The 57,671-nt window shown below is 60.1% G+C and carries 46 protein-coding genes, 1 tRNA gene and 2 pseudogenes (2 of these 49 only partly in view); 16 read left to right on the forward strand and 33 right to left on the reverse strand.

Going from position 1 to position 57,671, the window contains the following annotated elements; translation table 11 throughout:
* Both BT204_RS07625 and BT204_RS07630 read right to left on the reverse strand, forming a co-directional pair.
* Window positions 1–661: the 5' portion of a LysR family transcriptional regulator gene (locus BT204_RS07625; protein WP_072446215.1), read on the reverse strand. The gene continues 260 nt to the left of window position 1, outside the view; 661 of the gene's 921 nt are visible here — the first part of the coding sequence; it begins with the start codon at window positions 659–661; its stop codon lies beyond the left edge, outside the window.
* 171 nt (window positions 662–832) lie between these two features.
* Entirely contained in the window at window positions 833–1,465 is a 633-nt protein-coding gene (locus tag BT204_RS07630) for a glutathione S-transferase family protein (RefSeq protein ID WP_034128205.1), read from the reverse strand.
* Window positions 1,466–1,680: 215 nt separating this feature from the next.
* Between BT204_RS07630 and BT204_RS07635 the strand changes: the two genes are divergently transcribed.
* Window positions 1,681–2,757, forward strand: coding sequence for an aldo/keto reductase (locus BT204_RS07635; protein ID WP_072446218.1), 1,077 nt, complete (start codon window positions 1,681–1,683; stop codon window positions 2,755–2,757).
* A 355-nt stretch (window positions 2,758–3,112) separates the two neighbouring features.
* On the forward strand, window positions 3,113–4,318 hold the full coding sequence (locus BT204_RS07640) for a DUF1835 domain-containing protein (RefSeq protein WP_072446220.1): 1,206 nt from the start codon (window positions 3,113–3,115) through the stop codon (window positions 4,316–4,318).
* A gap of 15 nt (window positions 4,319–4,333) precedes the next feature.
* Here the strand turns inward: BT204_RS07640 and BT204_RS07645 are convergent, their stop codons facing one another.
* Window positions 4,334–4,855: an ANTAR domain-containing protein gene (locus BT204_RS07645; RefSeq protein ID WP_014719098.1), complete on the reverse strand. Its 522-nt coding sequence runs from the start codon at window positions 4,853–4,855 to the stop codon at window positions 4,334–4,336.
* A 204-nt stretch (window positions 4,856–5,059) separates the two neighbouring features.
* Between BT204_RS07645 and BT204_RS07650 the strand changes: the two genes are divergently transcribed.
* From BT204_RS07650 to BT204_RS07695, 10 genes are all read left to right on the forward strand, one after another.
* Window positions 5,060–5,743, forward strand: a complete 684-nt coding sequence (locus BT204_RS07650) for a fimbrial biogenesis chaperone (RefSeq protein WP_229999901.1) — start codon at window positions 5,060–5,062, stop codon at window positions 5,741–5,743.
* Between the two features lie 23 nt (window positions 5,744–5,766).
* On the forward strand, window positions 5,767–6,750 hold the full coding sequence (locus BT204_RS07655) for a fimbrial protein (RefSeq protein WP_054898363.1): 984 nt from the start codon (window positions 5,767–5,769) through the stop codon (window positions 6,748–6,750).
* Between the two features lie 57 nt (window positions 6,751–6,807).
* The gene (locus BT204_RS07660) at window positions 6,808–9,606 is read left to right on the forward strand and encodes an ATP-binding protein (RefSeq protein ID WP_054898362.1); all 2,799 of its coding nucleotides are present in this window, start codon (window positions 6,808–6,810) and stop codon (window positions 9,604–9,606) included.
* Window positions 9,593–10,786, forward strand: coding sequence for a response regulator cyclic di-GMP phosphodiesterase PvrR (locus BT204_RS07665; protein ID WP_003192443.1), 1,194 nt, complete (start codon window positions 9,593–9,595; stop codon window positions 10,784–10,786). Before BT204_RS07660 ends, BT204_RS07665 begins: the two co-directional genes overlap by 14 nt.
* A 70-nt stretch (window positions 10,787–10,856) precedes the next feature.
* Window positions 10,857–14,030, forward strand: a complete 3,174-nt coding sequence (locus BT204_RS07670; protein ID WP_072446223.1) for a hybrid sensor histidine kinase/response regulator — start codon at window positions 10,857–10,859, stop codon at window positions 14,028–14,030.
* 23 nt (window positions 14,031–14,053) lie between these two features.
* Window positions 14,054–14,701: a response regulator gene (locus BT204_RS07675; RefSeq protein WP_054898360.1), complete on the forward strand. Its 648-nt coding sequence runs from the start codon at window positions 14,054–14,056 to the stop codon at window positions 14,699–14,701.
* A 198-nt stretch (window positions 14,702–14,899) separates the two neighbouring features.
* The gene (locus BT204_RS07680; protein WP_014719104.1) at window positions 14,900–15,502 is read left to right on the forward strand and encodes a fimbrial protein; all 603 of its coding nucleotides are present in this window, start codon (window positions 14,900–14,902) and stop codon (window positions 15,500–15,502) included.
* A 75-nt stretch (window positions 15,503–15,577) separates the two neighbouring features.
* A complete protein-coding gene (locus BT204_RS07685) occupies window positions 15,578–16,318 on the forward strand; it encodes a fimbrial biogenesis chaperone (RefSeq protein ID WP_014719105.1) in 741 nt (246 codons plus the stop codon).
* A gap of 85 nt (window positions 16,319–16,403) precedes the next feature.
* Window positions 16,404–18,914: a fimbria/pilus outer membrane usher protein gene (locus BT204_RS07690; protein WP_054898359.1), complete on the forward strand. Its 2,511-nt coding sequence runs from the start codon at window positions 16,404–16,406 to the stop codon at window positions 18,912–18,914.
* Between the two features lie 59 nt (window positions 18,915–18,973).
* Window positions 18,974–19,810, forward strand: coding sequence for a 5'-nucleotidase, lipoprotein e(P4) family (locus BT204_RS07695; RefSeq protein ID WP_072446226.1), 837 nt, complete (start codon window positions 18,974–18,976; stop codon window positions 19,808–19,810).
* Between the two features lie 171 nt (window positions 19,811–19,981).
* On the opposite strand, the gene BT204_RS07700 is transcribed toward BT204_RS07695, so the two are convergent.
* The 18 genes from BT204_RS07700 to BT204_RS07795 form a co-directional block, all read right to left on the reverse strand.
* A complete protein-coding gene (locus BT204_RS07700; protein ID WP_072446228.1) occupies window positions 19,982–20,404 on the reverse strand; it encodes a RidA family protein in 423 nt (140 codons plus the stop codon).
* Between the two features lie 11 nt (window positions 20,405–20,415).
* The gene (locus BT204_RS07705) at window positions 20,416–21,999 is read right to left on the reverse strand and encodes a flavin monoamine oxidase family protein (protein ID WP_072446230.1); all 1,584 of its coding nucleotides are present in this window, start codon (window positions 21,997–21,999) and stop codon (window positions 20,416–20,418) included.
* Window positions 22,000–22,009: 10 nt separating this feature from the next.
* A complete protein-coding gene (locus BT204_RS07710; protein ID WP_054917520.1) occupies window positions 22,010–22,933 on the reverse strand; it encodes an ABC transporter substrate-binding protein in 924 nt (307 codons plus the stop codon).
* Between the two features lie 18 nt (window positions 22,934–22,951).
* Complete coding sequence (locus BT204_RS07715; protein WP_057975008.1) at window positions 22,952–23,725, reverse strand: amino acid ABC transporter ATP-binding protein; 774 nt, start codon at window positions 23,723–23,725, stop codon at window positions 22,952–22,954.
* Window positions 23,718–24,689: an amino acid ABC transporter permease gene (locus BT204_RS07720; RefSeq protein ID WP_072446232.1), complete on the reverse strand. Its 972-nt coding sequence runs from the start codon at window positions 24,687–24,689 to the stop codon at window positions 23,718–23,720. The genes BT204_RS07715 and BT204_RS07720 overlap by 8 nt, the downstream gene beginning before the upstream one ends.
* 19 nt (window positions 24,690–24,708) lie before the next feature.
* Window positions 24,709–27,102, reverse strand: coding sequence for a TonB-dependent receptor plug domain-containing protein (locus BT204_RS07725; protein WP_072446294.1), 2,394 nt, complete (start codon window positions 27,100–27,102; stop codon window positions 24,709–24,711).
* A gap of 1,050 nt (window positions 27,103–28,152) precedes the next feature.
* Window positions 28,153–30,279, reverse strand: a complete 2,127-nt coding sequence (gene gspD / locus BT204_RS07740; RefSeq protein WP_072446237.1) for a type II secretion system secretin GspD — start codon at window positions 30,277–30,279, stop codon at window positions 28,153–28,155.
* Between the two features lie 5 nt (window positions 30,280–30,284).
* Entirely contained in the window at window positions 30,285–30,785 is a 501-nt protein-coding gene (locus BT204_RS07745) for a general secretion pathway protein GspN (RefSeq protein WP_072446239.1), read from the reverse strand.
* Window positions 30,782–31,384 carry a type II secretion system protein GspM gene (gspM, locus tag BT204_RS07750; RefSeq protein WP_032902001.1) on the reverse strand — a complete coding sequence of 201 codons (603 nt, stop codon included), beginning with the start codon at window positions 31,382–31,384 and terminating at the stop codon, window positions 30,782–30,784. Before gspM ends, BT204_RS07745 begins: the two co-directional genes overlap by 4 nt.
* A complete protein-coding gene (locus BT204_RS07755) occupies window positions 31,359–32,351 on the reverse strand; it encodes a PilN domain-containing protein (RefSeq protein WP_072446241.1) in 993 nt (330 codons plus the stop codon). The genes gspM and BT204_RS07755 overlap by 26 nt, the downstream gene beginning before the upstream one ends.
* Window positions 32,348–33,049, reverse strand: a complete 702-nt coding sequence (locus tag BT204_RS07760) for a general secretion pathway protein GspK (RefSeq protein ID WP_072446243.1) — start codon at window positions 33,047–33,049, stop codon at window positions 32,348–32,350. The genes BT204_RS07755 and BT204_RS07760 overlap by 4 nt, the downstream gene beginning before the upstream one ends.
* Window positions 33,046–33,654, reverse strand: a complete 609-nt coding sequence (locus BT204_RS07765) for a prepilin-type N-terminal cleavage/methylation domain-containing protein (protein WP_054898350.1) — start codon at window positions 33,652–33,654, stop codon at window positions 33,046–33,048. The genes BT204_RS07760 and BT204_RS07765 overlap by 4 nt, the downstream gene beginning before the upstream one ends.
* Entirely contained in the window at window positions 33,651–33,983 is a 333-nt protein-coding gene (locus BT204_RS07770; protein ID WP_054898349.1) for a type II secretion system protein, read from the reverse strand. The genes BT204_RS07765 and BT204_RS07770 overlap by 4 nt, the downstream gene beginning before the upstream one ends.
* Window positions 33,980–34,405 carry a GspH/FimT family pseudopilin gene (locus BT204_RS07775; protein WP_072446245.1) on the reverse strand — a complete coding sequence of 142 codons (426 nt, stop codon included), beginning with the start codon at window positions 34,403–34,405 and terminating at the stop codon, window positions 33,980–33,982. The genes BT204_RS07770 and BT204_RS07775 overlap by 4 nt, the downstream gene beginning before the upstream one ends.
* Window positions 34,406–34,412: 7 nt before the next feature.
* The gene (gene gspG / locus BT204_RS07780; RefSeq protein WP_019821138.1) at window positions 34,413–34,823 is read right to left on the reverse strand and encodes a type II secretion system major pseudopilin GspG; all 411 of its coding nucleotides are present in this window, start codon (window positions 34,821–34,823) and stop codon (window positions 34,413–34,415) included.
* A 20-nt stretch (window positions 34,824–34,843) separates the two neighbouring features.
* Window positions 34,844–36,040: a type II secretion system inner membrane protein GspF gene (gene gspF / locus BT204_RS07785; protein WP_072446247.1), complete on the reverse strand. Its 1,197-nt coding sequence runs from the start codon at window positions 36,038–36,040 to the stop codon at window positions 34,844–34,846.
* Window positions 36,037–37,704, reverse strand: coding sequence for a GspE/PulE family protein (locus BT204_RS07790; protein WP_239695909.1), 1,668 nt, complete (start codon window positions 37,702–37,704; stop codon window positions 36,037–36,039). Before BT204_RS07790 ends, gspF begins: the two co-directional genes overlap by 4 nt.
* A 257-nt stretch (window positions 37,705–37,961) precedes the next feature.
* The gene (locus BT204_RS07795) at window positions 37,962–39,002 is read right to left on the reverse strand and encodes a LacI family DNA-binding transcriptional regulator (RefSeq protein WP_072446249.1); all 1,041 of its coding nucleotides are present in this window, start codon (window positions 39,000–39,002) and stop codon (window positions 37,962–37,964) included.
* A gap of 198 nt (window positions 39,003–39,200) precedes the next feature.
* On the opposite strand from BT204_RS07795, the gene BT204_RS07800 reads away from it, so the two are divergent.
* On the forward strand, window positions 39,201–41,393 hold the full coding sequence (locus tag BT204_RS07800) for a TonB-dependent receptor (protein ID WP_072446251.1): 2,193 nt from the start codon (window positions 39,201–39,203) through the stop codon (window positions 41,391–41,393).
* A gap of 1 nt (window position 41,394) precedes the next feature.
* Entirely contained in the window at window positions 41,395–42,726 is a 1,332-nt protein-coding gene (locus BT204_RS07805; protein WP_072446253.1) for an LLM class flavin-dependent oxidoreductase, read from the forward strand.
* 70 nt (window positions 42,727–42,796) lie between these two features.
* Here the strand turns inward: BT204_RS07805 and BT204_RS07810 are convergent, their stop codons facing one another.
* Together BT204_RS07810 and BT204_RS07815 are read right to left on the reverse strand one after the other, a co-directional pair.
* Window positions 42,797–43,195 (reverse strand): VOC family protein, encoded by a 399-nt coding sequence (locus BT204_RS07810; protein ID WP_072446255.1) that lies wholly within the window; start codon window positions 43,193–43,195, stop codon window positions 42,797–42,799.
* A gap of 747 nt (window positions 43,196–43,942) precedes the next feature.
* On the reverse strand, window positions 43,943–46,087 hold the full coding sequence (locus tag BT204_RS07815) for an acyltransferase family protein (protein WP_172415495.1): 2,145 nt from the start codon (window positions 46,085–46,087) through the stop codon (window positions 43,943–43,945).
* 293 nt (window positions 46,088–46,380) lie between these two features.
* Here BT204_RS07815 and BT204_RS07820 point away from each other — a divergent pair.
* Window positions 46,381–47,277 (forward strand): annotated as a pseudogene (locus BT204_RS07820) (site-specific integrase); the annotation flags it as partial.
* A gap of 333 nt (window positions 47,278–47,610) precedes the next feature.
* Here BT204_RS07820 and BT204_RS07825 read toward each other — a convergent pair.
* Window positions 47,611–49,713 carry an acyltransferase family protein gene (locus BT204_RS07825; RefSeq protein ID WP_072446259.1) on the reverse strand — a complete coding sequence of 701 codons (2,103 nt, stop codon included), beginning with the start codon at window positions 49,711–49,713 and terminating at the stop codon, window positions 47,611–47,613.
* A gap of 811 nt (window positions 49,714–50,524) precedes the next feature.
* Between BT204_RS07825 and BT204_RS07830 the strand changes: the two are divergent.
* Window positions 50,525–51,306: pseudogene (locus BT204_RS07830) on the forward strand (tyrosine-type recombinase/integrase); the annotation flags it as partial.
* Window positions 51,307–51,386: 80 nt separating this feature from the next.
* Here BT204_RS07830 and BT204_RS07835 read toward each other — a convergent pair.
* The 9 genes from BT204_RS07835 to thrS all read right to left on the reverse strand — a co-directional run.
* A tRNA-Pro gene (locus BT204_RS07835) sits at window positions 51,387–51,463 on the reverse strand.
* Between the two features lie 90 nt (window positions 51,464–51,553).
* Window positions 51,554–51,910 (reverse strand): MerR family transcriptional regulator, encoded by a 357-nt coding sequence (locus tag BT204_RS07840; RefSeq protein ID WP_003174972.1) that lies wholly within the window; start codon window positions 51,908–51,910, stop codon window positions 51,554–51,556.
* Window positions 51,891–52,193, reverse strand: a complete 303-nt coding sequence (gene ihfA / locus BT204_RS07845; RefSeq protein WP_002553164.1) for an integration host factor subunit alpha — start codon at window positions 52,191–52,193, stop codon at window positions 51,891–51,893. Before ihfA ends, BT204_RS07840 begins: the two co-directional genes overlap by 20 nt.
* A gap of 3 nt (window positions 52,194–52,196) precedes the next feature.
* Window positions 52,197–54,575 (reverse strand): phenylalanine--tRNA ligase subunit beta, encoded by a 2,379-nt coding sequence (pheT, locus tag BT204_RS07850; protein WP_072446261.1) that lies wholly within the window; start codon window positions 54,573–54,575, stop codon window positions 52,197–52,199.
* Between the two features lie 26 nt (window positions 54,576–54,601).
* Window positions 54,602–55,618: a phenylalanine--tRNA ligase subunit alpha gene (pheS, locus tag BT204_RS07855; RefSeq protein ID WP_003192486.1), complete on the reverse strand. Its 1,017-nt coding sequence runs from the start codon at window positions 55,616–55,618 to the stop codon at window positions 54,602–54,604.
* Window positions 55,619–55,727: 109 nt separating this feature from the next.
* Entirely contained in the window at window positions 55,728–56,084 is a 357-nt protein-coding gene (gene rplT / locus BT204_RS07860; protein WP_003192488.1) for a 50S ribosomal protein L20, read from the reverse strand.
* Between the two features lie 29 nt (window positions 56,085–56,113).
* Window positions 56,114–56,308 (reverse strand): 50S ribosomal protein L35, encoded by a 195-nt coding sequence (gene rpmI / locus BT204_RS07865; protein WP_002553160.1) that lies wholly within the window; start codon window positions 56,306–56,308, stop codon window positions 56,114–56,116.
* A 59-nt stretch (window positions 56,309–56,367) separates the two neighbouring features.
* On the reverse strand, window positions 56,368–56,919 hold the full coding sequence (infC, locus tag BT204_RS07870) for a translation initiation factor IF-3 (RefSeq protein WP_015884933.1): 552 nt from the start codon (window positions 56,917–56,919) through the stop codon (window positions 56,368–56,370).
* Window positions 56,919–57,671: the end of a threonine--tRNA ligase gene (gene thrS, locus BT204_RS07875; RefSeq protein WP_003192490.1), read on the reverse strand. It continues 1,170 nt past the right edge of the window; 753 of the gene's 1,923 nt are visible here — the last part of the coding sequence; its start codon lies off the right edge, out of view — the gene reads right to left on this strand; the stop codon is at window positions 56,919–56,921. The genes infC and thrS overlap by 1 nt, the downstream gene beginning before the upstream one ends.

A 57,671-nucleotide genomic window follows, 5' to 3' on the forward strand; every position in this document is an offset into this window, starting at 1 on the left:
TGACAACCAGGCGTGGCGCGATCGGTACCTTCAGCGGCTGGCCAGCGTCAACGAATGTCCACTCACTGACCAGTTGGCTGGACGATGAGGTGACGAGCTTGGCCTCACGCAACTGCTCGGGCCGCTGGGGGCGCCCGTGTTGGTCAAGATAAGCCGGCGATGCGCACACCACCCGGCGTACTTCGCCGACCTTGATCGCTTGCTGCCCGGATTGCTGCAGGTGGCCGATACGCACCGCCACGTCCACACCTTCGTCGGTCATATTGACCACCCTATCGACCAGCAAGGCGTTGATACTCACCAACGGAAAACGGTCCAGATAATCCCCCAGTACCGGCGCCACATACAGCTCGCCAAACAGTACCGGTGCGGTCACCGTCAACTGGCCGCCCGGGATGGAGTAGCTGCCCGCCGCCGCTTCCTCGGCTTCGTCCAGCTCGGCAAGGATGCGTCGGCAATCGTCCAGGTAACGCTGGCCGGCTTCGGTCAAGTGCAGGCTGCGGGTGGTGCGCGCCAGCAACTGCGTGCCGATGCGTTGTTCCATGGCGGCAATGGCGCGGGTCACGCTGGGCGGCGACGTGTTCAGGCGCCGGGCGGCAGCAGCGAAGCCCTCCTCCTCGGCCACGGCCAGGAACACCTGCATTTCATGAAATCGATCCATCTCTACGCCTTCTGATTATGTGTCCCCCTGTGGCGAGGGAGCTTGCTCCCGCTGGGGCGCGCAGCGGCCCTGAAAGCTGCCAGCGCGGTTTGGCTGAATAAATACGGCAGCCTTGTTGGGGCTGCTGCGCAGCCCAGCGGGAGCAAGCTCCCTCGCCACAGGTGTTGGGCTTCAACTCGATTGCAAACCGACAGCCGTGCGCGGCATGCCGACAAAACCCGGCAGTGCTTCGATGCTGGCGAGCCAGGCGCGTACCTCAGGGTAGTCGGCCAGGGACACATTGCCTTCCGGCGCATGGGCCACGTAGGTGTAGAAAGCGATATCGGCAATGCTGGGCTGCTCACTGGCGAGGAAACGGCTCTGGTTCAGTTGCTGTTCCATCACGCTCAGCAAGGCATGGGCACGGTTGATTGCACTGACAGTGTCCACCTCGGCGCCAAACACCGTGGCCAAGCGCGCCGTGGCAGGCCCGGCATGGAGTGGGCCGGCGGCGGCCGAGAGCCAACGCTGCACCCGGGCTTGCCCGACAGGGTCGCTCGGCAGCCATTCGCCGCGGCCATAGGTGCTGGCCAGATAAATCAGGATCGCATTGGAGTCGGCCAGTACCGTGCCGCCGTCATCAATCACCGGCACCTGGCCAAAGCTGTTCAGGGTGGTGAGGAACTCAGGCGTTTTATGCGCACCTTGCTTGAGGTCCACCAGGATAAATTCACTCGCCAGCCCCAGCAGGGACAACATCAGTTCGACCCGGTGGGAATGGCCGGACAGGGGGAAACCATAGAGTTTGATCGCAGGCTGGGTCATGACAGGCTCCAAATGAGTGGGTATCGACGCCAGGGATGTTCTACCACTGCCATGTCTGGCGGAATGACCAGGATTCACAATCCAGCATTTCATCCAGCGAAACAATCTTCATTGACGTCATAGCCAAGCTTGGCGCGAGGTTTTCATGAAAAAATTCAAACTATCGCCGCCCCCGTCGTTCACACCTTCACGTGCAACGTTAAGTAGGAGGCAACATGCAGTACCGACAACTGGGTCATTCCGGCCTGCTGGTATCGGAAATCATCCTGGGCACCGTGCCCTTTGGCGGTCGCGCAGAGTTTGAAAAATGCGGTGCGGTGGACGTGCCCCTGGCCAAGCGCATGTTCGATATGGCGTTCGACGCCGGGGTGAACATGGTCGACACCGCCGACCTCTATTCCCACGGCCTGGCCGAAGAAGTGGTGGGCAAGGCGCTGGGCGACAAGCGCAACGACATTCTGCTGGCCACCAAGGGCCGCAGCCCGGTAGACGACAACCCCAACAACTCCGGCTCGTCGCGCTACCACTTGATCCGCGCCTGCGAAGCCAGCCTCAAGCGCTTGGGCACCGACCACATCGACTTGTACCAACTGCACAACTGGGACGGCATGACGCCAATCGAAGAGACCCTGGAAGCCCTGCGCCTGTTGGTCGGCTCGGGCAAAATCCGCTACTTCGGCACCAGCAACTTCACCGCCTGGCAGATGATGAAAACCCTGGGCAAGGCTGAACTGCACGGCATGCTCAAGCCGATTACCCAGCAGATCTACTACACCCCGGAATCCCGCGAGGCCGAGTACGAGTTGCTGCCGTTGGCCCTGGACCAGAAGGTCGGCACTTTGGTATGGGGCCCGATGGGCGAAGGCTTGCTGACCGGCACGACCCGACGCGGGCACAAGCCGCCCGCCAATACCCGCCAGGGCAGCGGTTGGCCGGAACCCTACGTCCACGACCAGGAGCGTGCGCTGGACATTATCGAGACCCTCGCCGCCGTCGGTGATGAACACGGCGTCTCGGTCGCCCGCACCTGCCTGGCCTGGCTCAAGGATCGCCCGGGGATCACCTCGCTGATTATCGGCGCCCGTACGGAAGCACACCTGCGCGATAACCTGGCGGCCACCGAGCTGAAACTCACCGAAGAGCAGTCGGCGCGCATCGAAGCCGTCACTCGCCGTCAGCCGTTGTACCCCTACTGGCACCGCTTCACTGCCGGGATTGATCGTTTTGATCCAGCGGAGCAACCCTTCCTGGCCGAGCATCAAAAAACCCTGGCTGCGCGCCAGGACAAGTAAAACAGCACCCGCTCCAATGCCGATGAATTAAGCGAACGCAATGCTCAAAGCAACGAAGATCCAATGTGGGAGCTGGCTTGCCTGCGAAAGCGGTGGTGCAGTAACAGATGCAGCGACTGACCTACCGCTTTCGCGAGCAAGCCCGCTGCCACACAGGGACTGCGCTTGACTGAGTGGCACTGGGGCAATGCCCACATTTTCAGGGTTGCACCGAACGGCAATGCTGCCTATATTTCCCGTCTGGCGCTCTCTACGCCACCTTCCGCGGAAAGGGCTGCGCCCAAGACATCCCAGCTCCAGCTCATTTCTACGACTCCCAACCTTGAAGCGGAAAAGGTTTGTGCAAGGAGCTCGTATGTCGCAACGCCCTTTAGCCTCCACTACCCATGGCCGCCTCAACCTTGAGCAGCAGCGCAAGCGCGCCAAGGAACTGTTGTCGCAGCTGAAAAGCTTAGACCCCAGCGCAACCTTGTCCCAGGCTCAATGGCAGGTAGCCAAACAGCTGGGCTTCGCCAGTTGGCCCAAGCTCAAGGCCCACGTCGACGCCCTCGACTTTGCCGCCCGCCACCCTGGTTTCGATGCCAGCGATGAATCCCGCACCACTCATTGGCGGTGTGGTAATGATATTGCCCACAGCCTGCAACTGGCCGGGTTCAAGGGACAGTTCCGGATGCTCACTGACCCGTTGTGCATGGGGCCAGTGCGTGAACTACCCAGCGAAGCGTTCCGAGCGATGCGCAGTACCTTTATCAGTCAGGCCTTTGCCCTTGACTCCACTGAAGTTGCGCATCGCATCAACGATGAATACAACCAACTACAAGCCTTGAACAACGCCGATCACAGTGTGCTGTGGTGCGAGGCGGACGCCTACGATCAATTGTTCCTGGTCCGCGCCCTGGCTGGCCTTGAGCAGGCGCCGCGCAAGCTGGAGCTGATTGAGGCAGACCGAATTCCCGGCGTCGAGAGATTTATCGGCATAGGCCAATTGGCCCCCGATGTGCTGGCCTGGCTCTGGCCGCAGCGGCGCTTGATCGACGACGACGCAGTGCAGTTGGCCAAACGGGCCTGGTCGGCTTACTGTGACAGCTCACCGCTCAAGCTCGCGGAACTGGCCCATGGCAATCACCCTGCCCTGCCCTTTCTGGCGCCGGCGTTACGGCGTCAGTTACAGGAGTTGCCGGGTCTCGAGGACGGGTTGTCACTGACTGAACGTTTGTCCTTGAAATATATTACTGAGGTCGGGCCTGTGCCTTTCGGTCGGGTGTTTGCCGAGTTGATGGCCAAGCGCGAGCCACTGCCTTTCCTGGGCGATATGATGTTTCACGCGCTGCTGCGCCCATTGATTGATGGGACGGCGCCGCTGCTGATCGAGACCGAAACGAACATGGAGTGGCCGCGCCGCGTATTGGCGCTGACGCCACTGGCGCAGCAGGTACTGGACGGCAATGCCTGCTGGCTGGACCACGCCAGCCATGAGCGCTGGGTCGGTGGTGTGTGCCTGCGGCCACGGCAACCTCACTGGGCACTGGACCATGATGATCTGCCCGTCTGGCGTGACTGATGCTGCACGATACGATCAGCGCTTGGGAAACAACCCCACGGCACATGCCACCACCGTCGGGTCGCCTTGATAGACCGCCCGCGGGCTAATCGAAGGCTGGGACGCTCGGCCGTCCACGGCGTGCAGCATGGGCCACTCAGCGATCGGAGAACTGTGTGCCGGATCGACAATTTCCATGCAGCGTCGTAGGGAGGTGAAGTCGGGCGACTGTGACAATGACAGGTGCAGGGTCTGGCTAACCGAGACCGACACTACAGAGCGCTGCGCACATTGCCCGTCATAGATCAGCGTGTGGCGGATCAACGGGTTGTCATGGCAGTACTTGAGCAGGTTGACCTGCCGTGAGTGCACCAGCGCAGTATTGATGATCAGCAGGTCAAACGCCACAACGCCCGAGCGTGTCAGTGCCTGCAACTCGTCGAACGAACTCAACGGGGCGATGCGGTGATAGCCCAGCTGGTTGAGCATTTTCTCGATCTTGATCCGTTGCAAAAGCTCTGCATCGGCAATCAGAAGGCGTAACGCTTTATTGGACATAGGGTAAACCTGACAGTTGGGCATCCGCGTCGATCATTCAACGCTGAGCAAAGTAACCGTCAGGGGTGAACCCTGACTTTAAGGCGATTCTGAAACGGCAATCAGGGGCACACCGTACTTTTAAGAATCGCCTCAAAGCCTTCGTGCCACTCGCTACCTACCATGGTCTGCGTTCCCTCACCCGACCATGGAATTGCCGTGTTCATGTTTCTACTCAGAGTGGTGCTACTGGCCTGCGGGCTGCTGGTGCTTGCACCCCCGCCTGCCAATGCGGCGCTGAAGATCGAAGGCACCCGCCTGATCTATTTCGGCCAGGACAAGGCCGCCGGTATCAGTGTGGTCAACCAGGCCTCGCGGGAAGTGGTGGTGCAAACCTGGATCACCGGCGAGGACGAATCAGCCGACCGTACCGTGCCCTTTGCCGCCACCGAGCCATTGGTACAACTGGGCGCCGGGGAGCATCACAAGCTGCGCATACTGTATGCCGGTGAGGGCTTGCCCAGCGATCGTGAATCGCTGTTCTGGCTCAATATCATGGAAATCCCGCTCAAGGTCGAAGACCCCAACAGCGTGCAATTCGCGATCCGCCAGCGGCTCAAGCTGTTCTATCGCCCTCCCGCACTCCTGGGCGGCTCGGCCGAGGCGGTGCAGCAGTTGGTATGGAGCAGCGACGGGCGCACGGTGACGGCCAACAACCCCAGCGCCTTCCACCTATCGCTGGTCAACCTGCGAACCGACAGCCAGACACTCAGCGATTACCTGCTGCTCAAGCCTCATGAACGCAAAACCCTGACCGCGCTCGACGCTGTACCCAAGGGCACCACTCTCCACTTCACCGAAATCACCGATATCGGTTTGCAAGCCCGTCACAGCACGGCGCTCAACTGATAAATCACGGGGTATTTGAACCGATGTCACTGACCAAACGCTGTTTACCGCTTCTGGTGTTGGCCTGCGCGGTCTTGCCCGCCACCAGCCACGCACTGGCCTGCCGCGAGGACGGCACCAACTCGATCATCACCCAGGAAGCGCTGGGTACGGCGCTGGCGGTCGCCGCCGACGCACCTAACGGCACTATCATTTGGGAATCAGGCCCGCGCTCGACCAATGTCATCTGCAAGGACGACTACCTCCACGGCCGTGAGGAAGTGTATTTCTACGTCAACCCCGCCAGCGTGAGTATCGGCACCGGGATTCGCGTGGGCATTCGCTACAACAACCAACCGATTACCCAAAGTACCGGCAAGGTCGGTACCGGTTTCTTCTCCGACCGAGGCTGCAATTTGTCCAACTGCGTGGGCTGGGACAAGGCGCGCTTCACACTCAATTTCAGCGTGTTCATCGAGAAGTACGACCCCACGCCACCGAGCGGCCAGGCCAGCACGCTGACCTCTTACCGCGTGTTCCAACTGGACGGCGTGCGCGGGCTCAACTCACGCCCCAACAGCAACTTCAATTATGTGGTCACTGGCATGAACGATATCCGCTTCGTGCCTTGCACTCCCGAACTGACCATCAGCCCCAGCGTGGTCAACTTCCCCACACCTTCGCGCAAAGCCTCGATCGGTGAAGTCGCCAGCAGCGCAAACTTCAGCCTGAACCTGCGCAAGGGTTGCGACACGCCCTATACCGTCAGCGCACGCTTCGCCACCACGCCGGGCGGCGGCAGTGTGAACAATGGCCTGCTGGTGCCGGACAACAACAGCTCAGTCGGCATCTCGCTATCTCGCGCCGAGAGCCAGCAGCAACTGCCCTTCAATAACTGGTTCACGCTGCAGGAACTGATGGGCCTGGGCCAGAGCCACGATGAATTCCGGGCCGACCTCAAGTGGCGCACCCTACCGATTCCAGGAGCGTTCGATGCTGCCGTGGTGGTGGATATGTACTACAAGTAGGTGATTTTTAAGGATCGTCTTATGCCACCGGCAAAGGCCCAGACGTAAAGTCTGCCGATGCGATTGAAAAGTTATCTGCTCCAGATCAACCCCGTCCTCTCCCGACCCGAAGCAGCCAGAAGGCTGCTTCGTATTTTTGCGAGCGTGCTGCTGGTAGGCATCCTCAGCGGGGTCTATACCTTTTTGCTGTCGACCTTCAACAACGACATCTCCCAGCGCCGCGGCTACATGAGCAGCGCCATTGCCGAAGCCCATACCTTTTTCACCAACCGCCAAGCCCTGCTCGAAAGCCTGAGCCTGTCGGCAGTGCGCAAGCAGTCCAGGGTCTATCCATCCTCGGCCGAAGAACAGCACCTGGAATTGGGCGACACATCGGGCAACCAGTGGAGCATCTGGCTGACCGCACGCATGCGCGACTACCTGAAGGCCAAACAGCTGAACCTACTCTATGTCAACGCCGGCCCCAACCCGCAAGTGATGCGCCTTTACGACGCCACCGCGCAGGTATTGCCGATTTCCAAATGCATGCTCAACCGCCTCAAGGCCCTGCAGCACACCGACCCGGCCACACTTAACGAACTTTGGCTGAGCGACAGGACTGAACAGCACTCGCACCTGTACATCTTCATCCGCCTGGACGAACGCGACCCCGACTCCGGCTGGCTCGGCCTGGAGATGGATAGCCGTGAAGTCTCCTCGACACTCAGCGACCAGAGCGCCGGCGAGTTCATGATGCTCAATTCCCAGGGCATGCTGGTGTTCACCAACAGCACCGATACACAGTTGAGCCAGCAACAGCTGAGGCCCGGCGAAGACAGTTTTTTCGGTTTTGTCGGCAACGGCTGGCTACCCGACCACCTGGTGATTCGCAAACACCTGAAGTCCTCTGAGTGGCAGTTGATGTACTCCATCGACCTGCGTGCAGTGGTCACTGGCCTGTGGAAACAGCTGCTCGGTTCGTTGTTGCTCTGCCTGTTCAGCCTGACGCTGATCGGGCTGGTGATGCGCCGCGTCGACCAGCGTTTTATCATTCCGTCGATCCATCGCATCCAGGCGCTGATCGAAAGCGAAGCCTTCGGCCGCGATGTGATCCAGACCGCTCCTGTGGCCCTCTGCGTGCTGCGCCGCACCGACGGCCAGGTGGTACTGGAAAACGCCCTGGCCCAGCAATGGCTGGGTAACGGGCCGGAGCGCGAGGCGCTGCGCGCCGGCTGGATCGAGCAAGCCTTTGCCAACGGACCTTCCGAGCGCAGTGACTACTTTGAAACCATCGATGGCCGTCACCTGTACCTGAGCAGTGCACCCACCCGCTACAAAGGCGAAGACGTGCTGTTTTGCGCCTTCAGTGACATCAGTGCGCGCAAGCAGGTCGAGGCGGCGCTGGAAGAGGCGCGGCAATCGGCGGACGCAGCCAACGCGGCAAAAACCCTGTTCCTGGCGACCATGAGCCATGAAATCCGTACACCGCTGTATGGCGTGCTCGGCACCCTGGAACTACTGGCGCGCACGCAACTGGATGCACAACAAAAGGACTACTTGCAGGCGATCGAAGGCTCATCGTCGACCTTGCTGCAACTGATCTGCGATGTGCTGGACGTATCGAAGATCGAGGCCGGGCAGTTGGCACTGGAGATGGGCGAGTTCTCTGCGCTGGACCTTGTGCATGAAATCATCCAGGGCTACGCCGCAGCGGCCCACGCCAAGGGCCTGCAGTTGTATGCCTGCTTTGATCCCAAGCTGCCGGAACGTCTGATCGGCGACGTAACGCGCATCCGCCAGATTCTCAATAACCTGCTCAACAACGCGGTGAAATTTACCGACTATGGGCGCGTGGTGCTGCGGGTCAAGGTGCTGGGCCGCGACGGAGAACGCTCCAGTCTGTTGTGGCAAGTCTCGGACACCGGCAAAGGTATCGCCCAGGAAGACCAGGCGATGATCTTCGAGCCGTTTTACCAGAGTGAGGGCAATACCAATGTGGTCGCCGGCACCGGCCTGGGCCTGCCTATCTGCCAGCGTCTGACGGAGTTGATGAACGGCAATATCCGCATGGTCAGCGAACTCGGCCTGGGCAGCAGTTTCAGCCTGATCCTGCCGTTGGAAGAAGCATCTGTTCCACCGATGACACCGTTGCTGGCCGAGACCATTTACGTGGCCTCGCCGATCCCGGAACTGGCAAACGCCGTCGCCGGCTGGTTGCGCCGTTGGGGTGCGAGGGCCCAGGCCGGCTTGCCGACGCTGGCGGACACACATCTGCTGTTGCAAGTGCACCCCGGCAGTGTCGACCCGTTGCTGGTGCCCGAGTGGCCCGGGCCGGTGATTCACGTGAGCAGCAACGCCTGCCCCGGCGTAGAAGCCGACGCCGGCGCCTGGCACGTCAACCTCAACCACCTGGGGGCTATTCATCAGGCCGTGAGCCAGGCGCAAGGGCTATGGGTGGCCCGTGCCGATGAGCAAACGCACCGGCGGGATCTGAACAAACTCAACCTGCACCTGCTGGTGGCCGAGGACAACATCATCAACCAGCTGATTTTGCGTGATCAACTGGAAGAACTCGGCTGCACCGTGGAGCTGGCGGCCGACGGTCAGCAAGCGTTGCAGCTCCACACCGCCGGCAACTTCGACGTGGTGTTGACGGATGTGAACATGCCCCATATCAACGGCTATGAACTGGCGCGTGAACTGCGGCGCCAGGGCTGCACGTTGCCGATTATCGGGGCCACCGCCAACGCCATGCGCGGCGAGGCCGACCTGTGCCTGGCCGCCGGCATGAACCATTGCCTGGTCAAACCCTTTGCGTTGCGGGCTCTATTCAACTCCCTGGCGCCTTATGCACGGATCACCCATGAAGCCCCTTAGTATTCTGATTGTCGAGGACCATCCCCTGCAGCATATCTACCTGCAGAACTTGCTCAGCGAGTTGGGAGACTTCCTGCTCGAAACCGCCGAGGATGGCAAAGAAGCGCTGGAGCGCCTGCGCCAGCGGGACTTCGACCTGGTACTGACCGACCTGCTGATGCCCGGCATGGACGGCGTGCAGTTTATCCAGTGCCTGGCCAGCCTGCGCTGCAAGCCGGCGCTGGCAATCATGAGTGCGGCGTCGAGGCGCATGCTGATGGCGGCCAGCCTGGTGGCGAAAAACCTCGATGTGGAAGTGCTTGGCCTGATTTCCAAGCCCGTGAACGCCGAGGCCTTGCGCACCCTGGTCAACCAACTCAGGAACAGGGTGCGCACGCCTACCCCCGAACTGCCCGAGCACATGGACATCGACCGTCACACGCTGGTGCAGGCCATGAGCAGCGGCCAGTTCCAGGCCTGGTTCCAGCCGAAAAAATCCCTGGCCAACGGCCGTATCGTCGCTGCCGAAGCCCTGGTGCGCTGGATGCACCCCGAACAAGGCGTGATGCTGCCTGCCGCGTTCCTGCCGGCAATCAAGGCGTTCGAACTGGAGGAGCGGCTGTTGTGGCTGGTGCTCAAGCAAGCGATCCACGCCCAGGAACACTGGCGCCAGCGCGGCTATGAAATTCCAGTGTCGATCAACCTGCCGACCCACTTGCTCAACAGCCATGACCTGGCAGACCGTTTGCTGGAGTTCGTGCTGCACCACGATGGTATCCCGGGAATGATCTGCTTCGAGTTGATGGAATGTTCGGTGCCGCAGGACATCAGCAATTTCTACGCCGGCGCCTGCCGATTGCGGATCAAGGGGTTCGGTTTGTCCCAGGATGATTTCGGCAAGGGCTACAGCTCCTACCTCAATCTGGTGTCCACGCCATTTACCGAACTGAAGATCGACCAGGCGCTGGTGCAGGGCAGCCACGACAACGAAGGCATCGCCCAGGCATTGGCGAGCATTATCGCGCTGGGCCGCAAGTTGGGTCTGACGGTGGTTGCCGAGGGCGTGGAGACCCCGCAGCAATTGGCGCTGCTGCGCAAAATCGACTGCAATCAGGTGCAGGGGTTCCTGATCTCTCACGCAGTGTCTTCGGACCAATTTCAGCAGCTACTGAACAATGATGGCCCCGCGACATCTCACTAGCTGGCGGCCACGATCATAAGGAGTAAGCTCCATCCAGTGCCGATTTATCCTGCGCCTGCGGAAACCCCTGATGAAGCACAATAACGCGATTCTCGAAGCCTTTACCCGCAGCTCATTGCGCCTGAACAAAGGCTTGATGGTGTTGATGGGAATCGCGTTGCTGCTGATGCTGACCAATTACTGGTCTCTGCACCGGGGCGTCGAAATTCGCTACAGCGCGATGCGCTTTCACTTTGCGCGGCTGATGGAAAACCTCGCAGAACAGCAAACCTACCTCAAGAGCCTGACACACCCCGGCATCCAGGCCGAACTGCTGCACGCCACCAACGTGCAGGTCAGCCTCAAAAGCCGCATGGTCGACAACCGTCGCACGCTGTACGAGGGCCAGAAGTATTCGTTTTCGGTGCCCTTCAGCGTCAAGTTCGATGAACAGCAGATCAGCACCGCCGCGAGGCCGCCGATTTTTGCCCTGGGTGCGCACTTGACCAGCTACTACAGCGCCTTCTGGTCCTCCTCGCCGTACGAGGCGCCGCAAACCTTCCTGCTCAATCGCCAGGCCGACTACGCCATCACCATTCCGTCCGTGGGCTATCAGCACCGGGAAAGCCCCGAGGATACCGACAACCCGGTGGCCCGGGTCAACGCCGTGCAGCAAATCCTTGCACAGGCGCCGCAGCCACTGGAGCAGAATCGGGTGTATTGGCAGGCCGGCCCCGAACCCGAACATTTGCTGGCCTACATCGGCCTGCCACTCGACGCCCAGGGCCAGGCCGTGATCGGCACCCTGCTCGACGTGTCGCAGGTCGACGATGTACAGCGCGCGCTGAATCACTCGGCGTTTGATCGCTTTACCCTGATTGGCCCTGACGGTAACCGGTTGATTGGGCCAGCCAACCAGGCGCAGCTCAGCGATGGTGTGCATTTCACGGCCGACGGCTTTGAATTCAAGGTCACCGAGGCCGGCGACCAGCCCTGGAGCGCGGTCTATGGCCTGAACTACTCGCACTTCTTTCACTCCGCATTGTGGCCGTTGAGCACCATGGCGTTGGTGCTGTTCAGCCTGATTACACTGGGTTGGGCTGGCAGCCGATGGTATCGACGCCAGGTGATCACCCCAGCACAACTGGCCCACGAACGCATCGCCGAAAGCGTGGCGTTCAGCCGCGTGATAATCGACACCGCACCCACTGGGTTATGCGTTGTGCGACGCAGCGATGGCAGGGTATTGATCGAGAACCAGCGCGCCCAGCAATGGCCGGGCACCTCACGCCTGGTGGAGGCAATGGCCGGTAAGCACGATGGCGCCGAGAGCGGTGAGACGCACTTGGAGATCGAAGGCCGGCACCTGCAGATCGGCTTTGTGTCGACCCGCTATCAGGCTCAAGACGTACGCCTGTATGCATTCAACGATATCACCCGGCACATCGAAGACGCCCAGGCCCTGGAAGAGGCACGTCATGCCGCCGATGCGGCCAGCGAGGCCAAGACGCTGTTCCTGGCAACCATGAGCCATGAGATCCGCACGCCGCTTTATGGCGTGCTCGGCACCCTCGAATTGCTCGGCCTGACCGACCTCGACCCGCACCAGAAAACGTACCTGCACACCATCCAGCGTTCGTCCGCCACACTGTTCCAACTGATCAGTGATGTGTTGGATGTCTCGAAGATCGAGTCTGGGCAAATGGCGATAGAAGCCGTGGATTTCTGCCCGCTGGACATGCTCGAAGATACCTTGCACACCTACGCCGCCTTCGCCCGGCGCAAGGGGTTGCAGCTTTACAGTTGCATCGACCCGCAGTTGCCGAACTGCCTGATGGGCGATCCGATGCGCATCCGCCAGGTCCTCAATAACCTGGTGAGCAACGCCATCAAGTTCACCGACTTTGGGTGCGTGGTGATTCGTGCCAGGGTGGTGGGCAGCGACGCCAATAATGTCGACCTGGAATGGCAAGTCACCGATTCCGGCGTTGGCATTGCCGAGGCGCAGCAGGCCAAGCTCTTCGATCTGTTCTACCAGGCACCGGACACCGCCAGCGAAGGCGGCACCGGGCTTGGCCTGCCGATTTGCCGGTGGCTGGCGCAGATGATGGACGGCGAAATCCGCGTGGTCAGCGAGCCCGGGCTGGGCAGCAGCTTTACCCTGAAAATACGCTTGCCACTGTGTTGTGGTGCACTGACCAACCTGCCGCTGATCGAGCCCAGCTCGACGCCGGTGTATGTGCAGGCACCGGTACGCGAACTGGCGCAGGCAATGAGTGACTGGCTCAACCGCTTGGGAATCACCGCCGCCCTGGCCGCGACCACCCAGGACAAAGACAGTCACCACGCGGTACTGGTAGAACTGTTACCCGGCGATCCCCCTAAGCCATGGCCCGGCCAACGTGTGCTCTGCCTGCCCGGTGCACACAGCCCGCCGCTGCACACAGCCCAAGGCTGGGTGGTGGATATGCACGACATACGCACCATCGCCGCCACCGTATCACTGGCGCAGCACGGCAGGCACGAGCAACCCACAGCGACCCGGCCACAAAGCGCCGGGCGGCTAGAGCTGCGCATCCTGGTGGCCGAGGACAACCCGGTCAACCAGGCGATTATCAAGGAACAGCTGGAGGCGCTCGGTTGCTCGGTGAGCCTGGCCGCCAACGGTGAACAGGCGTTGCAGTTATGGCAACCGAAGGCCTTCGACCTGGTGCTGACCGACGTGAACATGCCGTTGATGAATGGCTATGAGCTGGCCAGAACCTTGCGTGAGCATGATCCACACTTGCCGATTATCGGCGTGACCGCCAATGCAATGCGCGAGGAAGGCGTACGTTGCCTGGCAGTGGGCATGAACGCCTGGATCGTCAAGCCCTTGAGCCTGCAAACCCTGCGCGATCAGTTGATCAAACTGTGCAAAGTCAAGTCGCCGGTTGAGCCTGACGCCCAAGTATTCGACGATCGCGTGCAACTGTCGGACAAGATGCGCCCGCTGTTCATCAGCAGCGTGCAGCAGGATATGCAGCGCATCGGCGCGGCCCTGGTCCAGCGTGATGCTCATGGCCTCGGCCAATTGCTGCACTCGATCGCCGGCGCTCTGGGCGCAGTGCAGGCGCTCAGCCTGGCCCAGGCCTGCATCGAACTGGAAAGCGCACTTAACCGCGGCAGCCTCGACACAACGCTTGAGCTCAAGGTGAAGACTGTGATGCAGCGTCTGTCGGCCGTTCTGGAGACTCTCCAGCTCGGGCACTCTTCACTCACTTGAACTGGCACTACGGACGGCCCTTTATGAAAAAATTCAACGTGGTAATCGCGGACGATCACCCGATCGTGTTGCTTGGCGTTCGCGAACTGGTAGAGCGTGACATGCGCTTTCAAGTCGTCGGCGAGGCCGTGTGTTCGGCCGGCCTGATCGAGCTGTTGCAGCATCAAGGCGCTGACATCGTGATTACCGACTACAACATGCCGGGCGACTCGCCTTATGGCGATGGCCTGAAGCTGGTGGAGTACCTCAAACGGCACTTCCCGCAGGTACAGATCCTCATCCTGACCATGATCTCCAATCACCTGATTCTCACCCGCCTGCAAGAGCTGGGCGTGGTCGGCATCATCCAGAAAAGCCAGTTGCATACCGAGATTCAACTGGCACTCAAGGCGATCGCCCAAGACAGCGACTATCGCAGCCTGGAGCCGCCAAAGACCTCGGTGATAGAGACCCTCACGGCAATTGACGAGCGCTTTACAAGTTTGTCACCCAAAGAGTTCGAGATCCTGCGCCTGTTTATTTCCGGCATGAGCGTGAGTGACATTGCGCGCCGCCAGAACCGAAGTTCAAAGACCATCAGCGCACAAAAAGTATCGGCCATGCGCAAACTTGAAGTGAGCAGCGACCAGGACCTTCTTGCTTATTGCCTGGAACGTAACATCTTCAACTAACGCATAACTTGCAAGCCATTTCTGGACAATGGCTTCGCCATTTGTTTTCTGGCTCTTCACTGCTGCAACCGTGCAAATAACCTGCCCGCCCCAGCGCTTATAAGAATCGTCTTATTCGCTCCTACCGCCTCGTCGCCTACTCTTTGCTCGCAGTTCAACAACAGCACTTTTTTCCAACTAAACCTTACGGACATCATCATGAAGAAGTTTTCCCTGGCTGTTATCGCCTCGGCTATTATCGCGGCCTCCGGCAGTGCATTCGCCGAAGGTGAAGCAGCAGCGCCAACCCTGGGCGGCAGCGGCAAAATCACCTTCACCGGCGTGATCAACAACGACGCGTGCTCGGTGGACGGCGCCAACTCCGACCGCACCATTTCGGTGGACATGGGCAACGTTTCGATCAAGGACATGGGCACCGCGGAAAACCCAACCGCAGGTCGTGTGACCGCCAAAGACTTCAACCTGAACGTCAACTGCAACCAGGGCACCAAGGTCGCCATGATCTTTGACGCCAACAACGGCGGTTCCGGCCTGGTCACCGGCAAAAAAGTACTGGCCCTGAACCCGGGTTCGGCCACTGCACAAAACGTCGGTATTGCCCTGCTGGACAGCAAGGGCAGTCTGATTGACCTCAGCTCGCCAAGCACCGCACGCATTGAAAGCACCATGCACGGTGCAGGTACTGAAGGCGGCGACGCCACCCTGAGCTTCGCGGCCGCCTACGTCACTACCGCAGCGGCGGGTTCGTCGACCGCCGGTCGCGGTGACGCCACCCTGCCGTTCATCCTGCAATACGAATAATTCGGCGCCCCGGGCACCGAACGCGCGAGGCCTTGCGGCCTCGCCATTGTCTTCTGATTACACCGGATAACCCTCATGCCGCCTCGTTCTATCGCCGCATGTCTGGGGCTGCTGGGCTTGCTCATGGCTACCCAGGCCGCCGCCAGCATTTCATTGAATGCCACCCGTATCGTGTTTGACGGTGACCACAAGGAAGCCAACATCACCGTGCGTAACGGTAACCAGGATGTATTGATTCAATCCTGGGTCGACATGAACGACGCCAGCGCCAGCCGTGCACCGTTTGCCGTCACCCCGCCACTGGCCCGGGTATTCGCCAAGGAACAACAACTGCTGCGCATTCTGTATGAGGGCACCGGCATGCCCACGGACCGCGAGTCGGTGGTGTGGCTCAATGTGCAGGAAATCCCCCAAGCCAGCGAATCCGAGAACACCTTGCAGTTGGCCATCCGCCAACGCATCAAGATTTTTTACCGCCCTGCCGGTCTTACCGGCAGCGCGCTGCAAGCCCCTGCACAGCTTGAATGGACGCTGGCCAAACACGGCAGCCAAACCCTGTTGCAGGTGAAAAACCCGACGCTGTACCACGTGTCCATGGCCGACATCAAAGTGCAGGCGGTAGTGGCCAGCGACTCCACCATGATTGCGCCCGGCGAACAAAAACAGTTTGCGCTCAGTGCTCCAGTTGCCAGCGGGCCGGTGCGGTTGTCGTTTTCCAGCATCAATGATTACGGCGCGCAGAATCACTACAGCGCGCCACTGTCTAGCGGCACTGCGCTACCGGCGTATGCGACTGAATCGCGACTTAACCCCTAAGCACTTTCGCTAACTCACAAGCTCACTTCGCGTGCGTGTTTGCGTGCCCGACTGTCCGTCAATCAGGGATGTCATAGGTCTTCGCATGTCTTTTCTTTCCAGCAACAGGCCCGCACGTGGCGTATTGAAGTTGAAGACGCTGTCGCTGGCGATTGCTGCCAGCTTGCCCAGTCTGACCATGGCCGATGACGCTGCGCAAACCTTCAACACCACCTTCCTGCAAGGCTCGCAGTCGCCGGTGGACTTGCAGCAATTGCTCTCGGCCAACAGCGTGCTGCCGGGCAATTACCGCGTCGACCTGTACAGCAACGAAATGCTGGTGGGCCGACGCGATATCGATTTCAAGCGCAACCCGAAAAACGGTCGTGTAGAAGCCTGCCTGACCCTCGACCTGCTCAAGCAACTGGGTATCGACCTGCACCGTTTGCAGGCCGAGGGCAAACTTGACCCGCAGCAGCCGCAGGACTGCTACGCCCTTGCCGACATGATCGAAGACGCCAGCGTGCGCTACGACAGCAGCCGTCTGCGCCTGCTCGCAAGTATCCCGCAGGTGGCGATGCAGCGTGGCTTGCGCGGGTATGTCGACCCACAGTTGTGGGACGACGGTGTGCCCGCCGCTTTCATCAACTACCAGCTCAACAGCAGCCGCACCGCCGGCGACTATAAAACCCGCATTGCCAATAACCTGGGCCTGCGCAACGGCATCAACCTGGGGGCCTGGCGCCTGCGCAACGAGTCGAACCTGAGCGGCGGCACCGATCGCTCGAACACCTTCACCAGCAACCGCACTTACTTGCAGCATGACGTCACCGCGATCAAGGGCCAGTTCAGCGCCGGTGAGATTTTCTCCGACACTGACCTGTTCGACAGCGTGCGCTATCGCGGGGTCAAGCTCGCCTCTGATGATGGCATGCGCGCCGACAGCGAGCGCGGCTATGCCCCCGTAATCCGTGGGGTGGCGCAGACCAACGCGACGGTGGAAATCCGCCAGAACGACTACATCCTCTACACCGCCAACGTCGCGCCAGGCCCGTTCGAGATCAACGATATCTACCCCAGCGGCTCCAACGGTGACCTGCAAATCACCGTGATTGAAGCCGACGGCACGCGCCGGGTGACGATGCAGGCGTTCTCCAGCCTGCCGATCATGGTGCGCGAAGGCCAGGTGAAATACAGCGTCTCGGCGGGCACGTTCAAAAGCAATGCCGATGGCCTGGCCTCCCCGCGCTTTCTCAGCGGTACGCTGGCCTACGGCTTGACCAGCAACCTCAGTGGGATTGTCGGTGTGCAAGCCAGTGAGGACTACAGCGCGCTGTCGATCGGTGCCGGGCGGAACACCTCGTTCGGTGCGTTCTCCCTGGATACCACCCATTCGTCCAGCAAGGCCCAGGGGCGAACCTCCCAGGGCAGCAGCGTACGCGCCTTGTACGCCAAGACCTTTGCCGGCACCGATACCAACTTCACCCTGGCCGCCTATCGCTACTCCACCGAGGGCTATCGCACCCTCACCGACCATGTGGAAGACAGCAGCGAAGACCTGCGCGTACGCACCGGCCACTCGAAAACCCGCACCGACCTGACCATCAACCAGAGCATCGGACGCAACAGCGAATTCGGCAGCCTGTATGTGAACGCCAGCGACCAACGCTACTGGAATCGGGGCGGCTCCCAGAGCTTTTCCGCGGGCTACACCGGCAACTGGGGCGACCTGAGCTACAACCTTGGCGTGACGCGCACCAAGCAGATCGTCACCTGGGGCGAGCCGAGCAGCGACACGCAGGTGAACCTGTCGGTGTCTTTCCCGCTGGGCAGCCAGGCCCGCGCGCCACGGGCGTTTGTCACCACCAGCCACCAACGTGGCGATACCACCACCCAAGCGGGCATCAATGGCTACGTGGCCGATACCAGCGACACTTTCTATTCGGTGCAGGCCGGCCACAGTGACACCAGCGGCGACTCAGGCTCGGTGAACGTCAACAGTCGCACCGCCGTGGCAGATGTCAGCCTCGGTTACAGCCAGGGCCAGGGCTACAACTCACAGAACTTCAACCTCGCAGGCTCGGTGGTGGCTCATGCGGGTGGCGTCAACCTGGGGCAGACGGTCAGCGAGACCTTCGCCCTGGCCGAAGTACCAGGCGTCTCTGGTGCCAAGATCAGCAGCTACAGCGGGGTGGAGACCGGGTACAACGGCTATGCCGTGGTGCCCACTGCGCAACCCTACCGGGTCAACTGGATCAGCCTGGACACTCGCGATCTGGGAGGCGACGTGGAAATCACCAACGCCACCCAGCAACTGGTGCCGCGCCGTGGCGCCATCGTGGTGGCGCATTACAGTGGCACTAGCGGGCGTCGCGTATTGTTTGAGTTGTTTGATGCCCAGCATCAACCGCTGTCGTTTGGTGCCTCACTGGAAGACGCCAATGGCAAGCAGTTGGCGATTGCCGATCCGAATGGCAATGCCTTGGCACTGGTGGAAGAGGATCAGGGCACGCTGATCATCAAGTGGGGTGAGCAGCATTGTCGTGCCACCTATGCGTTACCACCGCAGAACAAGGCGCTGAACTATGAGCGCCAGTCACTGGTGTGCACGCCTTGATTGTGCGGGTAATTGCGCTACTGTGCTGACCACGCGCCTACCCTCTGCGAGACTTGCTCATGCGTAACTTGTTATTCGCCAGTGTCTGCCTGTTGACCACCGCTCTGGCAGGCTGCCAGCAAACACCCCCGGCCAACGACCAACTCGATGCAGTGCTCTGGACCCAGACGTCCATCGAGCACGAGCTGATCTACCGCCAGCTCTTCGCCAACGCCACCCGCCAACTGGATGTCGCCCTGGCCGACCCGAGCTGGGACGCCCTGCCCTTTGCCCCACGCAACCTGGCCGGCTTGCCCCCGGCCGTGGTGGTGGACATCGACGAAACGCTGTTGGACAACGTGCCCCTCAACGCTCGCGACATCATCAACAATCAGGTCTATTCCTACGATCGCTGGAATACCTGGGTCGAGCAGGCCAAGGCCCAGGCGCTGCCAGGTTCCGTGGCGTTCCTGCAAGCGGCCAGACAAAAAGGTGTCAAGGTGTACTACCTCACCAACCGCGAACACAGCCAGGTCGCGGCCACCGCCAAAAACCTGCGTTTGCGCGGCTTTCCGATTGAGAGCGACGAACAGATCCTGGCGGCCAGCACCCCCACCGGCCACTGCGAAAGCGCGGGCTACGGCAAGCAGTGCCGCCGCCAGTGGGTCGCCAGCCATGCCCGCGTGCTGTTGTTGGCCGGTGACTCGCTGGGAGATTTCGTGCAAGCCGAACACAACACCCTGGATGCACAACGCAAGGCCGTCGAACCCTATGTGAATTGGCTAGGCCAGCGTTGGTTCCTGCTGCCCAACCCGAGCTACGGCAACTGGTATAGCGCGCCGTATGGGGATGATGAGAGCTTGCCGTTTGCGCAAAAACGCAGGCTCAAGCAGCAGGCATTGCTGTTGCAGGAGTAGGTGGAACCTCTGCCATGATGATCGTTCCCACGATCTGCATGGGAATACATTCTGTGACGCTCCGCGTCACCTTGTGCAGTGCGTGGCGCTTGCGAGGCGATGGGACGCGGAGCGTCCGGGGCGGCATTCCCACGCAGAGCGTGGGAACGATCCGCAGAGTGACGGGTGTGATCACACCGCCCTGGCCGCAATCGCCTCCACCTCCACCAACGCCCCCGGCAACGGCAACGCCACTACTTGCAACGCGGTGCGCGCCGGTTTGTTTGGCTGTTCGGGCGTGCCAAAGAACTGGGTATAGCCGCGCTGCAACCCGGCAAAATCCAGCTTGCCACCGGTCTCTTCGGCGCCGACCAGAAACACCCGTAACTGCACGATGTCGCCCAGGTCCAGGTCGTGTTGGCGCAGGATCTGGCGCAGTTTGTTGAACACTGAAACGCTCTGCACTTCGGTGTCGCCATACACCCCAGGCACCTTCGGGTCGGCGGGGTCCGGCAGCGTGCCGCTGACAAACACCAGGCTGGCCGAGGCCGGCACGGTGACGGTTTGCGAGATGGGGAATTCGCCGACGCTGGTGCGTTGGATGCTGTCGCTCATGGTGAGGCTCCTCAGGATGCGGCCAACGCCGCGATTTGGTGTTGTTGGGTGATGCGCTCGGCCAGTTGCGCGACCACATGGCGCGCCGAGTTGGCTGCCGATTCCTGCCAGATACCCACGCCGCTCTGCACCAGGCCGTCGCCGGCGAAGTACACCCGGCCATGGGGCTGTTCAAGCAGGGCGTGGGCCTCGGCGGGGAAGTGTTCGCGTTGCAACCACGGGCCTTCGCTGTAGGGGATCTGCTCCCAGGACACCGCCAGAGGATTGCGCAAGTGCCTGGAGTAACCTGGATGCAACAGCTCCACGGCTTGCCGGGAAGCGGCGTACTGCTGATCGAGGGGCTGGCCGCCAAACACGTCGGCACCCTCGCCGGTCACGTAACCGGCCACCAGCACGCCTTCGCGGGTGTTGAGGTCGTTGCTGGGGTACCACAGCAGGCGCGCCGGGTGCTCGATCCACGACAAGCCGCCGTAGGTACGGTAGTCGGTCTCCCAAAAGCGCGGGGATTGCCAGGCCACCTTGGTCGCCTGGTCGCTGCGGGTGATGAGCAGGGCCGCCTTGACCGGCGCGCTGAAGTCCGTGTCGAGCTTGGCCAGCAGGGGCAGCGGCAAGGTGGAGACCAGAAAGTCGGCACGCACCACCTGTTCACGGCCACTGTGCTGGTCGTGGTAAGTCACCGCCACGCCGTCCTCCAGCTGGCGGATCTGCCGCACCTGGGCGCCCAGTTGCACCTGCTCCTGCACGCGTCGGTAGAAGGCCTCGGTGATGCGGTCCATGCCGCCCACTGGCTGGAACATGGTGGCCGAAAATTCCGGGAACTCGGTGTGCAGTAAAGCCCCCCAGAGTTCCGGGTGCAGCAACCGCTCTAACGTCAACGGCCTGCGGCGGTCGGGCAAGGCGCCAGGGTGGGCGGCAGATTCAAGGTGCCCGGAGCGCAGGGTGCCTTCAAAAGCCAGCTCTTGGGACAGGTCACCGTACACCTGCAAAAAACCGAGCAGGCGTGTGCGCTCTTCGCCACTTAATACATCATCGAGAGCGTCGCGTTGCACCGCCTTGGCCAGCAACCCCGACAGATGCCCGCGGGTATCGTTGAGCGCCTGGCCGACACTGAACGCCGCTTGGCTGAGGTCCGGCCGCACCTGGGCGCCATGGCTGCTGTTGACCAGCACTTCCAACGGCACGCCAAGCTCACTGCAATATTCGAGGATTGTGCGATGCTGGCTGGGGATGCGCGCCGGCCCGGCGTTGAAATACTGGCCTGGGTCAAACCTCACCGTCTGCGAGCGACCGTCCTTATAGTCCACGCGGTCGCCGTTACGCAGGGTCCAGGTGCGGCCACCCACGCGCTCGCGGGCCTCCAGCACCTGCACACTGAAGCCGGCGCGCGTCAACTCCAGCGCAGTGACCAGCCCAGCAATTCCGGCGCCCAGCACCAGAACCCGAGTGCCCTGCCCCAGGTCGTCCTTGAGTTTCAGCGGTTGCGGTCGGCGGTGTGACGATGGGCCCAGGCCCAACACCGCCAATGCGTCCTTGACCGCCTTCTCACCGCCGACTGCGGCAATACTCGATAGCGCTTCACGTCGTGTCAGTCCCATGTCGATGCTCCTAGTCCGGCAGGCCCGGTGGGTTGATCAGCGACTTATCGACGCGCTCGACATCCAGGCCCCAACGTTGGAGCACCTGCTCGTACTGGCCGCCGGCAATCGCACCCTGCAGTGCCGTGTGGATCGGCTGCACCAGGCCGTTGTCCTTGCGCGTGGTCACCGCGATATCCGCCTGCAACGGCCAGCCACCATTGACGGTGCCGACACGCTTGATGCCGCCGGTGATCGCTGCCGAATAGGCATACACCGAGTTCGGCCCGAACAGTGCGTCGCTGCGCCCAGACTGCACCGCCAGTTGTGCGGCGGCCTGGTCGTCGAAGTACTGCAACAACGCAGGTTTGAGGCCGGCTTTCTCATTGGCCTCGTTCCACGCCAGCAGGACTTTTTCCTGGTTGGTGCCGGAGCCGACGATGATCTTCAGCCCGGCAATATCCGCCGCCTGCTTGATCTCACTGATCTTGCTGGTGCTCTTGACGTAAAACCCGAGCACATCCTGGCGGTAGGTGGCGAAGTCGAAACGCTTTTTGCGTGCCTCGGTCACGGTGACGTTGCTGATCACCGCGTCGTATTTGCCCGAGCTGACGCCCAGGGGCCAGTCTTCCCAACTGGTCTGCACGACGTTGAGTTGCAGGCCAAGGCTGTCGGCTACCAATTGGGCGGTGTCGGCCTCGCTGCCGATGGTGGTCTTGTCGTCACTGGCCAGCAGCGCTAGCGGTGGCCCGGCTACGCCTGACACGGCCACGGTGAACTTGCCCGGCTGGGCGAACTTGAAGCCGGGCGGGATCTGCGCGATGGCCGCTTCATTGCGTGGCGCATGGATGCGCGGGCGATCGGGGCTGAGGTCGACCTGTTGCACGGCAAATGCGCTGTGGGCAGCGGCCCCGGCAATTGCCAGCAGGACGACACGGGCAGTGGTGATAAACATGGGCAGTCACTCCTTGAACTAAAGCACTTTGCCGAGAAAGGCCTGGGTGCGGGGATGTCGGGGTTGGCGCAGGATCTGTTCGGGCGGGCCTTCTTCGATCAGTTGGCCGTCGCAGAGGAACACCACGTGGTCGGCCACTTCGCGGGCAAAGCCGATCTCATGGGTGACGATCACCAGGGTCACGCCCAGTTGGGTCAGGCCCTTGATCACGTCCAGTACCTCGCCCACCAGTTCCGGGTCGAGGGCCGAGGTGGGCTCGTCGAACAGCAGCACTTTGGGGTCGAGCGCCAAGGCCCGGGCGATGGCGACGCGTTGCTGTTGGCCGCCGGAGAGCTGGCGCGGGTAGGCGTCGGCCTTGTCCGCCAGGCCGACCTTGGCGAGTAATTCATCGGCCTTGTCACGGGCCTGCAGCCGGCTCCAGCGCTTGTGCGCCAGGGGCGCTTCGGCGATGTTTTCCCAGGCGGTGAGGTGGGGAAACAGGTTGAAGTTCTGGAACACGAAGCCCACGTCGATACGGCGCTTGAGAATCTCGCGTTCGGTGAGTTCAAAAAGCAGGTCGCCTTTGCGCCGATATCCGACGTACTCACCGTCGATGGTGATATGCCCGCTGTCGATCTTCTCCAAATGGTTGATGGTGCGCAGCAAGGTGGACTTGCCCGAGCCGGACGGCCCGAGGATCACCGTGACCTTGCCAGGGTCAATGCTCAGGTCGATATGATCGAGTACCTGCTGGTTGCCAAAGCGCTTGCCCACGCCCTGGATCTGAATGCGCCCGGCGCGTGCTTCAGGCATGGGCCTTCTCCTTGAACCAGCGGCGCACGCGCTGCAACGGCGTGGGTGGCAGCACCCGCGCGGTGCCCCGGGCGAAGTGGCGCTCGACGTAATACTGGGCGCTGGTGAGCACGGTGGTGATGATCAGGTACCAGACCGTGGCGACGATCAGCAACGGGATCACCGCCTGGGTGCGGTTGTAGATGACCTGCACGGTATAGAACAGCTCGGGCAAGGCCAGCACGTAGACAATCGAGGTGCCCTTGACCAGGCCGATGATTTCGTTGAACCCCGACGGCAAGATCGAGCGCAGTGCCTGGGGCAGGATGATCCGGAAGATGCGTCGAGAGGCCGGCAGCCCCAAGGCCGCCGCCGCCTCATGCTGGCCGGCATCCACGCCAATCAGCCCACCGCGAATGATCTCCGCCGCGTAGGCCGCCTGCATCAGGCTCAAGCCCAGGACGGCCACGGTAAATTGGCTGAGCACATCCACCGTCGACCACTCGGCGAACACCAGGTCGGTGAACGGCACGCCTAACACGATGTGGTCGTACAGGTAGGCAAAGTTGTAGAGGATGATCAGCACCAGCAGCGCCGGCATCGACCGGAAAAACCAGATATAGCCCCAGGCCAATGCTGCCAGCAACGGCGAACCCGACAGCCGCGCCAGGGCCAGCGCGGTACCCAGCAGGATGCTGAACACTGTGCTCAACAGCGTCAGCAGCAACGTCTGGCCCAACCCGCGCAGCACCGAGGACGAAAAGAACCACTGGCCGAACACCCCCCATTCCCAGCGCGGGTTGGTGGCCAGGGAGTGCACGATGGCGAGTAATACCAGCGCGGCGAAAATCGACCCGGCCCAGCGCCAGGGGTGCCGGGCCGGCACCACGCGCAACGCCTTGATTGGCGTGGCGGCACGGCGCTGGCGCAGCGGTTGGGCGCTGACTTCATCCAGCAGGTCATAGGGTTTGGCGACAATGGGCATGTTCTTTTCCTCGCAGGCCTCAGAAGGCGTAAGTCAGCCGGGTGTAGTAATACCCACCGGTAAAACCGTAGGGCGAATAGGTGCCGTAGCTGGCAACCATGGTGCTGCTCGGCACCCCTTGTTTCTTGGGATAGAGGTCGAACAGGTTCTTGGCGCCGATGGCGATGTTCAGGTCTTTGGTGAGGCTGTAGCCCAGGTCGAGGTCGGTGATCCAGCGGGCGTTGTAGACCCGGTCCAGGTCACGATTGGCCGATGAGTTCACTTCCTTGTACGAGCCGTAGCGGGTCAGGGCCAGGTTGAGGTTGAAGCGTTCGATACTCCAGTCACCGCCCAGGATCAGCTTGGTGTTGGGTTGCACGCCGGTGATCAGGTTGCGCGCCTGGCGGTCCATCAGGTCGTAGGAGGTACCAAGAATGTGGGTGGATTCCTTGTAGTTGAGGATTTGGGTCTGGTTCCAGTTAAACGCGGCGGTCCACTTCAGCGCGCCGAACGCGCCCAGGTCCTGGTTGTAGCTGCTGACCAGGTCCAGACCTTTGGTGCGGGTGTCGGCGCCGTTGATAAAGTACTGGCCGCCGGAGGTGGAGTTGATGCCGTTGTTCTGCAACACCTGGGTGACTTCCGGGCCCAGCAAGGTGCCGGTAAGGGTGATGCGGTCACGCAGGTTGATCACGTAGGCATCGGCGGTGAAGCTCAGGCGGTCGGTGGGCGTGAGCGTGAAACCAAGGCTGAAGTTGGTGGAGCGCTCGGGCTTCAACGCCTGCGCGCCTAGCGCCTGGGCCGCCGCCGAGCCCACGGGGAGCACGCCATAGTTGATCGACTGATACACCCCATCGACGACGCCATAGGTGGTGGAGCGCGCACTGAACAGACTGTTGGCCAGGGACGGCGCACGAAAGCCATTGCTCACGGTGGCACGCACCGCGAACTGCGGGGTGAAGTCGTAGCGGGTGGTCAGCTTGCCGCTGCGGGTGGCGCCCACGCCCTCGTTGTAATGCTCATAACGCACCGCCGTGCCAACGTACCAGTCCGGCATGGGGTTGAAACCCACATCCACGTAACCGGCCAGGCTGTTGCGTGACGCGCTGCTTTCTTCGTCCGGTGAAATACCGTTGGTGACCTGTGCCCCGGACGACGCACAGTTACCCGGCGCCACGCAGTAACCGCCATTGGCATAAGACGCGTAATCGCCGGCTTGCACCTCGTAAGTGTCGCGCCGATGCTCGAAGCCATAGGACAGGTCCAAGGGCTTTTGCAGTCCGATGTCGAAGCCACGCTTGAAGTCCAGGTTGGTGGTCAGCTCGGTGGAAATCCAGGTACCGGAGGTGAAGCTGTTCGGCGTGGCTTCGCCCAGGGAAGGGTTCTGGTTGTGGGTGGTGCCCTGCTCCGCTTCGTTGCGCCCATAGGTGGTAGACAAGTCCCAGTCCCACTCGCCCACAGTACCCTTGCCACCAAACGCCGCCTGGAAGTCGTCCTCGTCGATGTACCAGGTCGGGGTGTACCCGGCCGGGTAACCGTTAGGCCCGGTGGTGATGGTGTTGGTGATGGTCGGCAGACGGAAGTTCTGCCCCTGCTCGGCCTTGCGTCGCGAGTAGGTGGTAAAGGAGTAGAGGCTGAGGCTGTCGTCGATCGGCAACTCGGCGTTGTAGCCCAGGGTCAGCAGGTTGGTCTTGGGCGTACCGTAGCCGCCATAAGTGGACTTGCCCGCCAGGCCATAGGCTTGCTCATAGGTGTAGCCGTTGGCGCTGGCCTTGTTGTCATCGTTCTGGCTGCGTGCATCCAGGGCCAGTTGCACGATGCCGCCGTTGCCGATTTCGAAGCCCTTGTTGAGGCTTTGCTGCACGGTCTGTTTCTTGCCGTCGTAGCCAAGGCCCGCGTGGGTCACCGAGGTACCGCGGGTGTCGGCCTTGAGGATCACGTTGATCACCCCGGCGATGGCGTCAGACCCGTATTGGGCAGCCGCACCATCGCGCAGCACTTCGACATGGTCGATGGCGCTGATGGGGATCAGGTCCAGGTCAGCCGGCGCCGCGCCGGTGTTGATGCCGTTGATATTCAAGGTGGCACTGGTGTGGCGGCGCTTGCCGTTGACCAGCACCAACACTTCGGCGGCGCTCAAACCCCGCAGGTTAGGTGCCCGGGCAATGCCGCTGGCGTCCCAACCGGTTTTTTCCGGCAGGGTCAGCGAAGGGATCACCGCGCTCAACGCCTCCATCAATCCGGGCTTGCCGGTGTTTTGCAATTGCCGGGCGCTGACCACGTCAATCGGCACCGGGCTGCTGGTGACCGTGCGCTGCTCGGCGCCACGGTTGCCGGTCACGACGACCGTCGACAAGGTGCTGTCATCCTGGGCCTGGGCTGCTGCGGCGAACAGCGACAGAGTCAGGGCAGCAGTAGGTTGCAGAATTTGCTTCATATCCATTCCCAGCTTTTTCCAAATCGCAAAGTCGGGCAGGCACGCGCCTGGCGCGACGTGGCCGGTAGTCAAAGGGGCGATGCGGCTTGGGCTAGGTGTGGGGCAAGCGAGGGGTTTGAAGTGGCAACATACGTCGAGCTCCCGTCCAACGACTCTGCTGCGGCGGGATGATTACCCGGTCAGGCGCGCAGAATCTGAATCACGCTGGGTACCATCCGAGGTCAGGGGTAGGCTGTTGGGATCAAACATAACGGAATGGATTTTAAAAATATAATGCTATTTGGGCATAAGCTAATATTCTGTACTTTCATTATTTATAAAAATAATTATTCATAAAAATGATTTTTAATCTGAGCGCGCAGAACGCTCAGAGTGTGGGAGGGGGCGTGCTCCTGATGACTGTGGGCCAGTCAAAATGCATTTACTGACACGCCCCCCCCATCGCAACGGTAACTACGGACGGTAACCACGATGCGAAGCGAGCCGCTCTTGATCTTGATCTGCTTTTGATCTTAAGCGCCCCGTCAAACCACGCTGGCCGGAATTCGACAGGGATTTGGGGGGTAAACCGGCAGGGATGCCGGTTTAGCCGCCCCGCGCCATGGATGGCGCGTGGCGGCGGCCCCCCAAATCACTGGCGGATTACGGGCACACCGAGCCCAAGCGAGGTGCCGAGTGGTGGGGCAAGAGCGTTTTGCTTACTTTGCCGCTTTTGCAAAGTGAGCCGCCGTCAGGGCGGAACCCTAAGTGGCCGTTACCGCAGGAATGGATATGTACTCGGTATAACTGCGTCGCCTGTTAGGCCGCCTTCGCGAGCAAGCCAGCTCCCACAGTTTGATTGCGGAGTGTCAGGTAGATAGGTGTCGGCTGGTAGGCCGTTATCGCAGGCAAGCCAGCTCCCACATTTTTGATCGCGGGGTGTCAGGTTGATAGGTGTCGGCTGGCAGGCCATCATCGCAGGCAAGCCAGCTCCCACATTTTTGATCGCAAGGTGCCAGGCCACCATCGGGAGCGAGCCCCCTCCCACATGGGTACTCGGTACAGCCAGGATCATTGAGCCGGTCGCAACAGCTGCATCTGCTGGCGATAATCATCCGTCACCTGCCGCGCCTGGCTGCTGCTGGTAATCACCCTCGGCGTAATCAGCACAATCAGCTCCGTGCGGTCCTTGGACTTGCTGGTATTGCCAAACAACCAGCGCAACCCCGGAATCTTCCCCAGGTAAGGCACGGCACTGACGCTCTCAGCGTTGTCTTGCTTGATCAACCCGCCGAGCAGCACCGTCTGGCCACTCTGCACCGCCACCTGGGTGGACACCGAGCGCGTGGAGATACGCGGGTTCACCGGCGTCTCACTGTTCCCCGTCGGGTTCTGGGCATCACTGACCTGTTGCTGGATATCCATGTACACCAGCCCACCCGGATTGATGCGCGGCACCACATCCAGAATCACCCCCGTCTGCACATATTCCACACTGCTCAAGGTGGTGTCGGCGTCCCCGGTATTGACGGTGGTCTGGCTGATGGGAATGTTGTCCCCCACCTGGATCTGCGCCGGCTGGTTGTTCATCACCACCAGGGATGGCGCCGACAGCACCTGGGTGCGGCCGTTGGTTTCCAGGGCGTGCAGGGCCACTTGCAGGTTGGAGCTGACGAAGGAGTAGAACAACGAGTCCGCCGCCCCCAGCCCTGCCCCGCCACCGCCCAGGGCGCCTTGGCTGCCGGAGGCATTGGCCACCGTAGTGCTGGTGGAATTACCGGCCAGGCGGCCCAGGTACCACTGCACCCCCAGGTCCAGTTCGCCGGTGAGCTTGACCTCCAGAATGCGGGTCTCGATCTGCACTTGCAGCGGTGGGTTGTCGAGGCGTTTGATCGCCGCTTCGATTTCTTTCCATTGCGCCGGGCGGGTGCGCACCAGCAGTTGGTTGCTGCTCTTTTGCGCGGTGATGCGCGTGCCCGCTTCGAGGTCGCTGGTGGGCGATGCCTGGGTGTTTTCGGCAGGCTCGGATTCAGGTTCTTCGGCTGCGGGCACCGGGGCGCTCGCCTGCAAACCGGCACTGGTGGATGAGGACAAGGTGGTGGTACGCAACCCCGGCGCTACTTTCGCCGGGGCGTCATCCTTGATCGCGCCATTGCCGTAGATCTGCCGCAGGTACTTGGCCAGATCGCCGGCCTTCATATTGCGCACGTCGTACACATACATCTGCGGCTCGTTGCCGCCGCCCTCGTCGATGGTACGGATCCAGTCGCCCACTTCGCTGAGGTACTGGGGCTGGGAAGAAATCGCCACCACCGAGTTGGTGCGCTCGACCGGCAAGAACCGCAGCATGCCGGCCAGGGGTGTGCCACTGTCCGCGCCGAACATGGCTTGCAGCTCGGGCATCAGCTCGGCCACCGAGGCGCGTTGCAGGCCAAACACCGCCACCGACATGCCCTTGAGCCAGTCCACGTCGAAGGTGTCGATGGTGTCCTGGTAGTTGGCCAGTTCGTCGGGCGTGCCGGCCAGGCTCAGGACATTGCGCGCCGGGTCCACCAACAAAAAAGCGTTTTCACGAGCGAAGGGTTTGAGCAGTTTCTGCATCTCGGTGGCCGAGATATAGCGCAGTGAAAACAGACGTGCCGAGAGGCCGCTGGCCGGTTGCGCCACGCGCATCTGCGGCACCAGCTTGCCCGCCACTGCCTGGTTGGCCGGCAGGATCACATAGCGGTTGCCCTGTTTGATCATGGCGTTGTCGGTCCAGGACAGCAGGGTTTCGAGAATCGACAGCGCTTGCTGTTTGTCTACAGGCTTGGAGGTGGAGAAGCTGACCGTGCCCTTCACGCCCTCGGCGATGCTGTAGTTCTCGTGCAGCAGGTCGCCCATCACGCTGTTGATCACGGCCTCGATGGGCTGATCGGCGAAGTTGAACACGATGTCGCCGCCCTGCTCCGGCACGTTTACGGGTGCCGCGGGCTGGCGCACAAACGCTTGATTGCCACGAATGAGCTGGCGCTGCGGCGGAGCCTGGGTGGCAGGTGGAGCGGTTTCGGCCACAGGCGCCTGAAGCGGCGGGCGTTGTGCGCCGGTGCCCTGCAGGGCCTCGTGCAGCAGGTCGTCGTCCGGGTCGAGGGTGTCGGGCAAAGAGCCACAGCCGCCCAGGGAAAAGGCGGTAGCCAGGCAAAACAGCGAAGTGCGCATATCGATCAAGGGAGAGACTCGCGGGGATGTGAGATCAGGGGTAACCGCTTACCGTAGAGGCTCAGGGTCTGGGTGCGCCCGTCCAGGGCAAAACGAGCGTATTGCGGGGTCAGGTGTTCCAGGCGCCAGCCGTTGGGCAACGCCTGGCCCAAGCGCACCGTGAGCGTTGGGCCACCGGCTTGCTTGAGCATGGCCATTTGCAGGTTGCCGGTGATCATGATGCCGCTGAGGGTCAGGTTGGCCAGGCTCGCCACCTGGGTTTTACCCACCTCCCGGTCCGGGCGGCGATCCGGGCTGAACAGCGGCGCTTGCCAGGTACCGGCAAGGTCTCGCAACGCCGGCGTGGGAGCGGCCTGCACCTGGAACGAGGGTGGCGCGTGCACCGGCGCATCGGGTAACCACCGGGGGGCATCGCCGATGCTACTGAGGATCATCGCCATCAACAGCCCCAAGAGCCCGGCCACGCCGAGCCAGCCCCATTCAAGAGGACGCAATGGGCCAATCATGGTGCCACCCGCGCCGGTTGCAGGTAGCCGCGCACCAGCAGTTGCACCGCCAGCTTGCCCGCCCCGCCACTGGCTGGCGCCTGTTTGTCGCGACGAATATGCAGCTCATCGACGAACAGAAAAGGCGGCTGATATTCCAGCCCATGCAGGATCGCGGTCAGCGGTTCGATGGCGCAATTGAGCGTGAGGCTGACCTTGACCTGACGATAGGGCTCGCTGTCGTTCTGTTCGGGCGTGATCGGTTTGCGCTGGGTGAGGTTGCAGCCGCCGCCGAGGTTGGCGTGGCTGTTGATCAGGTCGGCGAGACGCTGCATCAGGTCGGCGGCGACCACGTCCGGGTCGTCCCCTGGCAACAGGCTGGCGCTGCTGGCCGGGTCTTGCTGTGCTTGCGCCAACTGTTCGCGCAAAGCATCGCCCTGGCGTATGACGCTGGCATAGCGCTGCTGCTGTTCACGCAACTGTTCGGCCTGTTCACCCATGGCCCGCAGCGGCCCGGCGAACCAGCTGTCGATCAACAGCCAATAGGCCGCGCCGAGCACCAACGCCAGGGTCAACAAGGCGGCGCCGCGGCGTTCACGGCGTGTGAGGGGTCGGCGCATCGGCGGCCTCCTGGCGTAAGTGGGCACGCAAGGCAAACTGGTCCTTGCCGGTGCGTGCGTCGGGTTGGATCACCCCTTCGAATTGCGCGTTGTCCAAGCGCTGGCAGCCTTTGATGCGGCTGATCAGGCCACTGGCCTTGGCGCTCTGGCCGGAGAAACTCACCTCGCCGTCCTTGACGTCCAATTGGTCGAGCCAGGTGTCTGCGGGCAGGCAACTGGTCAAGTCATTCAGCAGCGCGGCCAGGGGCGGTTGCGCCCGTTTACGCTGGCTGAGGTACTGCGCCGCGCCACGGGTGTTGAGCAGTTGCTGGCGCAGGGCGTGCACCTGGGCGACCTCGGCTTTTTGCTGTTGGACAGTGGCGTGCATGCTGTCGAGTACCCGCTGGCGGTCGTTGAGCCACAACAGCATCGCCGCGATCAGCAACGCGCCGCACAACCACGGCAGGCTGCGCTGCAATTGCTTGCCGGCAGGCCGCGAACGCGGGCGTAACGGCGCGGGCAGCAGGTCGATACCCAGGCCCGCCACATCCACGCGGTGTGGGTACAGGCCGAGGGCGGCGCAGTCAGTGAGGACCTGGTCAAGGCGCTCGCGCAGGATCGCCACCACCCTCACCTCCAGGTGGCTGGGTGTGCGCCGCTCCTGGCGGGCGACAAAGTAGAGCTGTTCGGCGTTGAACGGGGTGTAGCGGTCCAGTTCATAGCCAACCACCTCCACGAGGTTGCGCGCGGCAGCCAGAGGCAGTTGCACGCTTTGCTGCAACACGGCATCAGGAGCAAGCATCAGCACCTGGCGCGCATTGCCTGGCACCACTGGAGCCGTCAGCGGCCAGTGATGAACCTGCTCAGGCGGTTCCTGGAACGCCAGCCACTTCGGCACACAGCCGCGTAACTCCGTGAGCCACAAACGCCAGCCTTGTTGCAGCAGGCTGCCGCGCCAATAGCGGGCAATCGGTTCGAGTTGAATCATTCTTGCCACCGCACTACCCGATAGGGCTGTGCGCTGTCCTCCGCAGGGCTTAGTAAAAGGGTCAGTCGCAGGCGTGCCTGATAGCCGCCGGGGCGCTCGGCGCGGCTGTCGATCTCCACGACCTGGCCGGGGTCGACGCCCTCGGCGTCCTGGCGTGGCAGGTTCAACGCCTTGCGCATCAGGGGGCTGGCGAATGCCGGAGCGGGCCGGTCGAGGTCGCTCCACAAGGTGATTTGAGGCAGTAGTTGGCTGTAGAGCGCCGGGGTCATGCCGGGGAGTTGACGTACCTCTTCCAGCACCCGAAACGGCGCCAGGCCCTGATGGCGGCGAGTCTCAAGGGCCTTGGCCAACTGCTGGGCCTGAACCGGTGTGGCGCCGCAGGCCAGGGCCAGGCGCGTGAGGTCCTGGGGGGCAGCGTTGACCAGGTACAACTTGCCGCGCTCACTGCGCAGACTGACCTGCAAGCGGGCGTCGTCGAAGGTCAGCGCAATAGGACGCCCGTCCGCCACCCACTGCCCTTGCGCCATGACCTCTGCGATACCGGCCTGGGCGGCCAACAGTGTCTGAGTGTGCTGGCGCAGCCATAGCGCCTGGCGACTTTGCAGTTGCACCCACCCGGCCAGGCCACCCAGCAATACGCTGAGCAAGGCCAGCACCCACAACACCAGCAACAGGGCCGCACCGCGTTGGCGCTTCATTCTTCGCTGCTCGCGCTGGACAGGTTCAGGCGCAGCGCAACCACCTGGGCGACCCATGGCACCGGCCCGTCGACAGAGGCGTCGATACGCACCGCAGTGGGCAGGCGCCGGGGCCAGGGCCACGGGCTCAACCAGTCGGTGGGCTGGCCCAGTGGCGAGACACCGCGATAGCTGAACTGCAGCGCCTCGACGTCATGCAAAAGCACCTGCGGCTCATCGCGCTGCGCGTTGGCGTGGGAGGCCCTCTGCGAAAAAGCCACCTGCAGATCCTGCCCGACCCGTTGCAGGGTAAAGCGCTGGATACCCCCGCCCAATACACCGGGCAAGGTCGCCACAAACTGCAGACGCTCAGGCGTGCCGATAAAAAAACCTTCGGCCTGGCTGTCATCGTCAGTGAGCTTTAGCGGCAGCGCCTCGCTGATCGAGGTGCGCAAAAACTGTTGGGCGGCGCGCATTTCATCCAGGCTGACGGTGTAGGCCTGGGCCTTGGCCACCGCCCGATTGGCCCCCAGCAACGCTGCGCTCACCAGCAGCAACAACACCGACAGCAAGCTGAGCACCACGAGCACTTCCAGCAGGGTGAAACCCTGCTCACGGCGCTTCACAGGCGCGCCTTCAAAGTGCTGAAGTGCGCCTGATGCGCGCCTTCACGCACGTTAAGGTCGAGACGAAACAGGTGCGGCTGTTGGCGGGTACTGGTCAATTGCCAATAGATACCCTCGAGTTCGCCTTGGCGGGTTCCCTCCGTCAGCGGGCCGGCGGCTTCCTGGTCCAGCAGCGTGAGCGCGGCATGGTTGAGGCGGTCGCTGCGGGCCACCTGGGACAAGGCGCGCGCGCTCTGGCCGAAGGCAACCAGCAACACGCTGCTGCACACCGCCATCAACGTCAGGGCGGCGAGCATTTCCAGCAGGGTGAAACCGGCCTGGTGCTTCATGGCAGCGCCTTGGACTGCACACTGCCGGTAAGCCAGCCAATGTCGATACGCCAACGACGGCTGCCGTTGGCCAGCAGCAGGTTACCGCCTGTGGAACTGCCGTCGGGATAGAACACCACGGCGGCCCCGGCCTGCTCGGCACTGTGCAAGGTCACTTGCACCTGCGCTGGCCACTGCTGTGACGCACGCCCTGGGGCCTGGAACGAGCGGCCCTGGAGGTCGAACTGAGTGCGCGCCGCCTGGCCGCTGACGATGGCGCTCGCCCGCGTGGCGCGCAGCGCCTCGACCATCTGCGCGACCACCCGGCGCTCCTTGGCCACCTGCAGCCCTTGCCGTACACCCAACCCCAACAACCCCGCCGCAATGCCGATCAATAGAATGACGACCAGCATCTCCAGCAGGGTAAAGCCTCGCTGGACCACGGGCGGGTTATTCCCAGTTGCCCAGGTCGGCACTGTAGCCCTCACCGCCGGGTTGGCCGTCCTGGCCGTAGAAGATCAGGTCGAAGGCACCGTGCTCACCGGGAAAGCGATAGCCGAACCCGTGGCCGAACGGGTCTTTCAGCTCCGAAGGCTTGGCGTAGGGGCCGGCCCAGTTCGAAGCACTGGCCGGCTTGTCGAGCAGCTGTTGCAGGTTGTTGGGCGGCGCCCCCACGTCCAGGGCGTAGCTGTCGATCTTCATGCTCAAACTGGCCAATTGCGCCTTGCCCGCGCCGTACTTGCCCTTGTCCACATTGCCACCGACCTGGCGCACCACAATGGTCGCGACAATGCCCAGCAGCACGATCACCGCCAGCATTTCCAAAAGGGTGAAGCCGCCTTGGCGGTGTCGGGTTTTCATCGGTTCTGCTCCTTGAAAGTTCATATATGGCTGGTGAGGCTCATCAGCGGCAGCATGATCGCCAGCATGATCACCGCCACCAGCACCGCCATGACCACGGTCAGGGTCGGCACCAGTGCAGCGAGCAAGCGTTCGATGGCGCGCTTGGCCTCGACGTCGAAGATGTCGGCGACCTTGAGCAGCATGCTGTCCAGTTCACCGGCCTGTTCACCGACTTCAATCATGTGCAGCGCCAGCTCCGGTAGCAGCGGCTGGCGACCGAACGCATCGGCCAGGGTGCCGCCGCCCTTGACCCGTTGCGCTGCCAGCGCCACTTGCGCCTGGAGCGCACGGTTGCTGCAGACTTGCCGGGCGATCACCAGCGCGGGCAGCAGCGCCACGCCATTGCTGAGCAACGTGCCGAGGGTGCGGGTCAGGCGGGCGGCTTGCACCCGTTGCAATAGCGGGCCGATCACGCGGATGCTCAGCAGGTGACGGTCGTAACGCTCACGGCGACGGGGGTCGCGCAGGCGCGCCGCCAGAATCCACCCACTGATCGACAACCCGGCCAGCACCACCAGGCCATAGGCGCCGAGGAACTCGCCGAGCGCCAGGATCACCTGGGTGATCAGTGGAATCGGTACGCCAAGGTCCTGAAAAATCGGCACGAATTGCGGCACCACATAGGCGAGCAACAGCGCCAGGGAACCCAGTACACCCACCACCAGGAACGCCGGGTAGATCAGCGCATTGATCACCTCGCCGCGCAGTAACTGGCTGCGCTCCAGGTAGTCGCTGAGCTGGCGCAAGGTGCCCTCCAGCGCCCCGCCGGCCTCACCGGCGCGCACCATGCTCAGGTACAGCGGGGAAAACGTGCCGCCCTCCTCCTCCAGCGCCGCCGACAGCGGTTTGCCGGCCTTGACCTGGTCGCGGATACGCTCGATCAAGGCCCGCACCTGAGGATGGCGGGCTTGCTTGAGCAACAGGTTTAAAGCGCGTTCGAGGGGCTGGCCGGCGCCCAGTAGCGTGGCCAATTGCTGGGTGAAACTCACCAGCGCTACGCCCTTCAACTGCCCACGTGCCTGACGCAACAAGGGGCCGCTGGCCGTTTCGATGTGCAGCAACAACCACCCGCGCTGATGCAAGACGGCGACAGCGGCCGCTTGGTCAATGGCCTGCAACGTGCCGCTCTGGGCCACGCCCTGGCTGTCCAGGGCGCGGAACTTGAACAGGCTCACGCGTCATCTCCGCGGGTGACGCGCAGCACTTCTTCCAGGGAGGTGACACCGGCCAGGGCCTGGCGCAAACCGTCTTCATATAAGGTGCGCAAACCGGCGCGGCGGGCGGCGTGCTCGAGGCTGGCGGCGTCGGCGTGGCCCATCAGCAGGCCACGCAACTCGTCGTTCATTACCAACAACTCAGTGAGGGCGCTTTGGCCGTGATAGTCACCGCGGTAAAGCAGGATCGGACGCTGCTCGGTCAGGCGATCCAGGCCGTGCTCCTTGATCAATTCCGGCGGGGCCTGGAAGGCCACGCGCGTGGCAGGGTCCAGGCGCCGCACCAGGCGCTGGGCGAGAATACCGCTGACCGTGGAGGCAATCAGGTAGCTCTCCACGCCCATGTCCAGCAAGCGCGTGATACTCGCAGCGGCGCTGTTGGTGTGCAGGGTTGAGAGCACCAAGTGACCCGTGAGGGAGGACTGTACGGCGATACGACAGGTTTCCAGATCGCGGATTTCGCCGATCATGATCACGTCCGGGTCCTGGCGCACGATGGCGCGCAGCGCTCCGGCAAAGTCCAGGCCGATGGCGGGCTTGACCTGGATCTGGTTGATCCCTTCAAGCTGGTATTCCACCGGGTCTTCCACGGTGATGATCTTGCGTTCAGCCGTGTTGAGTTGCGACAGCGCGGTATAGAGCGTGGTGGTTTTGCCCGAACCTGTGGGCCCGGTGACCAACAGGATGCCGTGGGGCCGCGCCAATAGATCCTGGAAGGCCGCCAGACGCGGGCCGTCGAAGCCCAGGCTGGGGAAATCGAATTGCACGGTTTGCCGATCCAACAGGCGCATCACCACCGACTCGCCAAAGCTGGTGGGCACCGTGGACACCCGCAGGTCCAACGCTTTGCCCTGGATGCGCAGCATGATGCGCCCGTCCTGGGGCAGGCGTCGTTCGGCGATGTCCAGGCGCGCCATGATCTTCACCCGCGAGATCACCGCCGCCGACGAACTGGCAGGCGGTGCTTCGGCGTCGTGCAGCACGCCGTCGATGCGGTAGCGCACCTTGAGTTGGTTTTCGAAGGGTTCGATATGGATATCCGAGGCGCGCTGTTCCACGGCGCGCTGCAGGATCAGATTGACCAGGCGAATCACTGGCGCTTCGGAGGCCATGTCCTTGAGGTGTTCGATGTCCTCCAGCACGCCGCCCTGCTCATCGAGGTTTTCGATCAGGCTGCCCATGGCGGAACGGCCCTGGCCGTAATAGCGCTCGATCAGCGTCTCGACTTCATTATGCGAACCGACGGCCAGCCAGACCGGCACCTCACAGGCATACGCCAGGGCCTGGAACGGATACCACTGCGCCGGGTTGGCAGCCATTACGCGCAACCCGCCCTGATGCCAACCCATCGGCACTAGCTGGTAATGGCGCATAAAGCGCTCGGTGAGCACGGGAAGCGGGTCAAGCAACGGCGGCGCCGCGTCGGCCACCAGTAGTGGCGCATCCAGCAAATCGGCCCAGGCGCGAGCCAGTTCGACCTCGGACACCAGGCCCAGGCGCGTGAGTAAACCGAGCAGGTCGCCAGGCTCAGTGGATAAACGCTGGGCGCGTTCCAGATCAGCGATTTTGAGCCCGGCGTGCTGCATCAGCCACGCGCACACCTGGTCGGTATGCGGGATCTGCATCTTGCAAGCATCGATGGGCGCTGACGACATCATTGAGGAATATCTAACGTTGCGAAAAGTATGGCTATTTAGAACTACCGAACAATGCCATTAGTTCGCCATAGCCCAGGCAGGCGTTAGCCGGGTGTATCGACTGGAAGTTATAGCCCTAGTTCCGGATAAGGGGGTAATTAAATACAAAACATTGCCAAATGCACTGATTTAGAGCGTTAGCAGCCAATAGCCACTAGTTGCAATTAGCCATAACGACGGGTCATTCAGGTGCTCTCTCTTTCAATTAACTGACAGTGCAAAAGATTCAAGCGCTCAACTTCCTCATCGGTGGCTAATACGCCCAGACTTTGCAGGACGCGTGTGGCAGCGAGTACACCAATCTCCAACGCGGGTGGCTGGAGGGTGCTGAGGCTGGGCAGCAACATATGGGCAAACGGGTAGTCGCCAAATCCCAATACGGCGCAGTCCTGGGGAATGCTCAGCCCGGCGCGTTGACCGGCCAGCAAACCACCGGCGGCGAGGTTATCGTTGGCGAAGAAAATCGCGTCGGGCGTGATCGTCTGCCCCATCAGCGCGTCCATGGCCTGCTTGCCAGCTTCGAAGGGCGCACGGTCGGCGTCCGGCACAAAGACCCACGGCTGCACACCCAACTCGGAGAGGGTCGCGGTAAACCCATCGCGCCGCTCCAATGCGCTGAAGTCGCCCACTGCACTGTTTTGTACGAAGGCGATGCGCCGATAGCCTTTGCCATGCAAGTAGCGAGCGGCGGTGACGCCCACTTCATAATGAGAAAAACCCACTTGCAACGGCGCGCGTTCTGGCACGTAGTCCCAGGTTTCGACGATCGGTATATCTGCCTCGGCGATCATCTTCTCGGTGCCAGGGCTGTGAAAGCGGCTGGTCAGCACCAGCGCTGCCGGCGACCAGCCGAGAAAGGCACGCACCGCGCTTTCTTCCTGTTCGATGCTGAAATAGCTGGAGGCCAACAACAGCTGGTAACCGTGACGACTGAGGGTGTCGCTGAAGCCCTGCAGCGTATTGGCAAAAATCGGCCCCGAGATATTCGGAATCACCATCGCGACGATTTTGCCTCGCGCAGAGGCCAAGCCACCGGCCACCAGGTTCGGCACATACCCCAACTGCGCGACCACCTCGGCGATACGTCCACGGCGCTCGGGTGAAACCTGTTCAGGTTGGTTGAAGTAACGCGACACCGTAATAGCCGACACCCCGGCCTGGCGCGCCACGGTGTTCAGGGTGACGCGGCCGGCGCCCCGGCGCTTGCGCGGTTTGTGTTCGTCCACGGCAAAACCTCAAAAAGGAATATAAAACTAATTTTTTAGTATTTGACGCTCTAAATGGCCCGCTTCAATAATGTTGATGTTAGCGCTAACAAAGCGCGCTGTCTGCTACTCGCTCGAGCGAATGCCCAAGACATGTTCACAGGCGCTGACGGTCGCAGAACCGCAGCGGACCAGGGTATTTTTTCGAGCGGGCACAGCATGCATAACTTTCCACGGCACACCCATTTGTTGCTTCTGGCCGGCCTCAGCGCCTTGCCCGTCTGCGGCGCTGTTGCAGCTGATGAGCAGGAACCCACGCTCCAATCCGTGACAGTCACCGCTACCCGCCGCGAAGAATCGCTGCAAAAAGTCCCGGTGGCCGTCTCGGTGCTTGAGGGCGAGCAACTGGCGCGTGACAATCGCAACGGGGTGGCGAGCATCGCGCAGCAAGTACCGTCGCTGAACTTTCGCACCGGCGCTTCGAACAAGGACACGTCACTGTTCGTGCGCGGCGTAGGCACCATTTCTACCTCGCCGGGCGTTGAGCCAACGGTGGCTACGGTGATCGACGGCGTGGTCTATGCACGCCCCGGCCAGGCCACCCTCGACCTGCTGGACCTTGAGCGCATCGAAGTACTGCGCGGCCCGCAAGGCACGCTGTTCGGCAAGAACGCCTCGGCCGGCGTGCTGAATATCACCAGCAAGGCGCCGACGGCCCAGACCCACGGGTTTATCGATCAGTCGTTCTACAGCGGCAATGAAAGCCGCACGCGCTTCGGCATCGGCGGCAGCCTGGTACCGGAGGTACTCAAAGGCTCGATCAGCACCTTGTTCGGCAGCTACGACGGCAACGTCGACAACCGCCATAACGGTCAGGAGGTCAATGGCTACAACCACAAGGGCGTTCGCGGCAAGCTGGAGTTCACGCCCAACGACGACGTGAAGCTGACCCTGATCGCCGATTACATGCAGTCCCACGATGACGCGCCCAATGGTGTGGTCAGCAAGTCCCTGAACCCGGCGTTCAGCAATGCCTTGAGGCCGGTGCGCGCCTCAAGCGACAACCGCGATATCAACACCGATACCCGCAGCCATGTGCAAGACACCAACAAGGGCCTGTCGGCACAGTTGGACTGGAACCTGGGCGACTACACCCTCACCTCGATCACCGCCTGGCGCGGCTGGGACAACATTCAATATCAGGATGGCGACCGTCTCGGCACGGTCACCGCCGCATTCCCCGGCACCGCTGACAAGGGCGACCTGGCGTTCGACCAATACTCCCAGGAGCTGCGCCTGGCCTCGCCCAAAGACGAGTTCCTGGAGTACGTCGGCGGCCTGTTCTACATGCATGGCAAGGATGAGGAGACCTATCAGCGCACCCTCACCACCACGACGCGGGTCGATAGAGGCATTGCCGACTACAGCACCACCAGCGACAGCTACGCGGTGTTCGGCGAGACCACGCTCAACTTCACCTCGCGCTTTCGCGGCATCGCCGGGTTGCGTTACACCCATGACGACTTGAAGTACGACCATCGCCGCGTGTCCACCTCTGCCACTACCGTCAGCGGCATTCAACCGGCGACATCGAGTTCTGGTTCGGTAGACGAGGACGGTTGGTCCGGGCGGCTGGGCGTGCAGTACGACATCAGCGACACCGTGACCAGCTACCTCACTTACTCGCGCGGCTACAAAGGCCCGGCCTATAACGTGTTCTTCAACATGCAGCCGCGCGACACCGACGCGCTCAAGCCGGAGACCTCCAATACCTGGGAAGCCGGAATCAAGGCCACTGCCTGGAACAACCGCCTGACCACCAACCTGGCGGTGTTCCACAGTGACTACGACAACTACCAGGCCAACTTTTTCGACACCGTCGCCGGCCAAGTCGTGACACGCCTGATCAACGCTGGCAGCGTCAGCACCGAAGGCGTCGAGCTCGATTACGCGTTGCAAGCCACCCAGCAACTCAAGCTCTCCGGCGCCCTGGCCTATACCCGAGCGCGCATCGATCAGTTCGCGTGCCCGCCAGGCGCGGCGGCGACCTGCAACGTCAATGGCAAGCCACTGCCCTTCAGCCCGGACTGGAAAAGCTACGTGCGCGCCGACTACAGCATCCCTCTGAATAACGGCCTGGATATCGAACTGGGCACTGACTACAGCTGGCAGAGCGAAGTGCAATACGACATCAGCCAGAACCTGAACACCAAACAAGGCGCCTACGGCATCTGGAACGCCAGCGTGGCCCTGGCCGACTACACCAATGGCTGGCGCGTGGCGCTGTTGGCGAAGAACCTCGCCGACAAATCCTACTCACCGCTGCTAGCCAGCGGCGGCAACTACATCTACCGCGCCGTGCCTCGTGACGATGAGCGTTACTTCGGCGTGCAACTGCGCAAGGATTTCTAGCATGAGCCGTCAACTCAAACTCGGCGCCTTCCTGATGGCTACCGGGCACCACGTGGCCGCCTGGCGCCACCCCGACGTACCGGCGAATGCTGGCCTGGACTTCGCCCACTACAAGCATTTGGCACGGGTGGCGGAAGCGGCGAAGTTCGACGCACTGTTCGTGGCCGACAGCATCGCCGCCGCCACCGGTGAGGTCGCGAGCCAGATGGCGCGTTCGGATCATTTCGAGCCGCTCACCCTGCTCTCGGCCCTCAGTGCCGTGACCGAACATATCGGCCTGATCGCCACCGCTACCACCAGCTATAACGAGCCGTACCACGTGGCGCGTAAATTCGCCTCGCTGGATCACCTCTCCGGCGGTCGCGCAGGCTGGAACCTGGTGACCTCGGATAACGCCGCCGAGGCGCTGAATTTCGGTCGCGACGAGCACCTGGGGCATGCCGAACGCTACAGCCGCGCACGGGAATTTCATCAGGTGGTGACGGGGCTGTGGGACAGCTGGGACGAAGACGCCTTCGTGCGCGACAAGGCCAGCGGGCGCTATTACGAGCCAAGTAAACGCCATGTGCTGGACCATGTGGGCGAACACTTCCAGGTCAAAGGCCCCCTGAACGTGGCGCGCTCGCCCCAGGGCCAGCCAGTGATCGTGCAGGCTGGCTCCTCGGAAACCGGCCGTGAACTGGCCGCGCAGACCGCCGAAGTGGTGTTTACCGCGCAGACCTCACTGGCCGACGCGCAGGCCTTCTACAGCGACCTCAAAGCTCGCCTGGGCCAATACGGGCGCGAGGCCGATTCGCTGAAAATCATGCCGGGCGTGTTTGTGGTGGTGGGGCAAACCGAAGCCTTGGCCCAGGCCAAATTCGAAGCGTTCCAGGCGCTGGTCGAACCCAAGGTGGGGGTGGCGTTGCTGGGGCGCATGCTGGGTAATTTCGACCTGTCCGGCTACCCCCTGGATGGGCCGCTGCCGCAGCTACCCTTGACCGACAGCGGTCAACGCAGCCGCCAGCAACTGCTGAGTGAACTGGCCCAGCGTGAACAGCTGACACTGGCGCAACTGGGCCGACGCATTGCCGGTGGCCGCGGTCATTACAGCGTGATCGGCACGCCGATTCAGATCGCCGATGAACTGCAGCGCTGGTTCGAAGAAGGTGCGGCGGATGGCTTCAATATTCTGGTGCCGCACTTGCCGGGCGGGCTGGAGGATTTTGCCCGCTGGGTGGTTCCCGAGTTACAGCGGCGCGGTTTATTTCGGCGCGAATATACCGGCACCACACTGCGCGAAAACCTTGGTTTGGTGCGCCCGGTCAGCCGTTTCAAGAAGACGCGATCATGAAGCCCCAGGTAAGACGGCAGCCAGAACGGCACTGCCGCAAACACCCCGTACAAGCCAGAATGTGCCGAACTTACAAATCTCCACGATGAACAACATGTACCTTATTGCCATCTGGATCACGCAAGTATGCGCCGTAGTAACCTTCACCATACTGCGGACGTAAGCCGGGCATTCCCTCATCCGATCCGCCCGCATGAAGCCCGGCGGTATAGGCAACGTCTACCGCATCTGGAGAGGGAGCCGAGAAAGCGACCATGCTGCCATTCCCTGCCCTGGCTTCGTTGCGATCATAAGGGCTGTACACATAAAAGCGAGGAAGAGCGCTATCTGGCTTGACCCAGCATGCCGACGTCGGTCCACCATCAGGAGTTACGGTGCGGCGACACAGCCCCAGCGGGATCAGTACAGCGTCGTAAAAAGCGGCAGCCTGATCAAGATCATTTGTTCCAACAGTGATGTGACTGAACATCCGCGACCCTCCTTTGTTTTTGATGCGAGGGATTCTATCTTGCCTTTCAGGCAGAAGGTTACACAGTCACCATTGGCGGCTGAAAGACAGATACCCGGCCTGGCGACACTCCCCAGATAAGGTCCGAGCCCATTGTCATTGCTGAATCCTGAAGGAACTCATATAAAGGTTTCGGCCGAACCATGGCGTTCGATTCTCGGACGTCCGCTAAGATAAGGCAGTCGGATCTCATCTCATTCACAAAGCTGAGCGTGGATTACTTTCGCTTAGCGGATGATCGGCGGTAGGAGACGACTGTCTCAGATTATCGAACATCAGGGATCACTAAGAGCCTGCTTAGGCTGAGCCTCATGACCGCCATGGCGGCATCATTGAGAGCTTCCAGCGAAATCACCGAATCGTTTTGCGCAGGTTTAGCGCAGGCACAAAAAAGCCGATCTAGCCGATCGACTTAACTAACTGATTTTAATCATGAATAATGGTCTTGACGGAGTGATTCGAACACTTGCCTCCTAGCAACCCATGCTGGCGGGAGTCCTGAAAAGCCTTTAATACCAACACCTTACGTGGGCGCCCACTGCAATCGACGCCTAACGATGCCGGACAAAGATTCACGAATCCCCGCAAAACTCCCTACAGGCTTTCTGACAGAAAGTCCCTGCGCCCCGGCGTCCTGCCGAACGAATACCAAACTCAATCTCGCAAGAAAAAGCCCGCACGCGGCGGGCTCATTTGATGTTGACGAGGCTATTCCGCAGACAGCTCCTTCATGATCAGCGGTGCCAGTGCGGTCTTGGCAAAATAGAGAGAGGCTGGCGGCGACAGGTGACCGTAGTCAAACGTCACCAATCCTGTTTTCCGATCATCGCCAAGGTAAGTCATGCAACCATCTGCATTGCAAAACGCCCCCAGCGCCGACAGATATTCAAACCCACCAGCACCACCAGCGTACTTGGAGGCCAGCGCCCTGTCGGTGTCGAAGGATGCAGGCAGCAGATTTTCTTTAGTCCGGCGCGGCGTGTTGTTCCAAAACTTGCGCACAACCAACTGATTCAGGAACTGGTCATAGCGCGGCACTGGACCAACCACAATTACATTTTTGACCCCAAGCGCCTTGGCCCTTGCTGTAAGGTCGATCAAATTATTCTTTGTGTCATGCTGTTCAAGTTGGGCAATTACAAGTACCTGTGGCTTTTCCTTTGCCATCACCTCAAAGGCGAACTCATTGGAGCGGTCGCAGTACTTCAAGCCCCCTGTAGCGGTCCCCGGCAAGTTCGCCTCACAGCCAGAGCTTGCCACCTGCAATATGGATACGGAGGGCGGGAGCGTCTTGCTCAGGCCGTAATAGTATTGCTGGGCGTGGGAGTCTCCCCAAAGCATGACCTTTGTGTCAGTGGTCGGCACATAGCATTCGGTGCTGATCTGCTTGCGCGGCTCCATTGTGAAGCCGCCGGCACGGTAACGCTCGATGTCAAAGAAGTCACAGCCGAACCGATAGCCCTCGATAATCCCCTGGTTAGTGAAGTAGGCCCAAGCCGGCAGAGAGTTTTCGAAATACTGCGCGTAGCTTTCGCGGTCCTTGAGGCCGGCTGATAGCCCAGGACGATTCATGAGACCATTTTTGACAAACGTCACAGCACCAACGGCAGCAACAGTCAGGCCCAGCGCCAGCAATAACCCTGTTTTTGGAACCCGCAGCTTGGCGATTCTGAAAGGTACTTCCACATACTTATAGGTGCCGTAGGCCAGCAACGTACTGGCGACCACAGCAAGTACGCCGCTGATTATGCTCAGTTCCTCGGCGCCAAGAATGCGGATGTAAGTGATTACCGGCCAATGCCACAGATAAAGCGGGTAGCTGATCAGGCCAATCCACACCATCGGGCGGCTCGCCATCACCTTCCTGTTCAGCCAGGCGTTCGGTCCGGCCATGATCATCAGCGCAGAACCTGATACCGGCAGCAATGCCCAAAACCCAGGAAAAGCCTTGTACTTGTCCACGACCACAACTGATGCGATCAGCAGCACTGCCCCGGCAATCGATACCAGATTTCGAACTTGCGCAGAGCCCTGGATCTTGTCGGCAGTAGAGGGGCGGAACACCGTGATGTAGGCAATGATGCTGCCGCACAAAATCTCCCAGAACCGATACTGCGGCATATAGAAGGCTGCTGACGGGTTCGTCCCCAGCTTATGCACATCGGCGCCCAGGGAAATGACCGCGAGCAAGACGATTACAGGCAGGACCGCAGAGCGCCAGCGCCACATGACCCAGGCTGCAATGGGGAACAAGATATAGAACTGTTCCTCGACTCCCAGCGACCACAAATGGAGCAATGGCTTAAGCACTGACGATGTGTCGAAGTATCCGGCCTCGCGGTAAAGGACAAGGTTTTGAATAAACCCGATACCGCCCGCGACATGCTTACCCAACATCTTGAATTCGCCAGCCATCAGCGTGAACCAGCCAACCGCGTAGCAAGACACCAAGACAAGAATAAGCGCGGGGAAAATTCGCTTTACGCGGCGCTGGTAAAAGTCCAGAAAACTAAACGCTCTTGAATCTAACCCTTTGAAAATAATGCTGGATATCAAATATCCAGAAATAACAAAGAAAATATCAACGCCAATAAAACCACCACGCATGAAAGATGGGAATGCGTGATATAGAACAACTGAAAGTATTGCAAAAGCCCGGAGACCATCAATATCCGGACGGTACTTCAAATGGTCATGAGCTTTCGTGTTGCCACTCACTGACGACCCTCTTGCATCCTTGAGTAGCGGAGCCTTCACATTCATTACAGTGCAATTCCATTGGCAGACCTTCGCTACAAGTGTGAAGCGAAGCTCAATGTTCGTTGGCCTCAACTGGCCAATCTGGTCGCGCATGGTACTGCTGGCGGATAGCCCGCCGCAACCTTCGCCCAGTGTTAGAGGCTAAGGCCAACAGTGCTGGAGTGTCAGGCAACAGCCACATAAAGCAAGATCGCCAGCGGTGCTTGCTTAATAAGGACGCATCAACACTTAGCCCCGGGAAGCGCGATAAAATACCGTTCGAATTTCTGTCGTGACCGTGTTCAGGTACGAGCCCTGAACGTCGAGTATCCAGCTGCATCAGCCTAACTGCCGCCAGAGAAAGCGCGCCTATTCCATTAACTCGAAAACATTGGGCCCCGTACATCACGCTCATCGATGACAGTACCCTGACGCCGTTTGTGCGTGGCCAGCAGAAGCCAACCAAGGACGGCGCAAGGAAAGGTCAAACCAGGCGTATCGAACAAGACGGCGAATATCGCCCTACAAGGAGTCGTCGGATTTTTGAATCCGTACCACCGCAAGGGCGGGATACAGAAAGCGGCTATGGCTGGAAAGCGTGCCAGTGATATCGATGATGGAAGAAGAGAAATCCAGCAGGAAACCTTATCCGCTGTCATTGGATGACCAGTCAATGCTGTTCGCCGAGCTGCCGGACCACCTGTTGAGGATGGCCCTCTCTAAGGTGGACATTGGATGCCGGAAACAGGAAGTCTGCAAATTGCGGTGGGATTGGGAAATACGGGTACCGGCGTTGAGCACCAGCGTGTTTCTGATACCTGCCGGGTTCGGCGGGCGAAGTGAGAAAGCCGGGGTGAAGAATGACGATGAACGCCTGGTGATCCTGAACAAGGTGGCCATGTCGATCATCGACAATCAGCGCGGTCTGCACAAAGACCTGGTGTTCCCCTACGGGAAGGCAGATCAGTTCGGGCCAACGGTAATGCATCGCATGAATGACTCGGTCTTGAAGAAAGCCAGGGTGCGCGCATAGCGGAAAGTCGGAGACGGCCTACAAGGCGCCGACACACCCGCGGTTCAGATTGATCAGGATTCACGACCTGAAACACACCTTTGGCAGAAGACCACGTGCAGCAAGCGTGACAGAGGTAGATCGCAAAGCGTTATTGGGGCATAAGAACGGCAGTATTACGAGCCACTATTCCACCCCGGTGTTGCAGCATCTGATTGAGGCTGCGAACAAAGTGTTGGCAACTGACTCTCGCGAGCCAGTGCTGACCGTTTTGAGGAGGAAATCGAGATGATCCCCCGCAAAGTGCCTACGTATGAAAAAGCCGAACAGGTTCGAGTTCGGCTAAGTCATTGAAAAATATGGTCGGGACGGAGTGATTCGAACACCCGCCCCCTAACACCCCGTGTACGCGGACACCTCTACAGGCCGCTAAACACAAGGCTTCGCGCCTGGCGCTCGCTGCAACGATGCCTAAGAGTGCGGAACCGTAACTCACGAAGTCTCTTGTAAAGTCACTGAGCCTATTTAGGCTCCCTCCGGCGTCCTGCAGACCTAACACAAAATTCAAACACGAGAGAAAAAGCCCGCACGCGGCGGGCTTAACATCAGCAACGCAACTTGGTCGTTATCTTTGCGCCTGGCTCTCAGGATCCGCCAGTGCCCTATTGATAATCGGCATCAGATCCTTCGCCATAAATTCAGAACCCTTCGCAGACAGGTGATCGTCATCACGGTACATCATCTGGCCGTCGATCATGGCCCAGCACCATTCGGCGTCGCACAGCTTCGCCTGCGTATCAAACAGCGTCACTGCCGGAAAGTCTTTCATGACCCTGGCAACTACTTCTTTGTATTCTTTGTTTCGAGAGTCCACTTCTGCCCGAGATATAGCGCACGGGCTCTTAACCTTGTTGGTCAAACGTAATGGACGACTATCAACGCACGACATCGGAGAGAAGCCAAGCTCAGGAATATCCAATACGAACACCACCTGCTTGCCCGCTTTGGCGAGCATCGTGAAGGTGTTTCTCATACCGGCCTCAAAGACTGCTGCGTAATCTGTCACCTCCGGATGGCCGACTAGCTCCAGGACTCTATCGTGATGGATTAGATCATCTCCCTCATGGTAACCGTTACCGGTCAGGTACATGGGGCCCCGGGACGACAACACGACTGTTTTTACAGACTCCGTATTGACTGCCAACTCGATTGCCTTGTTGATGTAGGTCGAGCACCAATCACGGACGCCTCTCGGGTGAGATGTGACGTTATAGAACGACGTGCATCCGGAAACTCCGATGTTTAGAAGGTTTTTATTTTCCTTTGCCATGGCTTCGGACAGCCCGAGGCGAATATGGTCACTGTGGGAGTCGCCAATCAACATAGCCGATGGGTCACCCTCCCGAGTCATTGAGCAATGATCAATGGGCCAGAACGCGGGGTAGGCCTTTCGGCAAGTTTCGTTCGCCAGATCGCCCCAGTTGAATTGGCTGTTATTGCTGGCAAGTTCTTGAACGCGAAAAGGCAGGCCATCGCGCGCAAATGTGGCGTATCCAACGCCGCCCAAACACAGCATCACACCCCAAAGCAGCGTTGGTTTCAGTGCAGTTTGTGCACCAAATCGAATCGGGCTTTCGATAAAACGATAAGTGAGCCAAGCAAGCAGAACGCTCAACAGAACACCGGCAACCTGTATTTCCCAGGATGGGACAGCGGATTCCATAATTCTGGCGAACGAAAGAATCGGCCAATGCCAGAGGTACAGCGGGTAACTGATCACGCCAATGAAGAGCATGAATCGATTGCTCAGAAGGGTTCGGTTCACCAATGCGTTGGGACCCGAAAAGATCAGCATCGCGGTGCCAATTACGGGCGACAGAGCCCACCAGCCAGGGAAGATGTCACCGCTTTTTAGGAATGCTACCGCGGCAACGATTAGCCCAAGGCCGAGTATAGAAATTGCACTATTAAGCGTTTCACCAAAAACTATTGGAGCATCGTTCCTTTCAACTGCTTTCGAACGAGAATAGTAAAAATAGGCTAGGGCGCCCCCTGCTAACAGCTCCCAAAATCTTGTTTGAGGAGAAAAGAAAGTCCCCACAGGATCTGAAGCAACACCATAAACATTCAGACCGAAAGATATAAGACACAAAGCAGCAACCGTAAGCTTTATGCTTACACCAGTTCTCCAGGCTGCCCAAATAATTAGTGGATAAACAAGATAAAACTGCTCTTCAATCGCTAGCGACCAAAGATGCATTAACGGTTTTAGCTCTGAGGACGTATCAAAATAGCCAGACTCACCAAGCAAATTAAAGTTCTGCAAAAATATGGTGCCGGCCGCTATGTGCCGTCCCAACTGTTTGAATTCATCAGGAAGCAACGCAAACCAGCCAAACACATACGTGATCAAAAGGACAGCCACTAGCGCAGGAAATATTCGTTTAGCCCTACGAGAATAAAAATCTACAAAGCTAAAGTGACCCCGACCCAAACTCTTAAAAATAATGCTTGAAATTAGAAAACCGGAGATAACGAAGAACACGTCAACTCCTGCAAATCCACCGGGAACAATGGATGGAAATGCATGAAAGATAACAACTGATAAAATTGCTATCGCCCTCAACCCATCAATATCGGGACGATACTTCAAATGGTCATGAGCTTTTGTATTTCCAACCACTGACGACTCTCTGACATCCTTGAGTAGCGGCGTCTTAACATTCATTACAGCGCAGTTCCATTCTGGAGATGATTCGCAACAGCTCAATGAAACATGAAGCGAAGTGAGGTTCCGATGACCTGGCCCGGCCAATCTAGCCGCGCATGGTACTGCTGGCGGTTGGCCTGCCGCAACCTTCGCCCCAAGATCTGGGCGAAGGCTTAACTCCTGTGCGCGTCAGGCAACAGTTACATAAAGCACGATCTCGAGTGGTGCTTGCGTATCTGGCCGCGTAACCACGTATCCCCTGGGAGGCGCGATAGAACACTGGGCGAATCTCTGTCGTGACCGTATTCAGGTACAAGCCCTGAACCTCCTCCCCCCGATTATATCCAGCTGCATCAGACTTCCAACAGCCACGGTCAGCGTGCCTTTCGCGTTGATTCGATACACCTGACCAGATTGTAAATCTGAGCTAACAGCCGTCGTAGTTCGACTGACAGCGTTCCACCTGATGCGCTCAGCGTGGGGAGAACACCGTTGGTTACCCATCAGGTAAGCCAGTTGCTTTGGCCCCGCCTCCAGAACTGCCTGATGTATTGCGCGGTGTACCTGTACCATTTCGGGAAACCTCTTCGTGGTTGTCGTGGCAGAACGTTCAGCTCAGGGGCGAAGATATGCGCCCTCAATCAGGGCTTCTTTTAATCGGGATTAAAGATCTGGCTCTTGGCCTGAATTGCGCAGATAGGCCCAGTCGACATCGGGCCGGTGCTCTTCACAGGTAACGCTTCTGCCGCCTGAACTGCAACAGCCTGGTGCGGCCAGTGCAGATAATCTTCGCGGCCTGGGCGGCGTTGTAATTCTTGGGCGACACCACAACAGAACGGTGAATATCTTGATCGAACGTGTAGTACGGGTTTTGTCGTTGTGTGCCAGGAAATGGCGAGACGATGAGCGTAGGCCGTGGCTGGATAGCGTGCCGATGCTCACGAAACTGGAAGAGAAGAAGTCGAGCCGCAAGCCGTACCCAATGTCGGGGCCGGAGCAATCGCTGCTGTCTGGAGAGTTGCCGGTTCACCTGCAAACGATGGCGCTGTTCAAGGTGAACACCGGCACGCGGGAACAGGAGGTTTGCAAGCTAAGGTGGGATTGGGAGATTTCGTTACCCGAACTGGGCACCAGCGTATTTCTGATACCAGCCGATTTTGGCGGCCGGTATGAGCAATCCGGCGTGAAGAACGGCGACGAGCGACTGGTGGTGCTAAACAGTATGCCCAGGTCGATCATCGAGAAGCAGCGCGGCATCAGTAAGGTATGGGTTTTCCCATACAACAGAACCGCGATGCACCGGATGAATGACTCGGCCTGGAAGAAAGCGCGGGTGAGAGCGGCGAAACTCTGGCAGGAGGAAAACCTTCGCCCCGCTCACTCTGGTTATGCATCCATCAGGATTCATGACCTTAAGTACACGTTTGGCCGCCGACTGCGTGCAGCGTAACCGAGGAAGACCGCAAGGCCCTTCTGGGGCACAAGAACGGCAGCATCACCAGTCACTACTCAGGCGCTGAGCGCGGGCATTTGATAGGAGCTGCGAACATGGGATCAGCAATCGATTCTCGCGGACCGGTCCTGACAATTTTGAAGAGGGAGCAGGCGTGAAAAAACGACAAGTCACGCAAATGTCACGCACATGAAAAAGGCCAATGCTGTGAACATTGGCCTAAAGTCATTGAAAAATATGGTCGGGACGGAGTGATTCGAACACTCGACCCCTAGCACCCCATGCTAGTGCGCTACCGGACTGCGCTACGCCCCGACTAGGCGTGTTACTGGGTTCGCTTCTTAACGAAGCGAACCGGAATATACCGCAAGCTTTTGAAATGTGGAAGTATTTTTAAAGCTTGAATCATTTTTTCAGCACCACCAGTACATCTTCCAATTCGGAGATCATCTGGCGGATCAGTTGCTTGTATTGGGTGGTGTCGTCTTTGGCTTCATCACCGGACATACGCTGGCGTGCGCCGCTGATGGTGAACCCCTGGTCGTACAGCAACGCGCGGATCTGTCGGATCATCAGCACGTCCTGGCGCTGATAATACCGACGGTTCCCGGTGCGTTTGACGGGGTTGAGTTGAGGAAACTCCTGCTCCCAATAGCGCAGCACGTGTGGTTTTACCGCACACAGCTCGCTGACTTCACCGATGGTGAAGTAGCGCTTGCCTGGGATGACGGGTAGCTCGTCGTTATGACTTGGTTCCAGCATAAGCCTCAACTCGGGCCTTCAACTTCTGCCCTGGACGAAAGGTGACCACACGGCGAGCCGTGATCGGGATTTCTTCTCCCGTTTTTGGATTGCGGCCAGGCCGCTGGCGTTTGTCTCGCAGGTCAAAATTGCCGAAACCGGACAATTTGACCTGTTCGTTGTCTTCCAGAGCGTGTCTGATCTCTTCAAAAAACAGCTCAACCAATTCCTTGGCCTCGCGCTTGTTCAGACCCAACTCTTCGTACAGACGTTCCGCCATCTCAGCTTTCGTCAAAGCCCCCATACGTCACTTCCTTAACGTGGCGTTCAACCTTTGTTCGAGCGAGGTGAGGATATTTTGCGTCGTGGTATTCACCTCATCGTCATTAAGAGTGCGCGATGGATGCTGCCAGGTCAAGCCAACTGCAAGGCTTTTTCTATGCGGATCAATGCCTTTACCCTGATAGACGTCAAATAGCCTGAGGTCTGTCAGCCATTCCCCTGCATTTTCACGGATTACATCCAGAACCGCAGTGGCGGCGACTTCACGGTCGGCGATCAGGGCCAGGTCGCGACGCACTTCAGGGAAGCGCGACAACTCGCTGAATTTAGGCATCTTGCCCGACGCAACTTCAGCCAAGACTAGCTCAAACACGAAGACTGGACGGTCCAGCCCCAAGGTTTTCGACAGTTCTGGGTGAATGGCGCCCACAAAGCCCACCAGGCGACCTTCACGCTCGATACGTGCAGTCTGGCCTGGATGCAAGGCTGGGTGGCTACCCGGCACGAACGTAAAGGCGTCCAACGCACCGGCAAAGCCGAGCACCGCTTCCACGTCTGCCTTGACGTCGAAGAAGTCCACGACCTCACGGCCTTGCGCCCAGCCTTCCGGCAGACGGCTGCCGCAGACGACGCCCGCCAGCATCGGCTCTTGCTTCAAGCCATCAAGCTGGCCGACGAAACGCAAGCCGCTTTCGAACAGACGCACGCGGTCTTGCTGGCGGTTCAGGTTGTGGGAAAGTGCCTTCACCAGGCCCGGCCACAGCGACGAACGCATGGCGGCCATATCGTTGGAGATCGGGTTGGCCAACAACAACGGTTCAACACCGGGGTTGAACAGTTCGAACTGTTTTGGATCGATGAAGCTATAGGTCACGGCTTCCTGATAACCACGGGCAACCAGCAGGCGGCGCAGTTCAGGCAGGTGCGCACGCGCTTCGGCCTTGGGTTGCGGTGCCAGGCGTGCTTGCGGATAGCGAACCGGCAGGCGGTTGTAACCGTACAGGCGCGCCAGCTCTTCGATCAGGTCGACTTCCAGACTGATGTCGAAGCGATGGCTAGGTACTGCAACTTGCCACTGCCCTTCCCCGCCCGCAGAAATACCCAGGCCGAGCGCGGACAGCAGTTGCTCGATTTCAGCCGGCTCGATGACCAGGCCAAGCATCTGCTCAACGCTTTTGGCACGCAGGGTGATCGGCGCAATCGACGGCAGGAACTGTTCGTTGACGGTTTCGGTAATCGGGCCGGCTTCACCACCGGTGATTTCCAGCAGCAGGCCGGTAGCGCGCTCCATGGCTTCACGGGCGAGTTTCCAGTCCACGCCACGCTCGTAGCGGTGCGACGCATCGGTGTGCAGGCCGTAGGAACGAGCCTTGCCAGCGATCGCGATCTGGTCGAAGAACGCGCTTTCAAGGAATACGTCACGGGTGGTCGCGGATACACCGCTGTGCTCGCCACCCATCACGCCGGCAATTGCCAGGGCACGTGTGTGGTCGGCGATGACCAGAGTGTCGGCACGCAGGCTGACTTCCTGGCCATCGAGCAGCACCAGTTTCTCGCCTTCCTCGGCCATACGCACGCGGATGCCGCCATTGATTTCGGCAAGATCAAACGCGTGCAACGGCTGGCCGAGTTCCAGCATCACGTAGTTGGTGATGTCGACGGCAGCGTCGATGCTGCGTACATCGGCACGACGCAGGCGCTCGACCATCCACAGCGGGGTTGGCTTGGACAGGTCCACGTTGCGGATCACACGTCCCAGGTAACGCGGGCAGGCGTTTGGTGCCAGTACCTCAATCGAGCGTACTTCGTCGTGTACCGCCGGTACGGCAGCGACCACTGGACGAGTGACAGGTGCGTTGTAGAGCGCGCCCACTTCACGGGCCAGGCCAGCCAGGGACAGGCAGTCGCCACGGTTGGGGGTCAGGTCGACCTCAATGCTGGCGTCTTCCAGTTCCAGGTAAACACGGATGTCCTGACCCACTGGCGCGTCGGCCGGCAGCTCCATCAGGCCATCATTGCCCTCACCCACTTGCAGTTCGGCCTGGGAGCACAGCATGCCGTTGGATTCAACGCCACGCAGCTTGGCCTTCTTGATCTTGAAGTCGCCCGGCAACTGGGCACCGATCATAGCGAACGGGATCTTCAGGCCCGGGCGCACATTAGGCGCTCCGCACACGACCTGAAAGGTTTCCGAGCCGTTGCTGACCTGGCACACACGCAATTTGTCGGCATCAGGGTGCTGCTCGGTGCTCAACACCTCGCCCACCACCACACCACTGAAAACACCGGCGGCCGGCGTAACGCTATCGACCTCAAGACCGGCCATCGACAGGCGAGCAACCAGCTCGTCGCGATCTACCTGCGGGCTTACCCAGCCACGCAGCCATTGTTCACTGAATTTCATCCTGCTCTCCTAAAGATTCGTTACGACTAGCGAAATTGCGCGAGGAACCGCAAGTCGTTGTCGAAGAACAGACGCAAGTCGTTCACGCCGTAACGCAGCATGGCCAGACGCTCAACGCCCATGCCGAAGGCAAAGCCCGAGAACTCTTCTGGATCGATCCCGGACATGCGCAGCACGTTGGGGTGAACCATGCCGCAGCCCATCACTTCCAGCCAGCCGGTCTGCTTGCACACACGGCAGCCTTTACCGCTGCACATCACGCATTCCATGTCGACTTCAGCGGATGGCTCGGTGAACGGGAAGAACGAAGGACGGAAACGTACCGCCAACTCTTTTTCGAAGAACACCCGCAGGAACTCTTCGATGGTGCCTTTGAGGTCGGCGAAATTGATATCGCGATCAACCAGCAGGCCTTCGACCTGGTGGAACATCGGCGAATGGGTGATATCCGAGTCGCTACGGTACACACGGCCTGGGCAGACAATGCGGATCGGCGGCTTGTTCGCTTCCATGGTGCGGACCTGTACCGGCGAGGTATGGGTGCGCAGCAGCATGTTGGCGTTGAAATAGAAGGTGTCGTGCATCGACCGGGCCGGGTGATGGCCTGGGATGTTGAGCGCCTCGAAGTTGTGGTAGTCGTCTTCGACCTCAGGGCCTTCGGCAATGCCGTAGCCGATGTGGGTGAAGAACTGTTCGATACGTTCCAGAGTCCGGGTGATCGGATGCAGACCGCCCGACGCCTGGCCACGACCAGGCAAGGTCACGTCAATGGACTCGGCGGCGAGCTTGGCCGCAAGATCGGCCTCCTCGAGCGACGCCTTGCGCGCATTGAGAACCTCTGTGACACGCTCCTTGGCGACGTTGATCAGCGCACCGACTTGCGGACGCTCTTCAGCGGGCAGATTTCCCAGGGTCTTCATCACCTGAGTCAATTCACCTTTCTTGCCAAGGTAGTGAACCCGGATTTGCTCCAGGGCATTTACATCTTCAGCGCTTTGCACAGCCTCAAGGGCTTGGGCGACGAGCGCGTCCAGGTTTTCCATGTACAGACTCCAGATACAAAATAGGGGAAGAGCTTGAAGGCTCTTCCCCTATTTATGACGTTTACCACCTTGGGCCACAGGAGTAGCCCAGGGTGACTGTCGGGGGTACTTAAGCCAAGGAGGCTTTAGCTTTCTCGACAATCGCAGCAAACACCGCTTTTTCGTTCACGGCCAGTTCAGCCAGAACCTTACGGTCGATTTCGATGGACGCTTTTTTCAGGCCAGCGATGAAACGGCTGTAGGACAGACCGTTAACACGTGCACCGGCGTTGATACGAGCGATCCACAGAGCGCGGAACTGACGTTTTTTCTGACGACGGTCACGGTAGGCGTATTGGCCTGCCTTGATTACCGCTTGCTTGGCAACACGGAATACGCGTGAACGCGCGCCGTAGTAGCCTTTAGCAAGTTTCAGAATTTTTTTGTGACGCTTACGGGCCATGACGCCACGCTTTACACGAGCCATGAGTTACTTCCTCTATTCTTGAACCAAAATTAACGAAGGCGCAGCATGCGCTCGACTTTTGCCACGTCAGACGGATGCAGCAAGCTGCTACCGCGCAGTTGACGCTTACGCTTGGTCGACATTTTGGTCAGGATGTGGCTCTTGAAAGCGTGCTTGTGCTTGATGCCGTTAGCAGTTTTCAGAAACCGCTTAGCAGCACCACTTTTAGTTTTCATCTTTGGCATGTTCGGTACTCCGCATTCAGTTGATAAACATAATCAGAAGGCCTGCCGTGCCCTGTTGATTACTTCTTCTTTTTCGGGGCGATGACCATAATAAGCTGGCGTCCTTCCATCTTAGGATGCTGTTCGACCGAACCGTACTCCAGCAGGTCAGCTTCAACCCGCTTGAGGAGTTCCATCCCCAGCTCCTGGTGGGCCATCTCACGGCCGCGGAATCGCAAGGATACCTTGGCCCTGTCCCCATCACTCAGGAAACGTACCAGGTTGCGCAGTTTTACCTGGTAATCCCCTTCCTCCGTCCCTGGACGAAACTTGATTTCTTTTACTTGAATCTGCTTCTGGTTCTTCTTCGCTGCGGCAACCTGCTTCTTCTTTTCGAAGATAGATTTGCCGTAGTCCATCACCCGACAAACAGGTGGGATTGCATCGGCGGAGATTTCCACCAGGTCCAGCTTGGACTCTTCTGCAATACGAAGCGCTTCATCAATCGAGACGATGCCAATCTGCTCGCCATCAGCGCCAATTAACCGAACCTCGCGTGCCGAGATATTCTCGTTGATCGGGGCTTTCGGTGCAGCTCGTTTATCTTGTCTCATTTCACGCTTAATAATAATTACTCCGAATCTGGGCGACCACGCCGGGAAACCGCTTGCGCGAGGAACTCAGCGAACTGGGCGACGGGCATCGAGCCCAGGTCAGCACCTTCACGAGTACGCACAGCGACAGTCTGCATCTCGACTTCCCGATCTCCGATAACCAAAAGATAGGGAACCTTGAGCAAAGTATGCTCGCGGATTTTAAAGCCGATCTTTTCATTTCTCAAGTCGGACTTGGCACGAAATCCGCTTTCGTTGAGAGTTTTTTCAACTTCAGCGGCAAAATCTGCCTGTTTATCAGTGATATTCATGATCACTGCCTGGGTCGGAGCCAGCCACGCAGGGAACGCGCCCTCGTAGTGCTCGATCAGGATACCGACGAACCGTTCGAACGAACCGAGGATCGCCCGGTGCAGCATAACCGGGTGTTTACGGCTGTTGTCTTCGGAGACGTATTCGGCTCCCAGACGGATCGGCAGGTTAAAATCGAGCTGCAGGGTACCACACTGCCAGACACGGCCAAGGCAATCTTTGAGCGAGAACTCGATCTTCGGACCGTAGAACGCGCCCTCACCCGGCTGCAGATCGTACGCAAGGCCCGCACTGTCGAGCGCAGCGGCCAGTGCCGCTTCGGCGCGATCCCATAGCTCGTCGGAACCGACGCGTTTTTCCGGACGAGTGGACAGCTTCATCTCGACTTCGGTAAAGCCGAAATCGCGATAAACGTCCATGGTCAGCTTGATGAACGCTGCGGACTCGGCCTGCATCTG

The sequence above is a fragment of the Pseudomonas sp. NFPP02 genome (assembly GCF_900119355.1).
GTDB classification, from domain to species: domain Bacteria; phylum Pseudomonadota; class Gammaproteobacteria; order Pseudomonadales; family Pseudomonadaceae; genus Aquipseudomonas; species Aquipseudomonas paracarnis.

Excerpts from the sequence above, each read along its gene's own strand:
- BT204_RS07640 (WP_072446220.1), top strand. The coding sequence starts at position 3,113 with ATGTCGCAACGCCCTTTAGCCTCCACTACCCATGGCCGCCTCAACCTT.
- BT204_RS07710 (WP_054917520.1), bottom strand. The coding sequence starts at position 22,933 with ATGTTTATCACCACTGCCCGTGTCGTCCTGCTGGCAATTGCCGGGGCC.
- BT204_RS07705 (WP_072446230.1), bottom strand. The coding sequence starts at position 21,999 with ATGGGACTGACACGACGTGAAGCGCTATCGAGTATTGCCGCAGTCGGC.
- gspM (WP_032902001.1), bottom strand. The coding sequence starts at position 31,384 with ATGCGCCGACCCCTCACACGCCGTGAACGCCGCGGCGCCGCCTTGTTG.
- BT204_RS07690 (WP_054898359.1), top strand. The coding sequence starts at position 16,404 with ATGTCTTTTCTTTCCAGCAACAGGCCCGCACGTGGCGTATTGAAGTTG.
- BT204_RS07680 (WP_014719104.1), top strand. The coding sequence starts at position 14,900 with ATGAAGAAGTTTTCCCTGGCTGTTATCGCCTCGGCTATTATCGCGGCC.
- BT204_RS07770 (WP_054898349.1), bottom strand. The coding sequence starts at position 33,983 with ATGAAGCACCAGGCCGGTTTCACCCTGCTGGAAATGCTCGCCGCCCTG.
- BT204_RS07655 (WP_054898363.1), top strand. The coding sequence starts at position 5,767 with ATGTCACTGACCAAACGCTGTTTACCGCTTCTGGTGTTGGCCTGCGCG.
- gspG (WP_019821138.1), bottom strand. The coding sequence starts at position 34,823 with ATGAAAACCCGACACCGCCAAGGCGGCTTCACCCTTTTGGAAATGCTG.
- BT204_RS07665 (WP_003192443.1), top strand. The coding sequence starts at position 9,593 with ATGAAGCCCCTTAGTATTCTGATTGTCGAGGACCATCCCCTGCAGCAT.
- BT204_RS07815 (WP_172415495.1), bottom strand. The coding sequence starts at position 46,087 with ATGCGCGACCAGATTGGCCAGTTGAGGCCAACGAACATTGAGCTTCGC.
- BT204_RS07805 (WP_072446253.1), top strand. The coding sequence starts at position 41,395 with ATGAGCCGTCAACTCAAACTCGGCGCCTTCCTGATGGCTACCGGGCAC.
- rplT (WP_003192488.1), bottom strand. The coding sequence starts at position 56,084 with ATGGCTCGTGTAAAGCGTGGCGTCATGGCCCGTAAGCGTCACAAAAAA.
- BT204_RS07800 (WP_072446251.1), top strand. The coding sequence starts at position 39,201 with ATGCATAACTTTCCACGGCACACCCATTTGTTGCTTCTGGCCGGCCTC.
- BT204_RS07755 (WP_072446241.1), bottom strand. The coding sequence starts at position 32,351 with ATGATTCAACTCGAACCGATTGCCCGCTATTGGCGCGGCAGCCTGCTG.
- BT204_RS07700 (WP_072446228.1), bottom strand. The coding sequence starts at position 20,404 with ATGAGCGACAGCATCCAACGCACCAGCGTCGGCGAATTCCCCATCTCG.
- BT204_RS07810 (WP_072446255.1), bottom strand. The coding sequence starts at position 43,195 with ATGTTCAGTCACATCACTGTTGGAACAAATGATCTTGATCAGGCTGCC.
- BT204_RS07630 (WP_034128205.1), bottom strand. The coding sequence starts at position 1,465 with ATGACCCAGCCTGCGATCAAACTCTATGGTTTCCCCCTGTCCGGCCAT.
- rpmI (WP_002553160.1), bottom strand. The coding sequence starts at position 56,308 with ATGCCAAAGATGAAAACTAAAAGTGGTGCTGCTAAGCGGTTTCTGAAA.
- BT204_RS07645 (WP_014719098.1), bottom strand. The coding sequence starts at position 4,855 with ATGTCCAATAAAGCGTTACGCCTTCTGATTGCCGATGCAGAGCTTTTG.
- BT204_RS07725 (WP_072446294.1), bottom strand. The coding sequence starts at position 27,102 with ATGAAGCAAATTCTGCAACCTACTGCTGCCCTGACTCTGTCGCTGTTC.
- BT204_RS07825 (WP_072446259.1), bottom strand. The coding sequence starts at position 49,713 with ATGAATGTTAAGACGCCGCTACTCAAGGATGTCAGAGAGTCGTCAGTG.
- BT204_RS07650 (WP_229999901.1), top strand. The coding sequence starts at position 5,060 with ATGTTTCTACTCAGAGTGGTGCTACTGGCCTGCGGGCTGCTGGTGCTT.
- pheT (WP_072446261.1), bottom strand. The coding sequence starts at position 54,575 with ATGAAATTCAGTGAACAATGGCTGCGTGGCTGGGTAAGCCCGCAGGTA.
- BT204_RS07745 (WP_072446239.1), bottom strand. The coding sequence starts at position 30,785 with ATGATTGGCCCATTGCGTCCTCTTGAATGGGGCTGGCTCGGCGTGGCC.
- BT204_RS07720 (WP_072446232.1), bottom strand. The coding sequence starts at position 24,689 with ATGCCCATTGTCGCCAAACCCTATGACCTGCTGGATGAAGTCAGCGCC.
- BT204_RS07695 (WP_072446226.1), top strand. The coding sequence starts at position 18,974 with ATGCGTAACTTGTTATTCGCCAGTGTCTGCCTGTTGACCACCGCTCTG.
- BT204_RS07660 (WP_054898362.1), top strand. The coding sequence starts at position 6,808 with ATGCGATTGAAAAGTTATCTGCTCCAGATCAACCCCGTCCTCTCCCGA.
- BT204_RS07840 (WP_003174972.1), bottom strand. The coding sequence starts at position 51,910 with ATGCTGGAACCAAGTCATAACGACGAGCTACCCGTCATCCCAGGCAAG.
- BT204_RS07715 (WP_057975008.1), bottom strand. The coding sequence starts at position 23,725 with ATGCCTGAAGCACGCGCCGGGCGCATTCAGATCCAGGGCGTGGGCAAG.
- ihfA (WP_002553164.1), bottom strand. The coding sequence starts at position 52,193 with ATGGGGGCTTTGACGAAAGCTGAGATGGCGGAACGTCTGTACGAAGAG.
- BT204_RS07675 (WP_054898360.1), top strand. The coding sequence starts at position 14,054 with ATGAAAAAATTCAACGTGGTAATCGCGGACGATCACCCGATCGTGTTG.
- pheS (WP_003192486.1), bottom strand. The coding sequence starts at position 55,618 with ATGGAAAACCTGGACGCGCTCGTCGCCCAAGCCCTTGAGGCTGTGCAA.
- BT204_RS07685 (WP_014719105.1), top strand. The coding sequence starts at position 15,578 with ATGCCGCCTCGTTCTATCGCCGCATGTCTGGGGCTGCTGGGCTTGCTC.
- BT204_RS07635 (WP_072446218.1), top strand. The coding sequence starts at position 1,681 with ATGCAGTACCGACAACTGGGTCATTCCGGCCTGCTGGTATCGGAAATC.
- BT204_RS07670 (WP_072446223.1), top strand. The coding sequence starts at position 10,857 with ATGAAGCACAATAACGCGATTCTCGAAGCCTTTACCCGCAGCTCATTG.
- BT204_RS07790 (WP_239695909.1), bottom strand. The coding sequence starts at position 37,704 with ATGCAGATCCCGCATACCGACCAGGTGTGCGCGTGGCTGATGCAGCAC.
- BT204_RS07760 (WP_072446243.1), bottom strand. The coding sequence starts at position 33,049 with ATGAAGCGCCAACGCGGTGCGGCCCTGTTGCTGGTGTTGTGGGTGCTG.
- gspD (WP_072446237.1), bottom strand. The coding sequence starts at position 30,279 with ATGCGCACTTCGCTGTTTTGCCTGGCTACCGCCTTTTCCCTGGGCGGC.